This is a genomic window from Microbacterium sp. MYb54, assembly GCF_002979515.1.
GTDB lineage: Bacteria > Actinomycetota > Actinomycetes > Actinomycetales > Microbacteriaceae > Microbacterium.
Genome location: NZ_PCPA01000002.1, coordinates 168138 through 225808 on the forward strand (window position 1 = coordinate 168138; position 57671 = coordinate 225808).

Sequence of the window (57671 nt, forward strand, 5' to 3'; positions counted from 1 at the left end):
CATCATCGCGGAGGTCAGTACGAGGCCGGCGTTGTAGAGCCAGAAGAACCAGCCGAAGAGGCGGCTCTCGGACAGGACGAAGGCCTTCTCGAGGAGCAGGACGATCAGCAGCACGACGAAACCCAGCACCAGCAGGTGCGTGTGCACGAGGCCGAGCTGCGTCGATTCCCCCTCGGGGAAGTCATTGATCTTGGTGAACTCTCGGTAGAAGAGTCCGGAGGCGACACCCACGATCATGTAGGCGAACGCGGCGTAGAAGAGGCGGCGCATCGGAATCCTTTCGGTCTGATTCCAGCCTCGGCGCAGCGACCGTTTCGAGGATCCATCGAACGGTTGAGATGCGGGATGACTAGAGCAGGCCGGTGTCGCGGGCGATCGCGATGGCGCGGGCGCGGCTGTCGGCGCCGAGCTTCTCGAACACGTGCACGAGGTGCGTCTTCACGGTGGCCTCGGTGACGAACAGGGCCTTCGCGATCTCGCGGTTCGATGCGCCCGTGTCGAGCATTCGGAGAACGTCCAACTCACGCTCGGTCAGCCGCACCCGCGGCGCACGCATCACCTGCACGACACGCTCGCTGAGCTCGGGCGTGAGCACGAGACCGCCCGCCGCGGCCTGCCGGATCGCCCGCACGATCTCGTCCGGCGCCACGTCTTTGAGCAGGTAGCCGGCAGCTCCCGCCTCGATCGCGCCGAGGATCTCGGCGTCGCGGTCGAACGTCGTCAGGATCAGCACGGCCGGAGCCGGGTCCTGGGCACGAAGTGCAGCGGTCGTCTGCACGCCGTCCATGCCCTCGCCGAGGCGCAGGTCGCAGAGCACGACATCGGGGTGCAGGTGACGGGCGAGCGCCACGGCCTCTTCGCCGGATGCCGCTTCTCCCACCACCTCGACGTCGTCGCGATGGTCGAACAGCGAGCGCACCCCGGCACGGACGATGGGGTGGTCGTCGACGAGCAGCACGCGCACCGCGGTCATCCCTCATCTCCCGTCCGTCTGGCCGATGTCACGCCGCCGAGCGGGAGGTGTGCCGAGAGCGCTGTGCCGTCGCCAGGGGTGCTCTCCACGTCGAGCCCGCCGCCGAGCTCGCGCAGCCGCGCGCGCATCGAACGCAGCCCGTAGCCGCCACCCCGGCTGCCGACACCACCCTGGGCGTCCCAGCGCCTCGCGTCGAACCCGACCCCGTCATCGACGATGTCGAGCCGCACCGCATCGCCGGCGTCGGCCAGGGTGACCACGACCCGGGAGGCGGCCGCGTGGGAGCGGACGTTCGCGAGAGCCGACTGTGCGGTGCGCAGCAGAGCGACTTCGGCATCGAGCCCCAGCGACGGCAGGTCGTCGTCGGCGTTGAGCGTCGCCTCGATCCCCGTCTCCTCGGCCAGACGTTCGAGCATCCGGGCGAGGGCGTCGCCGAGCGCCGTGGATTCCAGCTCAGCCGGCATCAGGGCGTTCACGATGCGCCGCGCGTCGGCGAGACCCTCGGCCGAGAGGGCGCCGATCTGCTCGAGCGCTCGGGTGCGCTGCACCGGGTCGTCCCCTTCCAGAGCCGCTCGCGCCAGCATCCCGATCGACGACACGCTCTGCGCGACCGTGTCGTGGATGTCGCGCGACACCCTGGTGCGTTCGTCGCTCGCCCCCGACTCGCGCTGAGTGCGGGCGAGTTCGTCCTGAAGCGCCGCCATCTCCTCCTGGGTCGCGACGAGCGAGGCGATGAGTCGGCGCCGCTCCCGTCCGTCGCGCACGAGTTCGAGGTAGCCGCGGGAGATGCCGAACGCGAAGACGCCGCCGACGAGCGGACCGATCACATTCGCATAGGTCGTCGTGCCGGTGTGCAGCAGTGGAGCCGTGACCACGACCGCGAGGATCGCCACGCTGAGCAGCGCCGCCCACCGCAGGCGCATCACGAAACCGGCGAGCAGCCACAACGGGAAGGCGAGCCAGACGAACTCCGGCGAGACCACGACCGCACCGAGCCAGATGAGCGTCAGCCCGAGCAGCCACCAGGTCGCCAGACGACGATCCGAAGTGCGTTCGCTGAGCACGAGCCCGCCGCCGTACCAGCCGAGGAACACGAGCGAGAGGGCGAGGACCCAGGGCAGCGGGACACCGTTTGTCGCCGCACGCCAGGCGCCGATCACGAGCAGCACGACCGTGATGACGGCCTGGCCGATGCGGATCGATCCGACCAGACTCGCCCAGGTGCGCGGTGCGCGGATCCCTGCCGCCGTGTCGACGCGGCCGGGACGCTCCTCTCGTGACGGCTCAGTCCGCGACTGCGGGGGTGTCGGCTGCGGCATCCTCGTATTCTCCCTCGTGCGAGCGCTCTGCACCTCTATCGTCGCGGGATCCGGCTCGGTCGACCTTCCCCGGCCACCACATCCGGTCGCCGACGATCGCGAAGATCGCAGGCACGACCAAGGTCCGCACGACGAACGTGTCCACGAGCACCCCGATCCCGACGATGAGCCCGATCTGGCCGAGCGTGACCAGCGGCAGCAGCCCGAGGGCGGCGAACACTGCCGCGAGCACGACCCCGGCGCTCGTGATCACACCGCCCGTCGCGGTCAGCGCACGCACCATCCCCTGCCGGGTGCCGACCGTCTTCGCCTCGACGCGCGCCCGATGGACCAGGAAGATCGTGTAGTCGATCCCGAGCGCCACCAGGAACAGGAACGACAGCAACGGCACCTGCAGGTCGAGCGCGTCCCATCCGAACACGACCCGGCTCAGCCAGGTGCCTGCACCGATCGCGGCGACCGCGCTGAGGATGTTCACCGCGAGCAGCAGCACGGGTGCCACCAGGGAGCGCAGCAGCACGATGAGCACGAGGAGACTCACCGCGAGGACGAGCGGGACGACGAGGAGCAGGTCGCGCTGATTGCCCTCGCGCGCATCGAGATCCGCCGCCACCGGGCCGCCGACCGTGGCGTCGGCATCCGGCACCGTGTCTGCGGCTTCTCGCACGGCGCTCACCAGGTCGAGGCTCTCGGTCGTGCCCGGCGCCGGTTCACCGACGACGAGCAGGCGCGTGAGCGCGCCGTCGGTGCTCTCCCCCGTCGCGGAAACTCGGAGCACACCCGGCACCTCACCGATCGCCTCGGCCAGAGCATCGACTTCTGCCGTGTCGCCGATCACGATCATCGGCTGGGCCTCACCGGCCGGGAAGTGCTCGCCGAGCACCGTGAGACCGGCCGCCGACTCGGACTCGACGCGGAACTTCTCGACCTGCGTGAGCCCGACGGACACTCCGGCGAGACCACCGGCGAGCACTCCGAGGAGCGCGAGCCCACCGACCAGCGGCACCCAGGGGCGTCGGGAGACGCGCTGTGCCACGGCACCCCACACACGACCGGTGACGGCGGCATCGCCCACACGCGGTGCGAACGGCCAGAAGATGCGGCGGCCGCACACGGCGAGCGCCGGCGGAAGCACCAGCAGCACGGCGGCGAGCGCGATCAGGAGACCGACCGCCGACGCGATGCCGAGTCCGCGTGTGCCGGGGATCACGGCGAGCGCGAGCGTCGACAGCGCCAGCACCACGGTCACGTTCGAGGCGACGATCGCCGGCGCCGTCGCACGCCAGGCGGCGACCAGTGCACGGCGATGGTCGGTGTCTCGTGCGAGCTCTTCGCGATAGCGCGAGATCAGGAGGAGGGCGTAGTTGGTCCCCGCACCGAAGACGAGCACGCTCACGATCCCGGAGTCGAACTGAAGGCCCAGCCCTGCCCCGATCGCCGCCGTCGCCTTGTTCGCCAGCTGATCGGCGAGCGCGACCACCACGAGCGGGATCATCCAGAGCACCGGCGAGCGGTAGGTGACGATGAGCAGGAGCGCGACGATCCCGAGGGTGACCATCAGGAGCGTGAAGTCGGCGCCGTCGAAAGCGGAGGCGACGTCCACTCCGAACGCCGGCCCACCGGTGACCTGCACGGTCACCCCGTCGATCGGATTCGCGGCGACGACGTCACGCAGACCGTGCACGGCATCCGCGGCGGCATCGTCGTCTTCGAGGATGAGCGTCGCCTGGAGCACTGCGGCCTCGCCGTCGTCGCTGACGATCGGACCGTGCGGCTCCTGCCCCGTCTCCGCCTCTACATCGGTGGCGAGGGCGCTGATCGCCGCGACGTCGGCGTCGTCGAGCTTCGTTCCGTCATCGCGGGATGCGACCAGGAGTACCGCGTGCTCATCCGCATCGGGGAACTGCTCGGCGAGGACCGCCGCCCGCGCGGACTCGGAATCGGGAGGAGCGACGTCGTTGCCGGCCGGGAGCGATGCCCGGCCGAGGGCACCGAGGAGTGCGGTGAACGCCACCACGGCGACCAGCAGGGAGATCCATCCCCCGCGTCGCGAGGTGAGCCACAGCGGAAGCGAGCGAAGGGTGCGGAGCATGGATCCAGTCCAGCCGCCATCGGCTCCGCGAGGATCGGGCAGGCGGCTGAGACGAGTCTCCACCGTTCGATGGATCCGGCGGCGCGGCCAGACGGGTCAGGCCAGACAGGTCATGCCAGAGGGGTTCCACCAGGCCCTCCCCCGTTTCGGCTCCCGCGCGTAGCGTCGGTTCAACGGCCGCAGACCTGTCTGCGGCGACGATGAAAGGACCACTCATGCACACTCGCACTCTCGGACAGGGCCTTCGGGTCTCGGCGATCGGACTCGGCTGCATGGGCATGTCGCAGAGCTACGGACCCAACCCCGGCAGCCGCGACGACATGATCGCGGTGCTGCGGTCGGCGGTCGAGCACGGGGTCGACTTCTTCGACACGGCCGAGGTGTACGGACCGTATGTGAACGAGGAGCTCGTCGGGGAGGCGCTCGAACCCCTCCGCGACCGCGTCGTGCTGGCCACCAAGTTCGGGTGGGACATCGAAGACGGCAAGAGCGTCGGGCTGAACAGTCGTCCCGAGCAGATCCGCCGCGTGGCCGAAGCTTCGCTGCGGAGTCTGCGCACCGATGTGATCGACCTCTTCTACCAGCACCGCGTCGACCCGGACGTGCCGATCGAAGACGTCGCCGGCACCGTCGGCGAGCTGATCGCCGAGGGGAAGGTGCGCCACTTCGGGCTCTCCGAGGCGTCGGCCGACACCATCCGTCGCGCCCACGCCGTGCATCCGGTGACCGCGCTGCAGAGCGAATACTCGCTGTGGACCCGCGACCCCGAAGCCGAGATCCTGCCGGTGCTCGGCGAACTGGGCATCGGGTTCGTACCGTTCAGCCCGCTCGGCAAGGGTTTCCTGACCGGCACGGTCGACACGGCAGCCGACTTCGCGACCGGCGACATCCGTGCGACCATCCCGCGCTTCACGGCCGAGAACCGGACAGCGAACCAGGCACTCGTGGCCCACGTGGCCGAGTTGGCCGCGGCGAAGGAGGCCACGCCGGGGCAGATCGCTCTCGCGTGGCTGCTCGCCCAGCAGCCGTGGATCGTGCCGATTCCCGGCACACGTCGCACCGCGCGCATCGCCGAGAACGCCGGCAGCACGGCCGTCGCCCTGTCGGCCGACGAGGTCGCCGATCTCTCGTCCCTCGCGACCCGCATCGGCGTGAGCGGTGACCGCTACAACCCGCAGCAGATGGCGTTCGTCGACCGTTGAGCGACGCGCGGCCTCGGTATCGTGAGGCGGGTGACCTCCGCCCGCAGCTACCCCGCGACCATCGCGGCGGCTGTCGAGCATGAGACCGTCATCCGCAAGTCGCGCTTCCTGACCCGCATCGAACCCGTCTCCTCGGTCGAGCAGGCCGAGGCCGTGATCGCCGGCATCCGCAAGCGGGCATGGGACGCCAACCACAACTGCACCGCGATGGTGACCGGACTCCTCGGCGATCAGGCGCGTTCTTCCGATGACGGCGAGCCGTCCGGCACCGCGGGGATCCCGATGCTCGAGGTGCTGCGTCGGCGCGAGCTGACCGATGTGGTCGCAGTGGTCACGCGCTACTTCGGCGGGGTGAAACTCGGCGCGGGCGGGCTCGTGCGCGCCTACTCGTCTGCCGTGTCGGAGGCGCTCGATCTGGCCGCATTCGTGCGGCGGGCGGCGCTCCGCCAGGTGACGCTCGCGGTGCCGCACGCGGATGCGGGCCGCTACGACAATCTGCTGCGCGACTGGGCGGCGCACCACGGGGCGACTCTCGGCGATCCGGCCTATGCGGCGATGGCCACGCTCGAACTGTGGGTCCCGGAGTCGGAGCTTCCTCGCCTCGCGGCCGACCTGGCTGCCGCATCCGCTGGCTCGATCGTCCCTGTCTTCGGCATCGAACGCATCGTCGACGTGCCGGTCTGACCCCGGGAGATCGGCCAACACACAACGACCGGCGGATATCCTGGATGCCGCGGTCGCGGAGGGAGAGCGATGTTCGACAGTCCGCTCTCGGCTTCGGCCTACGAGATCCTCGAAGTCGACCCCACCGTCGATGACGTCGAGCTGCGCCGCGCCTACCGTCTGCGCCTGCGCCAGACGCACCCCGACACCGGCGGCGACGCCGCGGTCTTCATCCAGGTACAGCGCGCGTGGGAGCTGGTCGGGACCATCGAGGGCCGTGCGGCGTACGACCGCCGAGCCGGCATGACCACCGGCACCAGCACCGAGACCGACACCGGTGCCGGCTGGAGCGGATGGCGGCCGGCTGCAGCTCGCACCGACACGCGTCCCCGCGCCCGCTCCTACGGCCACCCCGGCGGATGGCGTCGCGAACGCTACCTCGTGCTCATCCGCGAATGGGCCGGCCGCGGCGTCGAGGTTCCCGACCCGTACGACCCCGCACTCGTGCGCTCGGCACCGCGCGATCTGCGCCGGATGCTCGCCGACGCTCTCGCAGAGGAAGCCACGGCACGCACGGTCTCCGACCTCGGCATGGGCTTCACGGTGTGGCACGACGTCGCCGTGGGAGCGGATGCCGACGACAAACTCGACCATGTGGTGCTGGGCCCGTCCGGACTGTACGGCGTGATGTCGGAAGACTTCGGAGGAGTGGTGGGCTTCCGCCGCGGCGAGATCACCGGCCCGAGTCTGGGTACCCGCGCGCCCGTCACCGCGACGCTCGGCCGGATGCGCACGATCGCCAAGGCCGCGCGCGTGCGCTTCGGCGGCGCGATCATCGTGCTGCCCGACGACGACCTCGCCCAGGCCGTGACCCCGCTCGGCACGAGCCGCGGAGTTCCGGTCGTCGTGGTGCGCCGCAGCGCTCTCGCCATGGTGCTGCGCCAGGGCGTTCCGCAGGCACGGGCCATCGGCGGCAACGAGCTGTTCGACGTGCGCACCCGCTTGCAGCAGACCGTCCGCTTCGTCTGAGCATCAGACGGAGGGTCGCAACGGTCGACCTCGACCAGTCCCCCCTGGGAAGTCGACCGCTGCGTCCAGCAGAACAGGATCCGCTGTTGTGGGGCCGGTGACACCCGACCACCTCCTCATAGTCGCGTCGGCGGCTCGGAATGACGGGCGATCACGACAGGATGCCGTGCCGGAGGCGCCGTTCTGCGTAGTACCCCACAGTGGTTTACGCGTCGCCTGCTGCCCATCGCCGTAGCGCGGGAACTCGCACATCTGTCACCCTCCAGGACACGGCTGGTGCGCTGCATCCACGCGGGGGGGCGGGGATCGCCCGTTGCGATCGGCGGTTCCGCGTAGGTCGCCGAGGCGCTGCACGTACGTGACCCTGCTTTCCTCTACGGATGCAGCCGGAGCCCACGTACCCCTCGCAACCGTCGTGGAGACGTACTCTGCGCCCTGCCACTCTCGACTCAACGCCTCTCCTCCCCGTGAGGCGCTGGGGAAAGGCACGCACCTGCGGCCTTCCCCCACAATGCGCTCACCCCCAACGAGCGCATGGGCTCCCGCGCCCTCCTCCCTTCAGAGCGCGGGAGCCCTCCGGCCATACCGGCATCCGAATCCCCGTCACGAATGATCGGACGCGACAGTGAGCTTCTCCCTCCACCTCACCTACGCAGGCGACTGCCAGCAGGCCATCGATCTCTACGTCACGGCGTTCAACGCCGACGTACAGAGCATGAGCACGTACTCCGAGATGCGCATCGCGATCCCGCCGGGGATGGAGGACCGCATCGCCTGCGCCGTGCTGGCCCTCGACGGCGGATACCTGCATCTGTCCGACAGCCTCGGTCACGACAACATGAAGCCATGCTCGCGCATCGCCCTGCTCGTCGAAGGCACTCCGACACAGGTTCAACAAGCCCAGGGCGTGCTGCTCGAAGAGGGCAGCCGGCTCCCGACAGCAAGCGCCGGTCCCGGCGCTTTCGCGTGCACGATCCTCGACCGATTCGGTGTGACCTGGCAACTCATCGATACAGAGCACACCGAGTGACGGTCGCTCTATCAAGCCCTGTTCCTGAAGCACCCCGTGGTCGTACGATGCCCAGTAATGCACGTCGGCGATCGATGGCAAGGGGAAACATGGTGCACAGCCGGGATCAGTTCTTCGCCCAAGCCATCGGCATCATCGGCAGCGGGGGAAGCATCGACATCGTCGGCGATCGTGGTGCGGGTCGCACGACGTTGTGGGAGCGCTTACGGAACCACTTCCTGAACGAGAACTGGTTCGTCCTCACTGTGAACGGCGTGCCCGCGTTCAAGTCGTACCCGCTGGTGGCCTTGTCGATCGCCGGAGTCTCGGCCGCGCGCGAGGGGCGCGCGTCCGCGATCGCGGGATCGGTCGATGAGATCGCCGAACGCATCCGCCAGGAGCGCGGAGTGATCTTCATCGACGACTGGAACGACCTCGACGATGCCACCTGGGGCGTCGTCACCGCCGTGCAGCGTCGCCAGGCGGTTCCCGTCGTGATCACCAGGATCAGGACCGCCGATGCCCGGCACACTCCTGGCGGACTGGCCGCCGCATCCATGGCGTTGACCTACACGGTGGACCTCCCCTCCTTCCGCTACGACGAGTTGGACGAGGCGCTCACCGCGCGCCTGGGCGGCCCGATCGAACCCTCGGCCCTCTCGCGTGTATACGCGAAGACCGGTGGCAATGTGGGGCTGGCCTTCGCACTCGTCGACACCGCCGTGCGTGAGAACCGCATCGAAAGCAGAGAAGGCTCCTGGGTGGCGACGCGCGACCTGTGGTCCAACGGGCTCGTCACGATGGTCGAATCGCTGCTCGAACACCTCACCCCCGATCAGCGCGACGCTCTCGAGACCCTCTCACTGCTGGGCATCGTCGAGCTCGCCGCAGTCGAACCTGTCATCTCGGCGCAGCGACTCGAGGAGCTCGAGAAGCAGTCCCTCCTCGAGCTCTATGCCACGGGAGGAAGGTTTCTCGTCAACGTCAAGCCGCCCCTCATCGTCGAGTACTTCCGGCACGTCTCGCATCCCGCCCGTCGACTGCGGCTGACCCGCGCGCTGCAGGATGACCTGACGCCCGCCAGCACCGACGACAACGACATCGCCTACGACACGGCCGGTCAGATGGCGGGCTTCGTGCGATTCGTCCACGAGCAGCGGCGTGCACGATTGCTCATCACCCGCGCCGAGTGGAATCGTGCCCCCTCGCTCCGCGCAGCGGTGGACTACGTGCGAGCGCTGGTCGCGTCGGCCGCGCACATCGAGGAGATCGACGAGGTGCTGGCTGCGTCCGAGGGCCTCCCCGCAGACCAGACCCTGCTCGTCGAGTGGCACGTCCTGCGCGCCGAGCACGTGGCCTTCGAGCACCTCGACGCCGCTCGTGCAGTCGGTCAACTCCGCGACTCCGCCACCACCGTGGGCAGCGCCGGGACGATCCTGCTCGCGCGGGCGGTCGAGATCGAGGATGCTCTGATCGGCAACGGCGACCTGACCACCCTTCCCGCCATCGAGGAGCACTTGTCAGGCCCGGAGCGCGTGGCGCTGCATCGCGCCCATGCCTCGGTGCTCACCGTACGCGGCGAGACGGCCGCCTCGCGCGTTCACATCGATGCGATCCGGAACGAGACGCAGGCACCCCTCGAGCCCCTCGCCGCGATCATCGACGGGTTGAACGACATTTCGGACGGAAACCTCCGACGGGCGGCGGACGACGCGGCACGGGGGATGGAGGAGGGGCGCGAGCGATTCGACCCGATCGCGATGCGCGCGCACGGTTTCATCGCTCTGTCCGTGGCAGTCCTCGATGGAAGATTCGGCGATGTCGAACGAGTACTCGATACCATGTACGCCATCGGGGAGCCGTTCCACGAGCCGCCATTCACGCAACTCGCGTTCGACATCACCTCGGCGGTTCTCGCATCGCGTCGAGGCAACAAACGCCTCGTGCAGCAACGCGTCGCCGACTTCGAGCGCAATCCGCTGCCCGACGGCCCCTGGCTCGGCACCGCACGCGGATACGCCTACGCGCAGATCGCTGCCGGGGCCGGTGACTACCAGCGTGCCGGAGACGTGCTTCAGGATATGTCGGAGCGGCTCTGGGAACGCGGCGCCAGGGTTGCGTCGATCGTGTCGAGTCTGGTGAGCATCGAGCTCGCGCCCACTCCGCAAAGACTCGCAGCAGCGGCGGAGCGCATCGCGCAGGTGCCGGCACAGTTGGCCAAAACGCACTATCTGTTCGCGACGTCGGTGGCCTCCGGCAACCCGCAGCAGATGCTTGCGGCAGGCGAGGAGCTCGCGGTGCAGGAACGCAGGGGCATGGCGATGGTCGCCTTCCGCACGGCGGCCGACGGATTCGCCCAGGCCGGCGACCAGGTGAGTGCCGATCATGCGCGCGAGCGCTTCGAGGTGCTGCGAGAGGGGCTCGCGGCTGAACCGTACGATATCGCACGATTCAAGACCGTCGTCGTCGACCTCACGGCACGCGAGAGGGAGGTGGCGAGCATGGCGGCATCCGGCATGACGAACCAGCAGATCGCAGACGCACTCACCCTCTCGGTCCGCACGGTCGAGACGCATCTTCATCGACTCATGCGCAAGACGGGCACCGAGCGTCGCAGCCAGCTGCGGGAGTATCTGGAGTTCGAAGCGTCCCGCTGAGCTTCCTGTTCAAGAAGTACGCGATCACCGTCCGCACGAGCCGCAGTGAGTTCTGGCTGGCCTGCGTCGCCGTCGCCGGTGTCGACATCGCGCCCTTTCCGCCGACGAGTGAGACGCCCGCCACCGGGCCCCGGTGCGCCCGTACCCTGCCGCCACCACGGGCGGGTACGTACGGCGGCCGCCGCGTGTTCGTATTCGCTCCAGGACAGCACGGCGGGATGCGGCGACCCGCCTAACGTTGAACTGCTCGATGATCCGATCGGGTTCGGATCATCGAGCAGTTCGGGTCGGAGCGGAGCGCGCTCCCCGAGACACGACGCGCTCCGCTCCACTCGTGCACCGTTCGCCCCCACACAGCACTGTTTCCAGGCCGTGTCGATGAGGCTACCGACCCGTCGACAGCGGCGGGCACTCCCGCTGCTCGCAACGGATCCGGCGTGACCACGTACCCGAGTGCGATCGCGCGCACACGCTCATGCACCCGCTACGTGCGCGGGTGCACTCCTCTACGTAGTCCTCACTGATCGGCGGGGTAGTGGGCTATCCAAACGTCACTCTGGGATAGACAAACGTCTAGTCGATTCACCCGAACGGAATGCGGACTGGACCCGAACCCGAACCCGAACCCGATTGTGATCCTCTGATGTCTCGCACGAAGTCTCCTACGAAGTCGCGCTTCGCCCTCGCCATCACGGCGGCGCTGGCACTGATCCTCGGCCTTCTGAACCCGGCTGCCGCCTTCGCCGGCAATGACGGCATGCTGAGCACGGCCCTCACCGCGAAGAACACCTCGGTGTACGCCGGCGATGCCCTGGTCTACGAGGCACAGCTCAGCTGTTCCGACCCGGCGGAGTGCACCGACGTCTCGCTGCACTTCACCAAGCCGGACGCCGTCAAGCCCGGAGCGAAGGGCGTGGTGACGAAGCCGTACCCGCCCGGGGTGACGTCCGTCACCGCGAACGATGACGGCACGATCGACGTCGTGTACAGCGCGACCGCCGCAGGACTCGTCTCGCAGCTCACCGTCTCCTGGCCGACCGAGAACCTCAGCACCCCTCCTGGCGACCAGACGACGACCATGACGGTCACGCAGCCGGGGGTCCCCAACGTCGTCCGCGACGCAACGATCGCTCTGCTCGCCGACAGCGACCTGGCTATCGACAAGCGGGGCGCGGCGACCACCCAGCCCGACCAGAACTACACCTACACGATCGACGTCGGGCTCACGTACCCGGATCCCGGCAACGGGAATCACGGCGGATTGAGCTACACCGACGCTGTCGTCGTCGACCCCCTCCCGGCCGAGGCCGTCTATGTCTCCGCATCCAACAGCGGCGTGTACAACCCGACCACGCACACCGTTACGTGGAAGCTCGGCGATCTGCGCAGCGGCGTGAACAACATCTCCGTCACCGTCCGCTACCCGGCCCCGGCCGACGGCACCGCGCCGACGTATGTGAACACCGCGACCCTCACTGCGACGCAGATCGGCTCGAAGGACCCGACGAGCGTGAGTGATGACTCGCCCGTGACCGTTCGTGCCGACACCCCCACCTACCGGACCGAATCCGGCAAGACGGGCACGCCGCTCATCGCCGGTGGATCGCAGCACTTCGACATCCTCGCCACGAACCACGGCAACACTGACGCCGACATTACGATCAACGACCCCATCCCCGACGGCCTCATCGTTTCCTCCGTAGACGGCGGGTACTACCGTGGCAACATCAAGGCCGGAAGCACGGTGGAGTTCCACTACGCCGACGGCACCTCGAGCGGACCGCTCGACTTCACGGTCAACGATTCGAAGATCGACGTCCCTGACGGCGCGCCGCGCGTCACGAGTGTGACGTTCGTGTTCCGCAAGGTCGAGGTCGAGAAGTCGATCGTGGCCGTCATCCACACCGCCGGCGACTGGGACGTGATCGGCGACAAGACGTCGATCACGAACTGCGCCACGGTCGAGACGACCGGCGCCGGCGACGCGCAGCAGAGGTGCGCGACGATCGAGGTCTCCCCTGTCGACGTCCCGAGCCCTGCGGTCGGAAAGTCGGCGGAGCAGGCAGCAGTCGGCCCTGGCGGCACGATGACGTGGACCGTGGCGATCGGGAACAGCGACGCCAACCCGACCGCGCTCATGCCGGTCCTCTACGACAGCATCCCGAATCAGGTGACCTTCGTGCCGGGTTCATTCCGCGCGGTATCCGGCAACGGCAGCTATTGCCTCGCCGATGACGACTTCCAGGAAGAGGTCCTGCCCGACTGGAACACCACACACGGCACCCCGTTCACCACCGGTGCCCGCACGACGGTCCGCTGGACCTACACCGGAACGACCGGGCTGGTCGTGCCCAAGTGGCAGGCACCCTGCCACTACGAGTACGACACGGTCGTGAACCCCGGCGTCGCTTCCGGCGTCTACGGCGGCTACGCGCTCGATGCCGCGTACCAGGGCAACCTGATACAGATCTTCGATCGGGATCTGCGCATCCCGGCATCGCCCTACGGGTGGAACAACGACATCTTCGACGGCGACGGCGACGGGGACACCACAGAGCAGGCACCACGCAAGGGCGCAGACTTCGCGATCGCAGACACCGCGGCCGCCTGGATCGAGAAGAAGGTCACCGGCGACCAGGACAACGGACACTGGTTCGACTCCGCCGAGAAGAAGGGTATGAAGGACGAGGTCGGCACCTCGACCCCCGGCGGCACGGTCTCGTACCAGGTGCGCCTCGGCAACCTGGGTAACCGCGACCTGAAGAACCTCGTCGCATACGACCTGCTGCCCGTTCCGGGCAACCCTGGCGTGACCAACGGTCGTTACGCCCAGAACCCTCCGGGCGCGGGCAACCAGTGGACCCCGACGATGACGGGTCCGATCGCGAATCCGACCCCGGACTCGCTGACGATCACGTACTCGATCAAGACCGACCCCTGCCGCCCCGAGATGGACAACTCCGACGAGCACAGCGCCTCGTTCTACTGCAACGGCCAGCAGGACGCGTCGTGGCAGAGCGCCGAGCAGGTCACCGACTGGTCGCAGATCCACTCCGTGCGGTTCGACTTCGGCGACAAGGTCTTCACCGGCGGCGAGTTCGTCGATCTGGAGTGGACGATGGCCACGCCGACGACCCTCGCGGATGGCTCGCCCATCCTGGGGCGAGAGCGCACCTGGAACCGCATCGCAATGGATTCGGTGCAGGCGGCCGACGGATCGCCGATGCTCGCTGCGGAGGCACCGTGGGTCGTCGACCAGATGGCTACGCCTACCGAGCCTGCGATCTCGATCGAGAAGTGGTCGACGAGCGACGGCTTCCCCGCCGGAGACTTCGATACCGCTCCGGGCAAGGCCGTGAAGGCGAACACCCCGACGGCGATCACGATGACCATCGCCAACACGGGCGCCGAGGCGCTGCGCGATGTGAAGGTCACCGATGACACGCTCGACGGACCGGCCCTCACCGACCTGGACTGCGACTTCTCGTCGCTCGGCGGACCGAAGACGGGCACGACGTGGGCGGGACCGCTCGCCGTCGGCGACAGCTTCGACTGCACCGGAACGGTTCCCGGTCTCGCCTCCGACACCACGCACGGCGACGACGCCACCGTCACCGGCACCGGCGTCGTGACGGGCACGGTCGTCACGGACGAGGACCCGTGGTTCGCGACCTCCGAGACCCTGTACTCGATCGGCGACTACACGTGGATCGACGCGAACGGCAACGGCGTCCAGGACAAGGGTGAGGTTCCGATCTCCGGAGTGCTCGTGATCCTCCACAGCGCCGACGGCACCGAGATCGCCCGCACCACGACGGACGCTCACGGGTACTACCACTTCGACCGACTGCCGGCGGGTGACTACTCGCTCGAGTTCGGCGAGGTGCCCGGATACCAGCGGACGCCTTCGATGCAGGGTTCGGACACCACAGTCGACTCCGACGCCGATGTGACGACGGGTCGCACCGCGCTCATCCACCTGGATGAGGGCGCGGAGAACGTGACACCCTCGGAGGATTCCGACGGAGTGACGGCACCGTTCATCAACCGCACGATCGATGCGGGATACATCTCGCTCGTCCCGACGATCGACATCGAGAAGTGGTCGACGAAGGACGGTCTCATCGACGGCGACTTCGATGCGGCCCCCGGCAAGCCCGTCGACACCGGCAAGACGATGTCGATCACGATGACGATCACGAACACCGGCAACGAGGCCCTCACCCAGGTCCACGTCACCGACACGACCCTCACAGGGCCCGCGATGACCGAATTGAGCTGCGACTTCTCGCCGCTCGGCGGCCCTGCTACGGGCGTCACCTGGGACGGTCCGTTCGAGATCGGCGCGAGCTTCGAGTGCACGGGGCAGGTGCCCGGCATGGATGCCGCCGCCGTGCACGCAGACGAAGCGGCCGTGACCGGAGTGGGAGTGAAGTCCGGCACCGCGGTGCAGGACGCCGACCAATGGCACGCGAAGACCCCGAAGGCGTCAGCCCCGGCCCCCTTCGATGGGCCGACCACGCTCGCCATTACCGGTGGCGTCGTCGGAGGCGCGGGACTGGCAGCCGCCCTGCTGCTGCTCGGTCTGATCCTGATGCGTCGTCGCGCCCAGGCCTGACCCGCTCAACCAGCGCAGGGGCCCCGCCGCACACGTGGCGGGGCCCCTCATCCCGTGTCGTTCCTTCAGCTCGGGATATCGGATCTCACCCGGGTTCCTCCCTGATGAGAGCCTTGATCGCAATCCACGATGGTGGCACACTGAGCGCGTCGGAGACGACGCTCGTGGTCGTCACGTCAGCCCATTGACTGAGGGAACGGGTCACGCATGTACTCAGCAACCGCTGGACGACGGTGGCTCGCGGCCGCACTCGGCCTGGTCATCGCCCTCGGTGCCGCACTGGTCGCCACGCCGGCGTCCGCCGCCCCGACACCGCAGACGTGCGCCTACGCGACCGCGGGGCAAGGACAGTACGCACGGACGCTCTGCTGGATCGACATGAGCGCGTACTCCGATGCCGCGGCCGGGACCCCGAGCGGCCAGGAGATGGTGGTCGAACTCCCCGGCGGATACACGCTGAGCTACACGGTCCAGCGCTCCGGTCGTCAGATGGGCTCATCGCCACTTCCACTCATTCCGAGCGCCTTCATCGGGACCGGGGGCCATTACGGCGGCGTCGCGGGACGCCCGGGCCTCTACCAGGTGAACCGTGCTGTCGATCCGTCGACGAGCACGACGGTGCGGATGACCGGAATCTCAATGCGCGACGTCAACGGGGATCCAGTGCATGCCTTCTCGATCGTCGGCGTCGATGTCGAACAGACGACGACCGGTGAGACGGACACCTGGACATCGAACGTCCCGCTGACGCAGATAATCCCGATCGGGAACGCCTGCCCTGGTGCCTTCACCGGCGTCGGTACCACGACCGTGGTCTGCGCGTCGAACAACACGCTCACTCGCACCGGCACGGCGATGCTCGCCGCGGAGGATCCGCAGAGCATGACCCAGGTGATGCAGAACGCGACGACGGGCGTGCAGGGCATCGCGTTCGCCGTGCTGCTCCCCAAAGTGCAGCTGAACAAAGTCGTCGACGGGCGCATCGAACCTAATGACGAGTTCTCGCTCTCCGTTCAGTCCTCAGGCGGCGCCACCCTGGCCACAGGCGGCACAGGCCCCGGCACGACGGGCACGACCGGCGAGGTGCCGACGATCGGGACCACGCCCGGCTCACCGTTCACGCTCGCCGAGTCCTCGACACCGGGAAGCCTCTCGGGCTACGTCACCAGCTGGAGCTGCACGAGAAACGGTCAGACCGATGCCAGCCTGCCCTCGGGGCAGGTCGGCGCATCCGCCGTGGTCGTTCCTGCCATCGGCGACCTCATCGACTGCACCATCACCAATACCGCCCGCGCAGTCGGGCTCACGCTGCAGAAGTACGCGGGGACGCCAGTCGACACGAACGGGAACGGCATCACCGACCCCGGAGACTCGATCCCGTACACCTTCCGCCTCGACAACACGGGTGAACTCCCACTCGAAGATGTGACGGTGACGGACCCTCTCCTCGGCGAGGTCGACTGTCCGTCGACGACGCTCGCTCCGGGAGCATCGATGACATGCGCGAGCGTCATCGACCACCTGGTGACTGATGCGGATGCCGATCGTGGCGCCGTGGTCAACGATGCCGTAGCTTCGGGAACGCCGTCAGGCTCGAGCGCCACCGTCACGTCGAACACCTCTGCCACGAGCACACCGGTCACCGTCGCTGCCCCCGCGCTCGAACTCGTGAAGAGGGCATCGACGCTGTTCGTCACCCGCGCCGGTGATGGGTTCACCTACTCGTTCGATGTGACGAACACTGGGAATGTGGCCATCAGCGGCATCGCCGTCACCGAGCAATCGTTCACCGGAAGCGGCCCCACGCCCAGCGTCTCCTGCCCGGCAACCGAGCTCGCGCCCACGGCGGCGATGACTTGCACCACCACCCAGTACGACGCAACCCAGGCCGATGTCGACGCCGGCATCATCTCGAACACGGCGATCGCGACCGGGACGGCCGGCTCACCCGTGTCATCGAATCCGGCGAGCGTGGACATCGTCGCGGACCAGATCGCCGCACTCGAGCTTGCGAAGTCAGCCACGCCGAACGACGTCGCGTCATTCGTCGTCGGCCAGGCGATCGACTATGCGTTCGTGGTGACGAACGCCGGCAATCTCACGGTCAGGGACATCGCCGTAGACGAGCAGGTGTTCACCGGGAGCGGCCCGATCGGACCGATCGACTGCGGCCCGGAAGCAGCGGCCCTCGAGCCAGGGCATCAGGTCGTCTGCCACACCGCGTACGTGCTGACCCAAGAGGATGTGGATGCCGGAACACTCAAGAACTCCGCAACCGCGCAAGGCACACTCCCCAGTGGCGATCCGGTCGTCTCTCCGGAGTCGTCCGTCGACCTGCCGGGCGATCAGGCACCCGCGCTCACCCTCCAGAAGAGCGCCGATCCATCGACGGTCACTGCGGCCGGCGAGACGATCACGTACAGCTTCCTCGTCACGAACACCGGCAACGTGACCCTGACCGCCGCCACAGTCGATGAGACCGCCTTCAGTGGCACCGGCACGCCTCCCGCCGCGGCCTGTCCGGCCGAGGCGGACGCTCTCCTCCCTGGCGCCACGGTGACGTGCACAGGGAGCTATGTCACGACGCTCGCCGACGTCACCGCTGGCACGATCACGAACACCGCGATCGCAACAGCGACGGCCCCCGGCGGAGTGCCGGTCGACTCACCGCCGTCTTCGGCGACCGTCACGATCGAGCCGATCCGGTCGCTCTCGCTGCAGAAGTCAGCGTCCCCAGGGCAGATCGATGCGCTCACAGACGTGGTGCTGTACTCGTTCCTGGTCACGAACACCGGAACGGTCACCCTGAGCGATGTCGGCATCGCCGAGACGGACTTCACCGGTTCTGGGCCCACTCCCGTCGTCGCCTGCCCAGCCGGTGCCGTGTCGCTCGCACCGGATGACTCAGTCACCTGCACCGCGACATACAACCCGACCCAGGCCGACCTCGACGCCGGGTCATTCCTTAACACAGCCACCGCCTCAGGAACGGCGCCCGCGGCCGGCGGCATCGTCACCTCAGACCCGTCGACCACTCCTGTCACTGTGAACGCGATCCCCAACCTCACGGTGGTCAAGACCTCACCCGTGTCCTCGGTGTCGAGCGTCGGGGATCTCATCGAGTACACCTTCACCGTGACGAACACCGGCAACGTGACCCTCGATGACATCCGGATCCGTGAGGGCGTGTTCACGGGCGTCGGTGCCCGCAGCGCCCCGGCCTGCCCGACCACCCCGCTCGCCCCTGGCGACGACATGGTGTGCACGGCGAGTGTGGCCGTCGGTCAACGCGACCTCGACAGCGGGAGCGTCAGCAACACGGCGGCGGCCGAAGGCACTCCCCCCGCGGGCGGCGATCCGGCGATCTCGCCCCCATCGACGGTCGTCATCCCGGCCGTGATCTCACCCGCACTGACCTTGGTGAAGGCCGTCGAGCCCCTGACCGCCGCGGGGCCCGGCGCGACCCAGCAGTACACGTTCACCATCACGAACATCGGCAACGTCACACTGAGCGACGTTGCCGTTCGAGAAGGCACCTTCAGCGGAACGAACCCCCCACCTGTCGCTGTCTGCCCGGCCGGGGCCGCGAGCCTTCCGCCAGACGGCGTGGTCGTCTGCACGGCGAGCTACACCGTGTCGCAGGAAGACGCCGATCGCGGCACCGTCACGAACACCGCGACCGCGATCGGCTCCGCACCCGCTGCGGAGGGTCCGACCGAGAGCCCCGAGTCGGAGGCGGTCTTCTCCGTCACGGTCGCACCACCACTGTCCGGCGCGGCGCTCACGCTGACCAAATCCGTCGACCCGTCCGTGCTCGACGAGTTCACTCCGGGGACCACGCTTCACTATCGCTACGTGATCGTGAATTCGGGACCGGTCGCCGTCTCATCGATCGGCGTTCAGGAACTCGATTTCACCGGCGCCGGGGTCGTGCCGACGGTGTCATGCCCGACCGCGCCCGTTGCGCTCGCCCCCGGCGCGAGCATCGAATGCTCCGCCTCCTACGTGCTGACCACGGGGGATGCGAACGCGACGAGCATCGCGAACACCGCCCTGGCGACAGGACTCGACGGCAACGGGGATCGGGTCGTCTCGACGCCGTCGACCGCAGAGGTGACGTTGCGCTCCGCTCTGCCGACAACCGGGGCTGATCCCACCGTGTTCCTGATCGTCGGAGCGACTCTTGCCACCCTCGGCGCTCTCACGCTGCTGATCGCCGCGGCAGCGCGTCGCCGGCGCGAGCAGATGACCTGACCCGGCCCGGCCCTCGATCAGAATCGCTCCCCCGGAACGTCACTCCGTCGTTGACTTCCGCAATCAAACCGGTTTACACTCATCAAACCGGTTCACCGATGAGTGCATCGGAGCGTCCGGAACCCACGAGGAGGTGGCATGAGCCGCACGACCATCGCCGATGTCGCTCGCGAAGCAGGCGTCACGAAGGCCACGGTCTCGCACGCCCTGAGCGGCAACCGCCCGATCTCCGACGAGACGAAGGCGAAGGTCCTCGCAGCGGCCGAGAAGCTGAACTGGGCACCGAGCCAGAGCGCACGGGCACTCGCCACGCGTCGGGCCAACGCGGTCGCCGTGGTGCTGGCCCGCGACCCCCAGGTCATCGCGAACGACTCCTTCTTCCCGGCCTTCATCGCCGGCGTCGAATCGGTGCTCGCCGAGACCGAGACGGCACTCCTGCTCCAGGTAGTCCCCGACCGCGACGCCGAGGAACGGGCGTACCGCACGCTCACCCACGGCCGCGCCGACGGCGCCCTCCTGCTCGACCTGCGCACCGACGACTGGCGTGTACCCTTCCTCGACGACCTCGGACTGCCCACCGTGCTGGTTGGCGCCTATGACCAGCCGACCGGGTTCTCGTGTGTGCGAACCGACGACACCGCCCCGGTCCGCGAGATCATCGCGCACCTCCGGGCCGCCGGACACGAACGCATCGCCCACGTCTCCGGGCCGCTCGAATACGTGCATTCGAAAGCGCGTGCAGACGCCTATGTCGCGGCGATCGGCGACGACGAGCTGCTCCGCGAGGGCGACTTCACCGCCGCGAGCGGCCGCACCCGCACCGCTGAGCTCCTCGCCCTGCCCGACCGCCCGACCGCGATCCTCTACTCGAACGACACCATGGCCATCGCCGGGCTCTCCTACGCCCGTTCCCAGGGCCTCTCGATCCCGCAGGACCTCGCGATCTCGGGCTTCGACGACGACCACCTCTCCGCCCACCTGTCTCCAGCGCTGACCAGCGTCTCATCCGACCCCGCGGCCCGAGGCCGCGCCGCCGCCCGCCTCCTGCGGGCTGACATCCTCGGGGCGCAGCCGCGCACCGAGATCGTCGACTGCAACGTCGTGCACTTCCGGGAGAGCACCAGCTAGTCGGCATCCGCATCACCGCAGCACCACCACCCGCAGCACCACCACCCGCAGCGTCACCACCCGCAGTGTCAAGGAGGACACCATGAAGAAGCTCCGCGCAATCGCCTTGATCGGCGCCACCGCTCTCATCGCCACCGGATGCTCGGCCGGAGGCGGTGGTGGCGAAAGCTCAGCCGACGGCACCGGGCCCATCAGCATCTGGCTCTCCAACAACGAACAGGAACTCGCCTGGGGCACCGCCGTGGTCAAGGCCTGGAACGACGAGCACCCCGACGAGAAGGTCAAGGCGCAGGAGATCCCCGCCGGCTCCTCGTCGGAAGAGGCGATCACCGCCGCGATCACCGCGGGCACGGCTCCCTGCCTCGTCTACAACGTGGCGCCGGCCGCGGTCTCGGGCTGGGTCAAACAGGGCGGACTCGTCGACCTCAGCAAGATCGACGGCGGCAGCGACTACATCACCGAGCGCGGCGGAGAGGTCGATGCCTACGCGAGCGACGGCAGCTTCTACCAGCTCCCGTGGAAGTCGAACCCCGTGATGGTCATGTACAACAAGGCGCTCTTCCAGGCCGCGGGGATCGACCCGGAAGACCCGCAGATGAACACGTACGACGCGTTCCTCGAAGGGTCGCGTGCGATCGTCGCCTCCGGCGTGCAGAGTGCGATCTGGCCGGCACCGACGAGCGAGTTCTACCAGCCGTGGTTCGACTTCTATCCGCTGTATCTGGCCGAGACCGACGGCACGATGCTCGTCGAAGACGGCAAGTCCACGTTCGACTCGGATGCCGGGCGCACCGTCTCGGAGTTCTGGAAGACCTTCTACGACGAGAAGCTGTCGCCGAACGAGGCGTCGACCGACGATGCGATGTCGGCAGGCACCACTGCGATGCAGCTCGCCGGCCCCTGGGCGATCCCCTCCTACGCCGACACCGTCGACGTCGGCTTCATGCCGGTGCCGACCAGCGACGGTCGGGAGACTCCGACGACCTTCGCCGACTCGAAGAGCGTGTCGATGTTCACGGCCTGCAAGAACCAGGGCACTGCGTGGGAGTTCCTGAAGTTCTCCACCAGCGAGGACAGCGACGGACAGCTGCTCGAGGCCACGGGGCAGATGCCGATGCGCACCGGACTCACCGACACCTACGGCGACTACTTCGCTGCGAACCCGAACTACGTGGCGTTCGCCGAGCAGGCCGAGAAGACCGCCGACGTCCCCAGCATCCCGAACTCCGTCGAGGCGTGGCAGGCATTCCGCGACGAGTACTCCTCCGCCGTGATCTTCGACAAGGAGTCGATCGACGACTTCCTCGGGAACGCGGCGAAGAAGATCGACGCGCTCGTCGCCGAGTGACACCGTGACCGATAAGAAGAGGTTGCGCACCCAATGGCTGGGTGCGCAACCGATCGGCGGCCTGTTCGCGCTGCCGTACTTCGTGTTCGTGATCGCGATCTTCGCCTACCCCCTCGCGTTCGCGGTCTACATCGCCTTCCACGACTACTTCTTCACGGCTCCGGGCACCGAGGTCGACCGCCCGTTCGTGGGCTTCGACAACTTCGTCACGGTGCTCACCGACCCGAGGGTGCTCGGATCGTTCCGCAACACCCTGATCTTCCTGGTCATCAATGTGCCCCTCACGGCCGTGCTCGCCCTCGTGCTCGCGGCGGCCCTGAACACCGGCATCCGCTGGGTCGCGGCCTACCGGGTCGCGTTCTACGTGCCGTATCTGACCGCGAGCGTCTCGCTCGTGGGCGTGTGGATGCTGCTGTTCTCGGGCAACGGGCTGATCAACACGATCCTCGGCCCGCTCGCCCCCGATCCGTCGTGGCTCGTGAACAGCGGACTCGCGATGCCGATGATCGCGTTCTACGTGACCTGGAAGCAGCTCGGGTTCTACATCCTGCTGTATCTGGCCGCGCTGCAGAACGTGCCGAAGGAGCTGTACGAGTCTGCCGAGACCGACGGCGCCGGAGTGCTCTCGCGCTTCCGCCACGTCACGATCCCCGGGGTGCGCAGCGCCACGACCCTCGTGCTGATCCTGTCGATCATCACCGGCGCGAACCTCTTCACCGAGCCCTACCTGCTCACCAACGGCGGCGGCCCTGACGGCGCATCGACCACTCCGGTGCTGCTGATCTACCAGCTGGGCATCCAGCAGCAGAACCCCGACACCGCAGCGGCCATCGGCATGATCCTCGTGATCCTCGTCGGCATTCTCTCGCTGGCGGCCAACCGCGCGACCAGGGAGCGATGATGAAACGCAAGCGTTCAGTCCCCCGCATCCTGAGCATCATCCTGCTCACGATCGCGGCCATCGGCTTCGCCTTCCCGTTCTACTTCATGATCGTGGGGGCGTTCCAGGAGAGTCCGACGAACTCCCCGAGCGAGCTGTTCCCGACGAGCGGATGGACGGTCGACAACTTCGTCGCGATCGACTCCCGGATCGACCTGGTCGGCTCCCTGCTGAACTCGCTGATCTTCACGGCCGGCGTGCTGCTGGGAACCGTCGTGTTCGGGCTGCTCGCCGGGTACGCGATCGCCCGCCTCGACTTCCGCGGTCGTGGCGTGATCTGGGTGCTGATGCTGCTCGTGCAGATGGTGCCGTTCCAGCTGCTGATGATCCCGCTCTACGTGCAGATCACCCGCAACTACGGCCTCGGCGACTCGTACATGGGCATGATCCTGCCGTTTCTCATCAACACCACGGCGGTGTTCATCTTCGTGCAGTTCTTCAAGGCGCTGCCGGTGGAGATCTTCGAAGCGGCGCGGATCGACGGTGCGGGCGAGATCCGCCTGCTGACATCCGTCGCGATCCCGCTCATCCGTCCCGTGCTGGTGACGGTCGTGCTGGTCACCTTCATCGGCCCCTGGAACGAGTTCCTCTGGCCTTTCCTCATCACGAAGGATGCGAGCCTGCAGCCGCTGGCCGTGTCGCTGGCGAACTACATCTCCAACGTGGCACAGTCCACGGCGAACCCGAACGGCGCGATCCTCGCCGGCGCCACCGCTCTCGCGTTCCCCGTCGTCATCCTGTTCGTCGTCTTCCAGCGCTTCTTCAAGGCCACCGACCTCGGCGCGGCCGTCAAAGGCTAACCCCCATCCCCCAGTCAGAAAGGGCCCCCATGTTCTCCGGAGCCTCCTTCCCCCTAGGTCCATTCACGCCCTATGAGGGCAACCCCATCCTGCGTCCACGCGGCGACAGTTGGGAGTCGGCCAACCTCTACAACCCGGCGGCAATCGTCGACGGCGATGAGGTCGTGCTGCTCTACCGGGCGCACGCCGACGACATCATCTCCCACATCGGCCTCGCCCGCTCCCGGGACGGGGTGACCTTCACCCGCGAGGACGCACCGATCCTCTCCCCCTCCGAGGACTACGAGACGTACGGGTGCGAGGACCCGCGCATCGCGCTGATCGACGGCACCTACTACCTCACCTACACGGGCTGGGACCGCCGCAGCGCGCAGCTGTGCCTGGCGACCTCGACCGACCTGCGCACCTGGACCAAGCACGGTCCGCTGTTCGACGACTTCGACACGTTCAAGACCATGGACCCGCGCGGGTTCAACTGGTCCAAGGCCGGGGTCATCGTTCCGCAGCGGATGCACGGGAAGTGGTGGATGTACTTCGGCGAGGGGGCGATCTACTGGGCGACCAGCGACGACCTCATCCACTGGACTCCCGGGACGGCTGACACCGACCCGATGTACTCGCCGACGCCCGGCACCTGGGATGAGGCGCTGGTGGAGATCGGCACCTCCCCTGTGGTCACCGACAACGGGCTGCTGCTCTTCCTCACCAACGGCGCCACCCGTGTCGTGCACGATGACGGCACCGTCGACGTCGACTACCGCTGCGGGCAGATCGCCATCGACCCGGACGAACCGACGAAGGTCATCGCCCGCCTGCAGGAGCCCTGGCTGCGCCCGCAGACCTTCGAGGACATGCACGGGCTCGTCTCGAACGTGACCTTCGTGGAGGGGCTCGTGAAGTTCCGCGGCAAGTGGTTCGCGTACTACGGGCAGTCCGACACGACGCTGGCGGTCGCGATCCACGATCCGGCCGAGTCGTGGGGTCGCGCGCTGCGCGATGGCGGAGAGGCGTGATGACATGGACGCCTCCCGACGCACCTTCCTGACGTTCACGGCGGCAGCCTCCGCGCTCGCTCTCCTCCCCGTCGATGCCGCCATGGGCGCGACGAGCGCTGCGCCCGGCACGGCGACGCGGCCGTTCGAGGCCGCGCGCCGACCACGACTGACGAACCTCGCCCACCTGCGATTCCTCCTCGCCGATGTTCCGGTCGTCGCGAGCGCGACCCACACGACGTTCGGGATCGAGGCGCAGCCCACGGTCCGCGCACCCTGGACCTACGCCGATACCGACGGTGCCGGCGGCTATCGACCAGTGGGCGGCGGCACCCGCGATGCGCTGACCGGATACTGGTCGCAGGGCGCGTACAACGCCGACGACATCGCGCGCGCCGCCGTCGTGTTCGTCCGCGAGTGGAAGGCCACCGGCGACGCGCAGAGCCGCGACGAGGCCAGAGACGTGCTCCGTTCGCTCGCATTCCTGCAGACGGCATCCGGGCCGAATGCCGGGCGCGTGGTGCTGTGGCAGCAGGAGGACGGCACCCTGACCCCCAGCGCCGTCCCCGTCGAGCTGCCCGACCCCTCGGACTCGGCGGAGTCGTACTGGCTCGCCCGCTCGGTCTGGGCCTTCGGCGAGGGCTACGCGGCCTTCCGTCGCGACGACCCGGAGTTCGCGGCATTCCTCCTCGCGAGGCTGCACCTGTGCCTCGACGCGCTGGGCCTCGAGTCGCTCTCCCGCGCCGGCCAATGGGTGCAGAGCGACGGACGGCGTCTCCCCGCCTGGCTGATCGCCGGAGGGGCGGATGCCACGGCCGAGGCCATGCTCGGTCTCGCTGCCGCCACCGAGGCCGGGGACTCCCGCAGCCGGACGGCCCTGCAGTCGTACGGTGAGGGCGTGGCCGCGATGTCGACCGACCCCGCGCGGGGCTGGCCGTTCGGTGCCGTGCTGCCGTGGACGGGTTCGCTCGGGTTCTGGCACGCGTGGGGTGCGGCGGCTCCGGAGGCACTGGCCAGAGCCGGGGCACTGCTCCGGCGTCGAGACTGGTCAGCCGCAGCGCTCTCGGATGCCGGACGCTTCACCCCGCAGGTGCTGGCATCGGGCGGGCCCCACAACGCGTGGGCGCCGCTTCCGGCCGAGGCGCAGATCGCGTACGGCGCGCACGGCCGCGTGGCCGGCGCGCTCCAGGCGTCTGCGGTCGGAGGGGAAGGGCTCCGCGTGCTCGCCGGACTCGCCGCCGGATGGTTCTTCGGCGCGAACACGGCCGGCATCCCGGTGTACGACGCAGCGACGGGCGTCACCTTCGATGGAGTCGAGACCGACGGACGGGTGAACCGCAACTCGGGCGCCGAGTCGACGATCCATGGCCTGTTGACGATGCAGCTGCTCGACGCGAACCGCGACGTGGCCGACCTGGCAACCTCGATCACCGGTCTCACCGCGAACACCGGCCTGCGCGTCATCGATGCCGAGACCGCGCGACTCTCCCCCGGATGCGTGGTGGAGCGGCCGGACGGCGGAGCATGGACGGGCGAGGGGAACCTGTCAGGCGGCGCCTACGTGCGCATCCCCCGCGGTGAGTGGGTCGAGTTCGACGTGACCGAGTCCGGCGGCATCCTGCACGGTGTCGTGTGGCGGCAGGCGGCAGATGCGGGCGAGGCCGAGTGGGAGGTGCTCCGCGGACGCCGTCGACTGTGGAAGACCCGCACTGCGGCGGGCTCGACCGGAGACCGCGGCCTCACCGAGGCCGACGGGATGCTCGTGCCGGAGCTCCTCGGTGGCGATCTGCCGGAGACGGCGGTGACGGTGCGCTGCACGAGTCGCGGCGATGTGCGCCTCGATGCCCTGCTGATCCAGCCGCGGATCGCGAGCGCGGTGTATTCGACGCGCTCAGGCTCCGCCGTGCTCTACGCCAACGGCGCCCGCCAGGATCAGCGGGTCCCACCGCTCGCGCCAGGCACCGGGCGCGCCTACGACGCAGACGGCTCGCCGCGCGGCAACGCGGCGCAGAGCGGGAAGGTGCGGGTGCGCGGCACCGGCTTCACCGTTACTCGTAGCTGACCCTCACCCCTCGGCCGATCCACGCCGACCATGACAGTGCCCCGACGAGCAGAAGAGCTCGTCGGGGCATTGCCTGTTGCCTAGTCCTGCAGCTGTCGACGACGACGGATGGCGGGGAGGAGCATCCCTCCCGCGAAGAGCATCAGCCCACCCAGCAGCAGACCGCCCGAAAGCACGCCACCGGTCACCGCCAGTGTGGGCGGCGGCGGCGGGAACACCCGCGTGGTCGTCTCAGACGGAGGCGGAACGATCGTCCCTCCCCCGGGCGGGACGCCTGTGGCGGTGGCCACGTTCCGCACCTGTCCACGACCGACGTCGGCGGTGGTGACGGTGTGCGAAGGCACCGTGCAGGTCATCTGCGCTCCGGATCCGAGGCTCGTGGCGGGACACGTGACCGGACCAGCCGTGGGGTCGCTGACCACGATGTCGTCGATGGTCTGCGCACCGGTGTTCGTCACGATGATCGTCCACTCGATGCGGTCACCGGGGTCGATGACGCCGTTGCCGTTGACGTCGACCGGATTCGCGCGCTTCTCGAGCGTGAGCGAGTTGGGGCCGTCGAACGGGACCTCGACCGTCGAAGGCGGCGAAACCGGGGGCTGGCCCGACGGCGGAGTGCCGGTGGCGATGGCGGTGTTCGTCAGAAGACCCGAGTCGACGTCGGCCTGCGTCGTCTGATACTCCGCCGTGCAGGTGACGATCTGACCGGGCAGCATGCTCGCAGCCCCCGCCGGGCACTCGATCGCCGACAGTGACCCGGAGCCGGAGAACGCCGTCTCGTCGACCGTCACGTCGGTGAGGGTGACGTTGCCGGTGTTCGTGACCACGAACGAGTAGGCGAGCGTCTGGCCCACGGCCGTCATCGTCGCAGGTGTCGCCGACTTCACGATGCTGATCGCAGGAGCCGGGACGATGGGTACTTCGGTCTCAGAAGGCGGTGAGACCGGAGGAACGAGACCACCGGGCGGAACCCCGGTCGCTGTCGCGCTGTTGGTGACCTGCCCCGCATTCACATCCGCCTGGGTCAGCACGTAGGTCGCGGTGCAGACAATCTGCACGCTCGGCGCCAGGGAGGCCGCGCCGGCCGGGCACACGACCGGAGACAGCGTTCCCGAACCGGAGAAGTCCTCCTCGTTCACGGTCACGTTCGCGAGAGTGACGTTGCCGGTGTTGGTGACCACGAAGGAGTAGGTGATCTCCTGTCCGACCTGGTAGGCGTCAGGAGTGTTCGGGCTCGCCGACTTGACGACGCTGATGCCGGGCACGGGGTTCGGCGGGACGACGACGGTCGACGGCGGAGACACCGGAGGCTCACCCGTCGGCGGATTGCCGGTGGTCGTCGCCGTGTTGCTCACTCCTCCGGCATCGATATCGGCCTGGGTCACCACGTAGGAAGCCGTGCAGGTGACGGTCGCCCCTGCCGCGAGCGATGCCGCGCCGGCAGGGCACGTGACCACCGGAGGCGTCCCCGTTCCGGTGAACGCCGTCTCGGTCACGGTCACGCCCGTGAGCGTGACGTTGCCGGTGTTCGTCACCAGGAACGAATAGTTGATCGTCTCGCCCGCCGCCGTGATCTGAGTGCGGTCGGCCGTCTTCGCCACGGTCAGCCCCGGTGTCGAGACGACGGGGATCTCGACGGTCGACGGCGGAGACACCGGCGGTGTGCCCGAGGGCGGAGTGCCGGTCGCGGTGGCCGTGTTGTCGAGGGAATCGGAGTTGTAGTCAGCGGCTGTCGCCGTATAGGTCGCCGTGCATGTGATCTGCGCGCCCGGGATCATCGAGGCGGCACCCGCCGGGCAGGTGATGGCCGGCGGTGTTCCGGTACCGGAGAAGGCCGTCTCGTCGACCGTGACGTTCGTGAGCGTGACATTGCCGGAGTTGATCACCTGGAACGAGTAGGCGATCGCCTGTCCCGCTGCCGTGATCTCCGTGGTGTCGGCGCTCTTCACGAGAGTGAGCGCGGAGGTGGCCGTCGCCGGCACGTTCACGGTCGATGGCGGGGAGACGGGAGGGACGAGGATGCCCGGGGGGACACCCGTCGCGGTCGCGGTGTTCGAGAGGGAGCCGCTGTCGATGTCGGCCTGAGTGAGCGTGTAGCTCGCGGTGCAGGTCGCCTGCGCTCCGGGAGCGAGCGGAGCGGTCGGACAGACCGGCGTCGTCATGGTCCCGGAACCGGTGAACGCGGTCTCGTCGACGGAGATGTCGGTGAGGGGCACGTCGCCCGTGTTCGTGACCACGAACGTGTAGTCGATGACCTGCCCGACGTTGAAGTCATCCGGCCCAGACGGCGACGCGGACTTGAACAGCGACACCCCCGGGGTCGCCGCGGCGATGGTGAGGGCATAGTCCTCCACCTCGCCGGGGGCTCCGGCACCCGTGGGCGTGGATGTCGTCAAGCCGGTGCCGGTCTCGATCCGGAATCGGGCGAAGGTCGCACCGGCGACCGTCTGCGCGATGATGCCCGACCAGTTGAGAGTCACCGACGTTCCATCCGGCGTGTCAGCGGGGACGACGACGGATGCTCCCTCGTTCGTGTCGAAGACGCCGTTGCGGTTGAAGTCGACCCAGCCGACGAGCGTCGCCGCCTGGCCTTCCACCTTGTTCGAGGCCAGCACCGATACCGAGTAACTGCCGGTGATCCCGGCCGTGATCGGGCCGAGGGTCGCGACGCCGTTCTCGTCGTTGATGAACTGGTTCGGCGCGGTGCCACCGACCTGGTTGTCGCCTGTCGCGGTGGGGCTGAACTGCATCGCCGCCTCGGTGTCGGCCGACCAGCCGAGGTAGGTCGCGGCGTTCAGCTCGTGCGAGACGACGCCATAGCTGGCGGGAGCATCGCCGAAGTCATCGGGGATGGTGGCGCAGGAGGGGTTGAACCCGTCGATGCCCTCGCCGCCGCCCTGAGCACGGTAGCCGCGCACGACGATGTCGCTCGTTCCGGTGGTGGCTGCGGGACCACAGCGCGGGGTCGGGGTGTCGAGGCCGCCGGTGGTGTTGAAGTTCTCACCGATGGTGATGACGGTCGGGGTGGCGGCCAGATCGATGCGGATCGCGCCCGCCGGCGCCAGAGTCATCGGGCGACAGGTGATCTGCACGGACGACGGCCAGCGGTCGGCGCCGTTGCCTACGAAGGTGGTGCCGGTGATCCGGTGCACGAAGGTGTTGGCCGGGCAAGTGCCGGTCTGCACGTTGCCGCGGCTGTTATCCCAGGTGGGGCCCGTGATCCACGTCGGATTCACGGTGCCGGTGACGATCCCGGCATTGTTCACGGTGATGGTCGAGCACTGGATGCTGAACCGCACGAGGATGGAGTTGGCGCCGCCCGGCTGGCTGGCGTCACGGTTCTCCGTCTGCACTCCGGTGAGTACGGAGTTGGACGGACACTCCGTCGGTGCTGTGAGGTCTTTGTCCGAGCCGACCGTGGCTGCCTCGGTCGACGGGCCGAGGTACAGCTGGGCGGCATCGCCCGGAGCGGCCGTCGCCGGCGACGCAGGAACGACCAGAGCGGTGAGCACGAGAGTCAACAGTGCGGCGACGGCCCATGACTTCCGGCGCGCATCCGCGGGCCGCACGCGGGACGACCAGGACCCGCGCTGTTGAGGACGACGACCTCTGATCTTGAACCGCGTGCTGGCCGGAATCTGCATGAGCCCCCCTCGGCATCGCCTGGGCGGGCATCGCTCAGACCAATATTCTGCAAGCTGTGATTTTGCTTAGAATATCCGAGGGGCGACCGGAACCCAAGCCCATCTTTTTCGCCCCCGACCACGGAAAACCTGGGTCCGTCGACAACGGCCGGATCGCATGCCGGTATTCTTTCTTTTGAGTTACTCAAATAAAGGCGTAGGCTCTCGTTCATGGAGACAGAACTCGACTCGGCGCTTCGCAACGCCGGGCTTCGGGCGACCGCGGGCCGCGTCGCCGTACTCGAGGCGCTGGATTCCATGGCCCATACAGATGCGGAACGGATCTACCGCGCCGTATCCGAAGTGCTCCCGACCACGTCGATCCAGTCGGTGCACAACATCCTCGCGGACCTGACGACGGCGGATCTCATCCGCCGGATCGAACCGGCAGGCTCCGCGGCGCTCTACGAGCGGCGCATCCACGACAACCACCACCACGTCGTCTGCACCTCCTGCGGTGCCGTCGGCGATGTGGACTGCGTCGTGGGTGAAGCTCCGTGTCTCACCCCGTCATCGACGGGGGGATTCACCGTCCAGACAGCCGAAGTCACCTTCTGGGGCCTGTGCCCCAGTTGCCAAAACGCCGCGCAGTAGCAGTCCGCCGAACCCCCGTCCCCGGATGGGGGTATTCGTTGCGCCTGCGGGGAGAAGGAGAACACCATGACGAAACCTGCCACCACCACACAGGCCGGAGCCCCGATCGCGAGTGACACCCACTCGCTCACCGTCGGCGCCGACGGCCCCACGGTCCTCCACGACCACTACCTGGTCGAGAAGATCGCCGCCTTCAACCGGGAGCGCGTGCCGGAGCGAAACCCGCACGCCAAGGGCGGCGGCGCTTTCGGCGAGTTCGTCGTCACGGAAGACGTGTCGGCATACACCCGGGCGGCAGTCTTCCAGCCGGGCGCGACGAGCGAGACGCTCATCCGCTTCTCCTCCGTCGCCGGAGAGCAGGGCTCTCCCGACACCTGGCGCGACGTGCGCGGATTCTCGCTTCGCATGTATTCGGAAGAGGGCAACTTCGACATCGTCGGCAACAACACGCCCACCTTCTTCCTGCGCGACGCGATCAAGTTCCCGGACTTCATCCACTCGCAGAAGCGTCTGGGCGACTCTGGCCTGCGCGACCCCGACATGCAGTGGGACTTCTGGACGCTGTCGCCGGAGACCGCGCACCAGGTGACCTACCTCATGGGCGATCGCGGCCTCCCGCTGAGCTGGCGGCACATGAACGGCTACGGCTCGCACACCTATTCCTGGGTGAACGCGGCGGGCGAGCTCTTCTGGGTGCGCTACCACTTCGTGTCGCACCAGGGCGTCGAGGCGATGAGCCCCGACGAGGCGCAGCAGCTCGCCGGATCAGACGCCGACCACTATCGGCGCGACCTGTTCGATGCGATCGCACGCGGCGATCACCCCTCGTGGGACCTCTACGTGCAGATCATGCCCTACGCCGAGGCGAAGACGTACCGCTTCAACCCGTTCGATCTGACGAAGACCATCTCGCTCAAGGACTACCCGCGCATCAAGGTCGGCACGCTGACCCTGAACCGGAATCCGGAGAACTTCTTCGCCGAGATCGAGCAGGCCGGCTTCTCGCCGGGGAACCAGGTGCCCGGCACCGGCATCTCGCCGGACAAGATGCTGATGGGCCGGATCTTCGCCTACCCCGACGCGCAGCGCCACCGCATCGGCGCGAACTACAACCAGTTGCCGGTGAACCAGCCGCACGCCGCCGAAGCTCGCAACTACCAGCACGAGGGCGCGATGCGGTATCAGCACAGCGACGCAGCGCACCGCACCTACCAGCCGAACTCCTTCGGCGCAGCAGGCGGCCCGGAGGCCGACCCGGCGAAGGGGATCGAAGCGAACTGGGAAGCCGACGGCGAGCTCGTGCGTTCGGCCGCCACGCTGCACGCCGAGGATGACGACTTCGGCCAGCCCGGCACGCTCTACCGCGAGGTGTTCGACGACGAGCAGCGGGCACGGTTCCTGGAGACCCTCACCGGTCAGGGACGCTCCATCACCGTCGACGCCATCCGCGAGCGGTTCTTCCAGTACTGGACGAACGTGGACGCAGGTCTCGGCGCCGCGCTGCGCGACCGGGTCTGATCCGCACGATCGCCTTGCCATGCGGCCTCCCGGACGACATCTCGTCTCCGGGAGGCCGCATCGCCGCTGCTAGCGTTGCGGCATGGCACTGTTCTCCCGGAAGCCGAAGCCTGCGCTTCACCGCGTGATCATCCACTTCGCACAACCGGTCTCACCGATCACCCGACATGCCCAGGAAGACGGGATCGTCGGGACTCTGCTGCCGCAGCTCGATGCGACTGCGCGGATCATCGGCGGCGGCACCGGGCTGTCCCCGGACGGCGAGCCGGTCTCGTGCGACATCGAGCTCGAGGTCACGACGGCCGACATCGACCGGGTCCTTGCCGCCCTCATCGGCGTGCTCGACGACAACGGCATCGCGCGAGGCTCCTGGGTCACCCTCGACGGCGTGAAGCACCCCGTGGGGTCGAGCGAGTTCGTACTGCTGCGCACGCGCATCGACGACGCGTCAGCTGCGGAAGAAGTCGACCTGACCACAGCCCTCCAAGAGGCACTGGGCTCCGGCACCATCGGCTGGCACGACGAGACCTACTCCGGAGCGGACGGCCCCGTCTACGTCTTCAGCGGCCCTTCGGCCGAACGCATCCTCGCTGCCCTCCGGCTCGCCCTGCCGGAGCACGCCCTGCTCGACGGAGCCGAGTTGGCCTCGGTGACCGCGGGAGCCGCAGAGGCCGAGTGAGATAGCCCGGCTGCGGCCCCTGTTCAGGCGCCGACCGGCTCCGCCTCCGGGATGATCGCCTCGAACGCCGCCTCACCCTCGGGAGTCATCCACTCCCGCAGCATCGCGCGGAGGGCGTCGGCCATGTCTATCGAACGGTCAAACAGCCATTGGGTCTGCAGGCCGTCCATCGTCGCCGTGAGGCGCAACGCGGCATCATCCGGTTCGAGACCCGAATGCAGCTGCCCTGCTTCGACGGCGAGCGCGATCGCACGGCCCGTGCCGGCACGGATCCGTTCGTAGCGGCGGCGGAAGTACTCGTGTGCGGGGTGATCGGCGGCCGAGGCCTCGGAAGACAGCCGCACGAACAGCTCGATCAGGCCCGGCACGAGCCGGTTGTGGTCGGCGAGGTCGACCATGCCGCGCAGCACTCCCATGCCGCCGAAACCTCGGGCGTACGGGCGGAAGCGTTCGCGATCCTCGATGTCGCGTGCTTCGAGCACGGCTTCGAGCAAGGCCTCTTTGTCGGCGAAGTGGTGCAGGAGCCCTGCGCGCGAGATTCCGCACACGGCAGCGATCTCGAGGATGGTCGCCGAGAGGAAGCCGCGTTCGGCGAAGTGGTGGGAGGCGACGCGGATGATCTCCTCGCGGCGGGCACGACCGTTCGCGTATCCGCGCCCTCGGAGCATCGTCGCATCGGCCATGGGGAAAACCGTAGCACCGCTCTTGACAAAACCGACACAAGTGTAGATATTTAACCCGACGCCGGTGTCGGAATCGCTCCGCCGCCCGATCGAGGCCGTCGTACCCGAACGAAGGAGTTCCCGTGAGCGAGACCGCGCACCCGTACCAGGACCGCACCCTGCCCGTCGACCAGCGTGTCGACGACCTCCTCTCCCGGATGACACTCGAGGACAAGGCCGGGCAGATGTTCCAGCCGATGGCGACCCTCGGCGACGACCTCGACGCCCCTGGCCTGTTCGGATCCCCGTCGATGCGCACCATCATCGACCGCGGCATCACGCACGTGAACATCCTGCAGGCGCCGTCCGCGCGGGAGATCGCCGCCTGGCACAACACGGTTCAGGACGAGGCGCGCCAGCACGGGCTCGGCATCCCGTTCTCGCTGTCGAGCGATCCGCGCCACTCGTTCTCGAACAACCCGGCCGCCGCCCTCATCGCCGGCCCCTTCTCGCAGTGGCCGGAGTTCCTGGGCTTCGGCGCCCTCGACGACCCCGCACTCACCCGCCGCTTCGCCGAGGTGGTGCGCCGCGAATACCTGGCCGTCGGCATCCGCACCGCCCTGCACCCCCAGATCGATCTCGCGACCGAGCCGCGCTGGGCCCGAGCCTCCGGCACGTTCGGCCAGAGCGCCGAGGTGACCGGACGCCTGGGTGTCGCCTACACGCTCGGGCTGCAGGGCGAGGAGCTCGGCGACCAGTCGGTCTCGGCGATGGCCAAGCACTTCCCCGGCGGCGGCCCGCAGCTCGACGGGGAAGACCCGCACTTCTCCTACGGCCGCGAGCAGGTGTACCCGGGTGGGCAGTTCGACCTGCACCTGCAGCCGTTCCGCGAACTGCTGGCCGCGGGCGTGTCGCAGATCATGCCCTACTACGGCATGCCGATCGGCACCGAGTACGAAGAGGTCGGCTTCGGGTTCAACAAGCAGATCATCCAGGGCCTGCTGCGCGACGAGCTGGGCTTCGACGGCATCGTGTGCACCGACTGGGGCATCCTCTCCCGCACCTTCTGGGGCGTCGAGTCGCTCACCTACGAGGAGCGGATGATCAAATCCCTCGACGCCGGTGTCGATCAGTTCGGCGGGGAGTTCAACCCGAAGGCGCTGATCGGTCTCGTGCGGTCGGGCGCGGTTCCCGAGTCACGCCTCGACACCTCGGTGCGCCGGCTGCTGCGCGAGAAGTTCCGCCTCGGCCTGTTCGACGACGCGCGCTTCGTGGATGCCGATGCGGCGGACGCGATCGTCGGGATGGAAGACGCCCGCGCGGCCGGGCTCGAGGCCCAGTCCCGCTCGCTCACGCTGCTCACGAACGGCGGCGGTGCTGCCCGGCTGCCGTTGAGCGGACGTCCGAGCGTATACGTCGAAGGCCTGGCGCCCGCCGAGCTCGCCGGTTGGGCCGACGTGGTCACCGACCCCGACCGCGCCGACGTCGCGATCGTGCGCACGAACGCCCCGTGGGAGCCGCGCGGCAACGGTGCCGACATCGAGTCGTTCTTCCGCGCCGGCTCGCTCGAGTTCCACGACGACGAGCTGGCTCACCTGCGCGAGCTGGCCTCCCGCGTGCCTCTCATCCTCGACGTATACCTCGACCGCCCGGCGATCCTCGCCCCTCTCCTCGACGTCGCCTCGACGATCATCGCGAACTACGGCGCCTCCGACACGGCACTCGTGAACGTGCTGTTCGGTGCAGCCGAGCCGCAGGGAGCGTTGCCGTTCGAGGTGCCGTCGTCGATGGAGGCCGTCGCGGCGAGCCGTCCCGACGTGCCGTCCGACACGGTCGACCCCTCCTTCGCGTTCGGGCACGGGCTCCGCTATGACGGCTGGAGCCCCGCCGTTCGCCCCGACCCGGCCTCCACGACCGTCGAGGTGACGGATGTCGCAGCGCCGGGTGGACGCTTCGATCTCGCCAGCGCGACGGTCGCCCAGGTGCTCGCCGACGCCGACGCCCTCGCGATCATCACCGAGATCATGCCGGAGCTGCCCGGCAACCCCATGCTCGCCGCGGCACAGAACATGCCGCTCGATACCGTCCTCGGCTTCGCCGGCGCCACCCTGCCGACCGAGACCATCGACGCGCTGCGCTCCCGCCTGGTGGCGCTTCCCGCCTGACCCCCTCTGCCTGACCCCCTTCTGCTCGACCCGAGAGGACCACGACGACGATGTCTGGAACACCCGCAACTCCCGAGAGCACCGTCCCGATCACGGAGACGACGTTCATCCGCACGGCAGCAGGCAACGACGATCCGCCCCCGCCCATCAAGGGGATCCGACGTCTGCTCGGCTGGATCATCCCCGCCAACCTCGGCATCTTCCTGATCTGGGGAGCCGTCCCCGGCATCCTCCTCCCACAGCAGGTCACGGTCGCGCTCGGCGAGGAGAACAAGGTCGCCAACCTCGCCATCATCGCGACGATCGGCGCCTTCGCGGCGATGATCGCGCAGCCGATCGCCGGGCAGATCTCCGACCGGACGCGCTCGCGCTTCGGCCGGCGAGCACCGTGGATGATCGTCGGCGTTCTCGCGGGCGGTCTCGCCCTCGTCGGCCTCGCCTTCGCCGACTCGCTGATCGGCATCGCGATCGCGTGGACCCTCGTGCAGATCGCCTACAACTTCGCGCAGGGTCCGCTGTCCGCCGTGATGCCCGACCGGGTGCCCCTCAAGCGCCGCGGAACCTTCGCCGCACTCTCCGGTATCGGCCTCATGGTCGGCTCACTCGGCGGTCAGATCGTCGGCTCGATGTTCTTCAACAGCATCGCCGCGGGGTATGTGGTCTTCGCGATCTTCGCTCTGATCGTCATCACGCTGTTCCTCGTGTTCAACCCGGACTACTCGAGCGAGCGCATCACGCCCGAGCCGTTCGACCTCGGGGTTTTCCTGCGCACGTTCTGGGTCAGCCCGATCAAGCACCCCGACTTCTTCTGGGCCTTCCTCGGTCGTCTGCTGCTGTTCACGGGCTACTTCTCCGTGACCGGCTACCAGCTGTACATCATGACCGACTACCTGCACATCGAGAAGCCGGAGACGGTCATCCCGCTGGTCGGTGTGATCAGCCTCGCCGGCATCCTCATCTCCACGATCATCTCGGGGCCCCTCTCCGACCGGCTCGGACGCCGCAAGCCCTTCGTCTTCGCCTCCTCGGTGGTCACCGGCCTCGCACTGCTGCTGCCGTGGATCTCCCCGACGATCGAGTCGTGGATGATCATGTCGTTCATCGCCGGACTCGGGTTCGGCATGTTCCAGGCCGTCGACACGGCTCTGATGAGCGAGGTGCTCCCGTCGGCCCAGTCGTTCGCGAAGGACCTCGGGGTGGTGAACATCGCGGCCACCCTGCCGCAGACGCTTGCTCCGGGCGTGGCGGGCGCGATCGTTCTCGCCTTCGGGTTCGCCGGGCTCTTCCCCGTCGGCATCGTGCTTTCGGTGCTCGGAGCGTTCGCCGTGTGGCCGATCAAGTCGACGCGCTGACACCACCCACGACGCGACGTGCGGCAGCTGCGGCTCCGTGCGTCGCGTCGTACTCTGTGCGGGACTCCTCGATGGCCGGATGATTCGCGAGCGCCCAGTCGCCGATGGTCTTCGCGATCGGGATGAGTGTCTCGCCGCGCTCGGTCAGCTCGTACTCCACGCGCGGTGGAACCTCGGCATAGGCGGTGCGGCTGATCAGCCCGTCGCGCTCCAGCTGACGGAGGGTGAGCGTCAGCATCCGCTGCGAGATGCCGGGGATGTGCCTGAGCAGCTCGCTGAAGCGCAGCCGATCCTCTCGGAGGGTCGCGATGACCAGCAACGACCACTTGTCGCCGACGCGGTCGAGCACCTCGCGGATGGCCCGACCGGCGTCTTCATCGATCGAGCAGGAGCTCTCATATCCGGGGAAGCCGGCGAGCGCGGTCTCCTCGATGTGCGCCAGTGACATCGGTGTGCCTTTTGCAGTCGTCATCCGCATCCCCCATTCTTAGTTACTGATCGTAACAAAGACACAGAATGGAACCTTGAATGCTCATCGCACTCTGGATCGTCAACGGCCTGCTCGCCCTCGCCATGCTCGGCGGCGGCTTCATGAAGCTGGTCACGCCGAAGGCGACGCTCGCCGAACGCGGCATGGCGTGGACGGAGGACTTCTCGGCAGGGACGATCAAGGCCATTGCCGCCCTCGAGGTCGTCGGCGCGTTCGGGCTCATCCTGCCTCTGGCCACCGGGATCGCCCCGATCCTCGCCGCTCTCGCGGGCACGGGGATCGCGATCATCATGATCGGCGCGGTCGTCGTGCACGTGCGCCGCAAGGAATCCGCCACCCCGGCGCTCGTGCTGGCCGTGCTGGGCGTCGCGAGCGCGGTGCTCGGCTTCCTCGTCGTGCTCTGAGCCTCCCGCCTGCGAAGGGGGCCAAGATGGGATGGTGGCCGTCCCTCTCTCAGACCTGACCAGCATGCCCGAGCCTCAGCAGGTGCACGTCGCAGACGGCACCCGTCTGGCGACGTACACCTGGGGCGAGCTCGACGCCCCGGTCGTGGTGATCGTGCACGGCTTCGCCTCGAATGCCCGCGACAACTGGGTCCTCACCGGGTGGGTGCGCGAACTCACCCGCGCCGGCTATCGGGTGCTGGCGCTCGACCAGCGTGGCCACGGGCTCAGCGAGAAGCCGCATGACCCCGACGGCTACCGCATCCGCACGCTCGTGACCGATGTCGAGTCGGTCATGGACACCTACCTCGTCGACGACGCCTTCTACGTCGGATACTCGCTCGGCGCCCGCGTGGGCTGGGAGGTCGTGCGCGATCTGCCCCATCGCATCGGCCGCGCCGTGCTCGGTGGCGTGCCCGACGGCATCCCGCTCGCCCGGCTCGACCTCGACCAAGTGCGGGCGTACATCGCCGACGGCACCCCGGTCGCGGATCGCACGACGCAGAACTACATCGCGCTGACCGAGCGCGTACCCGGCAACGATCTGCAGGCGCTCGTCGCGCTCGCGGAGGGCATGCGCTCGTCGGGCACGATCGACCCGGATCCCGCCGATGCGCCGACCCGCCCGATCCTCTTCGCCACCGGATCGAAGGACGCGATCATCGAGGGCTCGCGGGCACTGGCATCTGCCGCCCCCGACGGCCGGTTCTTCGAGATCCCGAACCGGAACCACTTCAACGCCCCGGGTTCTCGCGACTTCAAGGAAGCAGCACTGGCGTTCCTGTCGGAGGCGTAGCCCGACGAGAAACGTGGCCCGGTCGAGAGGCGACCGGGCCATACTCAGGGAACCGCGTCAGACGACGGCGGCTTCGTCGCGCTTGGGCAGCACCCATCCCGCACGCGGGAAGTGACAGGTGTAGCCGTTGGGGTACTTGATCAGGTAGTCCTGGTGCTCTTCCTCGGCCTGCCAGAACGGCCCCTCCGGCTCGATCGTGGTCACGGCCTTCGCGGGCCAGAGACCGGAGGCGTCGACGTCGGCGATCGTGTCGCGGGCAACCGTCTCCTGCTCGGGCGTGAGCGGGAAGATCGCCGAGCGATAGCTCGAACCGACGTCGTTGCCCTGACGGTCAAGAGTCGACGGGTCGTGGATCTGGAAGAAGAACGCGAGAATGTCGCGGTAGGTCGTCTCGGTCGGGTCGAACACGATCTCCACGGCCTCGGCATGGCCGGGGTGGTTGCGGTAGGTCGCGTGGTCGTTCGACCCGCCGGTGTAGCCGACGCGGGTGTCGAGCACGCCGGGCTGGCGACGGATCAGGTCTTCCATGCCCCAGAAACAGCCGCCGGCGAGCACAGCGGTCTCGGTCCCACGGGTGCGGGTGATGGTTCCGGTGTCGGTCATGACTGCTCCTCAGCGGTGTCGGAAGTTGCGGGGGTGTCGGTGGTGGGGTGTGCGAAGAGGGCGCTGTAGCGACCGTACCCCTCTTCTTCCAGACTGCCAGCCGGGATGAAGCGGAGGGCCGCGGAGTTCATGCAGTAGCGCAGGCCACCCTCGGCGCGGGGGCCGTCGTCGAAGACGTGTCCGAGGTGGCTGTCGGCGCTCGCCGAACGGGCCTCGGTCCGCGCCATCCACAGCTTGCGGTCGGTGCGGGTCGTCACGGCATCCGGGTCGATCGGCTTGGTGAAGCTCGGCCATCCGGTGCCGCTGTCGAACTTGTCGGTCGAGGAGAACAGGGGCTCGCCCGAGACGACGTCGACGTAGATGCCGTCGTCGTGGTTGTTCCAGTACGCGTTGCGGAACGGAGGCTCGGTCGCGTCCTGCTGGGTCACCTCGTACTGCAGGTGGGTGAGGCCACTGACAGCCTCGGGGGTCTTGCCGTAGTCGTTCGACATGATCTGACTCCTTGTCCGACGTCGCTGGCTGCGCCGTCTACGAAGGAGAACCGTGGGTGCCGCCGATTTGGTCCCGCAGGGCTGGGAGCGGGCTGTGAGTTTCGGCGGACTCGATAGAGTTGCCTCCGCACTGCACACGTTTCGAGGGGAACCGCCCATGTCCGTAGGACTGCTCGCCGTCGTCGACGACATCCTGAGCGCCGCGATGAAGGCCTCGGCGAAAGCGGCCGGCGTCGTGATCGACGATGCCGCGGTCACCCCGCAGTACGTGCAGGGCCTCACACCGGCCAGGGAGCTGCCCGTCGTCGGCAAGATCGCCCTCGGGTCGCTGGCGAACAAGTTCCTGATCATCATCCCGGCAGCGCTGCTGCTGACCGCGTTCGCGCCGTGGGTGCTGCCGTATCTGCTGATCCTCGGCGGCGCGTACCTGTGCTTCGAGGGTGCGGAGAAGGTGCTGGAGTGGTTCGGCGTGCAGCACGGCCACGCCGACGAGGGTGCGCGCGATGAGAAGAAGCTCGTGCTGGGCGCGGTGCGCACCGACCTCATCCTCTCGACCGAGATCATGCTCATCTCGCTGGCGAGCCTCGAGAAGGGGCTCGACATCTGGGCGACGCTGGCGATCCTCGCCGTGATCGCGCTCCTGATGACGGGTGTCGTCTACGGCGCCGTCGCGCTGCTCGTGAAGATCGACGACATCGGCCTGAAGATGGCGAAGAACCCGGTGCAGCGCGTGCGTCACACCGGCACCAGGATCGTGCGCTCCATGCCCGCGGTGTTCCGCTTCATCAGCATCCTCGGCACGGTCGCGATGCTCTGGGTCGGCGGCCACCTCGTGCTGGTGAACCTCGGCGAGGTGGGGCTGCACTTCACCACCGACATGCTGCACGCGATCGAGGGTGCCCTGGAACCCCTCGGCGGCTTCGTGGTCTGGGTGGTCGAGACGATCGTGTCGGCGATCGCCGGGCTCGCACTCGGGCTTGTCGTCGTCGGGATCGTGCTGGGCATCGCGCGCCTCTTCGGCAAGACCCCCAGCTTCCATGAGGGCGAAGAATCCCCCGCCGACGTGCACGTCTGAGCCTGAGTCCACCGGAAAACCTGGATGGCCGAAGAGCCTGCGCGACGGAGCCCATTCGCTCACGCCGCGATGTCGTAGCGGGCCCTGCCCCCGAGTCGTGGTCGACGTTGCGGATCGACGGTCGGCGGAGGGATGAGCCACACTCGTGCGGCGAAGCCGCACCCCTCGATTCTGATCTCCCAGCCGTTGTCGTGGATGCGGTGATGACAGCTCTCGCAGAGCAGCACGCCGTTGTCGAGGTCGGTTGACCCGGCATCCCGCTGCCACCAGCGGAGGTGATGCGCCCTGGTCATCTGCGGAGGCAGCCCGCACATGACGCAGCCACCGTCACGCTCCACGAGCGCGAGTCGCTGAGCACGGGTGAACAGCCGCTTCTCGCGTCCCCAGTCGAGGATTTCGCCTCGGCCGCCCAGCACGGCGGGGATGATGCCGCCCCCGGCCGCCATCCGTCGGCAGGCGGAGATGCTGACCGGCTGATCGAGCCCGTCGACCGTCGCGAATCCGGTGCCGGCGGCCAGGTCGTCGAGTCCGACGCGCACCACGACCGTCGCGCCGGAAACCGGAAGGCCGCGGTTGTCGCATCCGCTCGCGTGCGCGCAGATCTCCGCAAGAGCATCGGCCTGCAGCATCGTCACCGTGCGTCGATCGGCATCCGGCGCCTCGGGGTCGAGTACGCGCGCCCTGGCCTGGAACGTCGCAGTGACGTAGGCCTGGATCGCCGCCTTCACCGGAGCGCCGGATGCGACGTCGGTCTGCAGCGTAAGGTGCAGCGACCCGTCGCGCTCGAACATCGTCAGCGAGCGCCGCGACCGGGCCTCGTCTTCGCGCGGAGCCACACCGTCGGGATCGAGCCAGGCCTCGGCATGCACGACCAGCTTTCGCACGTCGTCGAGCGACAACCCCTCAGCACGTTCGACGAGCAGGCGCTCGGCCTCGATGATCCGCTCGATCCCGGCCTTCACGCGCGCCCGGTCGAGCAGGGTAACGATCGACGCCGCTGCCGCTGCGCTGAGCGCACCGGCGCCGGTCGCCCGCTGCACCGCGGGATACCGCGACGGCAGCGGCTCGCCGAGCAGGTTCACCCGGGGAGCCGTGGCCTCGCCCACCTTCACCAGGCGCACCGCATCTCCCGTCGATCCGCCTGTCGTCGCGGCGATCATGGTCGCGGGGCTGCGGAAGCCCTGCTCCTTCGCCAGGCTCGCCGCCCCGAGTTCCGGTCGCGATTCGCGCGCGATGCTCGCCGCGATCTCGGCATGGACGCCATCGAGCCGACGCTGCACCAGTCCCATCGCACGATGGGCCTCGAGCAGCTGCGCCCGGCTCAGGTCGGCCGCGTTCGATGCATCCGCCCATACGTCTTCGAGGCACTCCACGGCCTCGAGGAGGGGGCTCAGATGCGGGTTGGCCATGCCTCCAGTTTAGAACATATCTTCGATATATTGGAGGGGTGTGGATAAGTCGATACGCCTCCGTGCCGTAGTCTCATCGCCATGTCTGCCTCCCCCAAGCTCCGGAGCGCGAAGCGCGATGCCGATCGCTGGTTCCGCGAGCAGGGCCTCCCGACCTTCGTGCCGTTGCGACGCTGGTTCACAGACCTCCCCCGCCGCGTCGCACCGCTGATCGCCTGGGTGGCGGTGTCCGCGTACCTCTTCCAGGACGGGCTCGAAGTCGTCTTCGAACTCGCTCTCGACGACGACTCCGCCGCGTGGGAGATCTTGCTGGTCCCCTTCGCCGTCGTGATCTTCGTGCTCGCGGTCGGCCTCGCCTGGGCCGCCTACTTCCTCGTGCGCACCCTGCTGCGCCGCCTCCCCGTGGGCATCGGCACCACGATCGCGCTCATCCTGATCGCCTGCTGCATCGCGTTCACGATCGTGTACGGCTACAGCACTCAGCCGGACGCGACCGTCGGCCCCGTCTTCAGCACGATCCTCGTGCTCGTCCTCTGCATCCTGGTGACCGGGATGGGCGGCGGTGCGATGATCTCCTGGGCCTCGCGCCTCGCGGTGCGCAACGCCTCCGCGATCGGCCACATGGCGTCGATCGCCCTGCCGGTGATCCTGATGCTCGTCGTGTTCTCCTTCTTCTCGGCCGAGGTCTGGCAGATGGCGTCCGCGCTGTCCTGGGGATCGATCGCCCTGCTCGGTCTCGTCGTGGCAGTGCTCGCCGGCATCGTCGTGCTGCGGGTCAGCGCCTCCGAGATCGATGACCACGCGCACGCGCCGACCGCGGAGCAGCGAGCCGCGCTGCTCATCGACACGCCCGCCGAAGGACGCACCCCGGCGCCCGGCCCGCCGGGACGACTGCGCGCACCGCAGCGCATCAACATCCTGCTCGCCATGACCATCGCGCAGTTGGTGCAGGCGCTGTTCTTCGCCGGGCTCCTTGCGGCGCTGCTGATCGTGATCGGCGGGATCACCGTCCCGACGGGTGTGGTCGGCATCTGGCTCGGCCCCGGCAGCGCCACGCAGCCGCTCGCGGTCCAGCCTCTGGAGTTCTTCGGGCTGAAGCTGCCGCTCACCGTCAACCTGCTCAAGGCGGCGACACTGCTCTCGGTGATCGCAGCCCTCCCCTTCGTCTTCTCAGCCGTCAGCGAAGCCCGCTACCGGGAGCGGTTCTTCGACCCGATCATGGCCGACATGCGACGCGCGATCCTCGTGCGCGAAGTCGTGAGCGCGACGCCCGCACACCGCCCCTCGTAACTGTTCGGTTGCAGCACGCCAAGGGGCCCGGCATCCTGCTAGCGTCGGCGATGCGCACCCGAGCGCCGACGAAGGATGCGCACCCGAGGCGCAGAAGAAGAGAGACCGTCCGCCGATGACAGCCGTGCGAATCAGGGATGCCGAGACAGCCGATCTCGACACGATCACCGCGATCCACAACCATGCCGTGGTGCACACCACCGCGATCTGGAATGAAGAGGCCGTCGACCTCGCCGATCGTGCCGCCTGGCTCGCCGATCGCACCGCCCGCGGCTACCCGGTCATCGTCGCGGTCGACGACTCGGGCGTGCTGGGCTACGCGTCATACGCCCAGTGGCGGCCGCACAGCGGGTACCGACTCACGGTCGAGCATTCCGTCTACGTCCTCGGCGGCCAGCACGGCCGAGGCATCGGCACCGCTCTGATGGCCGCGCTCGTCGAACGCGCCGGCGCTGCGGGGATGCACGTGATGATCGCGGGGATCGAGAGTGAGAACGCCGCCTCCATCGCTCTGCACGAGCGCTTGGGGTTCGTCGAGGTCGGACGCATGCCGCAGGTCGGGGCCAAGTTCGGGCGCTGGCTCGATCTGAGCATGCTCCAACTCGTGCTCGACGACCGCACCGCACCCGACGCGGGGACCTGACGATGGGCCTGCTGCAGTGGTTCGTCGACGCCTTCAACTCGCAGTGGGTTCTGCCGGGCGGGCAGACCCTCCTCGTGCGAGAGGTCGTGGGCAACGCGTTCGGCCTCGCCAGCGCGCTCGGCGGCATGCGCCGGAAGATCTGGGCGTGGCCGGTCGGCATCATCGGCAACCTGCTGCTGCTCACGGTCTTCCTGGGCTCCGCCCTCAGCCCCGACCCGTCGCTGCCGCACCTGCTCGGGCAAGCCGGGCGGCAGATCATGTTCATCGCCGTGGCGATCTACGGCTGGATCCGCTGGCGCAATCTCGACGGCGGACGGGTGGTCCCCCGCTGGGCGCCGACGAGCGCTCGAATCGGCATGGTGCTGGTGATGATCGTCGGCACGGTCGCCCTGACTCCGCTGTTCCGCCTGCTGGGATCGTGGGAGCCGGTGTGGGCCGACGCCTGGACGTTCGTCGGATCCCTGCTCGCCACCTACGGCATGGCCAAGGGCTGGACCGAGTTCTGGCTGATCTGGATCGCCGTCGACGTGGTCGGGGTGCCGCTGCTGTTCAGCTCGGGCTACTACGCCACCGGCTTCATGTACGTCTTCTACGGCGTCTTCACCGCGATCGGCTTCGTGATCTGGTGGCGGGCGCAGCGCACCGCCGCGCATCCGATCGAGATCCTGCCGCCCGATCCGAGCCCCCGACGGCCGGAGGAGGAAGAGCTCGCCTGAGCTTCCCTCCCCCGGCATCCCCCTCCGCCTCGATGTCGCCCCTCCTCGACACGAGGCCGTTCTCAGCCCCGGTGCTTCCCCGTGATGGTCGCCTTCGAGGTCAGCGCCATGGCGTCGGCCGCCCGTGCGGTGAGCCGTTCGAGCGGCCCCTTGCCGACCGTGCGCGTCCAGATGAGCGCGCCGGCCATCATGAGCAGCGACAGCGCGATCCACGGCAGCACCGGGTTCGGGAGCCAGGTAGCCGCTCCCGCCAGGATGAGGATCGCCTGGACGACGTAGCCGGTGAGCGGAACCGCACCGTAGGCGGCCAGCGGGAGAACGACCCACCGCGCATAGCGGGTCACCAGCAGGCACAGCCCGAGGACGGCCACCGCGAATCCGCCGGATGCCAGGACCTCCAGCACGCCGCCGGAATGGGCTGAGGCACTGATGACCGCTTCGAGCATCTTCGCGGGCGGGTCCTGCGAGGCCACACGATCGAAGTACGACTGCCCCTCTTCGACGACGCCGCCGTCGCCCGTGAACAGTGAAGCCTTCTCCGGCGGGAAGCAGGCGACGATCCCGTCGCTCTGCTGGCACGTCAGCCCGGAGACGTCGACCTCGTCACCCGGGATCATGCTCATCGAGCTCGGACTCGAACCCGAACTCGAGCCGGGAGCTGAGCTCGACGTCGCGAAGTCCTGCGGCGGCGTGAGGAGCGCACCCAGTGCGTAACCGCCGACCGCGATCAGGCCTCCGCAGACGAGCATGACGACCGCCGTCTTCACCCGGGTCAGGTCGAGGCGTCCGATGACAAGACCCGCGCAGAGCAGCGCAGCCCAGACCGTGATCGGGTAGGTGCCGAACAGCACGAGCGACAGGCCAGGGCCGCCCAGGTCCGGCGAGAGTGTGCCGATCAGGGCGAGCAGGGGAGGACCGAGGATGCCGAGCGCCGCCCCCGCGATCACCAGCACCCTGGTGCGCAGGTGCACCGTGAACGCCGCGAGGATGTAGAGCACGCCGTAGAGCGTGAGGATCACGGCGATACCCGAGCCCAGCAGTTCGACCACGAGCCCGATCACGAAGATCGCCGCCCCGCGGCCGACCAGGCGCAACCGGATCTTGCGGAGCTCGTCCGGCGTCGCGTTGCGGGCGCCGCCCGTCATCAGCGCGAGCGAGACCCCGGCCAGCAGGGCGAACAGGATCGAGGAGCGCCCGTTGACGATATCCAGCCACGTCGACGGGTCGGACAGGGTGAGCTCGGGACCGCTCGCGACCATCAGGTGCGCACCGAACATGCCGACCAGTGCGAGTCCGCGGGCTACGTCCACGCCGACGATGCGGCGCCTGCCCGTGCGGGCGCCTTCGTCGCGGCGCGGGCGGTCGCCGGAGCCTGCCGCGGAGGCGTCGGCCGGCGGCGCGGCGGAAGACGGGATGATGTGGGGCGTGCTCACGTGGGGACCTCTCGAGGAATCGGCGGAGACCTCAAGCTCAGCACGCGCCTCGGAGGGCGCGCATCCACCCTCAGTACCGCTTCGATCCATCGAGCGGATGAGTGTCGGCTACGTGCGGTTCCTGGCGCGGGTCAATGCTGCACGCGCGCGAGGAACTCCGCGGTCGCGGCCTGCTGCGGGGCATCGAACACCTGAGACGGCGGCCCCTGCTCGACGACGACACCATGTTCGAGGAACACGATGCGGTCGGCGACCTCGCGCGCGAACGACATCTCGTGCGTGGCCATCACGATCGTCGCGCCCTGGTGCTTCAGGTCGCGCACGAGGTCGAGAACCTCGCCGACCAGCTGCGGGTCGAGCGCACTGGTGATCTCGTCGAGCAGCAGCACCTCCGGCTGTGTGAGCACCGCGCGAACGATCGCCACGCGCTGCTGCTGTCCCCCCGAGAGCCGGTCGGGGTACTCGGAGGCCTTGGCGCCGAGCCCGAGCGTCTCGAGGAGCTCGCGCGCCTTGGCGCGGGCCTCCGTCTTGCGCATGCCGTGCACGCGAACCGCCGCGAGCGTGACGTTGTCGAGCACGGTGAGATGCGGGAACAGGTTGAAGTGCTGGAACACGACCCCGATCCGGGCGCGCACGGCATCCGCGTCCACCCGCGGGTCGGTGATGTCCTCGCCGGACAAGAAGATCTGCCCGTCGTCGATCCCCTCGATGAGGTTCATGGTCTTGAGGAGCGTCGACTTGCCGGAGCCGGATGCGCCGATGAGCACGACCACCTCGTGCGTGCCGACCGCGAGGTCGATGCCGCGCAGCACGTCGTGGTCGCCGAAGCGCTTGCGCACTCCCCTGGCCTCGATCACGGGGACGCTCATACGACTCCTCCGGCCTGCTCGCGCTTGTTCAGACGCGCGGTGACGACGTCGGTCAGCCGGATCATCGGCCAGCTGAGGATGATGAACATCAGCCCTGCGACGACGTAGGGCGTGAAGTTGTAGGTCTCGGCGACCATCAGCTGAGCGGCGCGGACCGCATCGATCGCACCGAGGACGGAGATCAGCCCGACGTCTTTCTGCATCGACACGAAGTCGTTCATGAGGGCGGGGACGACCTTGCGCACGCCCTGCGGGATCACGACGATCCGGAGGGTCTGACCGTGGGTGAGTCCGAGCGAGCGCGCCGCGATGCGCTGCGACGGATGCACCGCCTCCATGCCGGCGCGGAGCACCTCGGCCACGTACGCGGAGTAGGTGAGGACCAGCGCGATCGTGCCCCAGAACATCGGAGGCATGCGTGGGAAGATCATCAGCGCCGGGATGCCGAAGCCGACGAGGTAGAGCACGATCAGCAGCGGGATGCCGCGGAAGAAGTCGGTGTACGCCGCAGCGAGCGCGCGCAGCGGGAAGAACACCGGTCCGCGCAGCGAGCGCATGGTGGCCAGGAGCGTGCCGAGGATCGCGACGCAGACCACGGCGATGGCGAGCACCAGGAGGTTGACGAGCAGCCCCTGGAAGATCGGCCCGATGCTCTCGAGCGCGACCTGCGGGTCGAAGAACGTCTGGCTGACGATCGCCCAGCCGGGGGTGTTGACCACGACGACGATCAGCACGACCGCGAGGGCGACGCTGCTGCCGAGCGCGATCAGGACCGATCGCGTGGTGGCCCGACGCCGCAGAACGCGGCGCGACAGCTCGAGCTCGCTCGGCTGCCACTCCGCGTCGACGGACTGTGAGGTCATTTCAGGACGGGGACGTCGACCGCGTCGCTGAGCCACTTCTGCTGAAGCTCGTCGAGCGTGCCGTTGTCGCGAAGGGTGTCGACGGCCTTGGTGACATCGGCTGTGAGGGCAGAGCCCTTGGGCAGCACGATGCCGAAGTCGTCTCCGCCGTTCGCGTCGGCGAACTGTCCGGTGACCGCGCCGTCGTCGAGCTGGGCGCCCACGACGTAGAACGCACCGGGGAGGTCGGTGATCATGGCGTCGATCTGGCCGCCCTTGAGCGCGAGCACGACGTCGTCGACCGAGTTGAAGACGTTGAGGTTGGCCTCGCCGAGCTGGGCCTTGGCGACCGTGTAGCTGGTGGTGCCACTGGCGACGCCGACCTTGGTGGCCTTGAGCTCGTCGATGGTGGTCGCCGATGCCGCGGGCGAGTCGCCGACCGCGACGACGGCCTGCGTGGTCGTGTAGTACGGCGACGAGAAGTCGACGGCCTTCTTGCGGTCATCCGTGATGGAGAACTGCTGCAGGTTGATGTCCCAGTCCTTCGGGCCCGGTGCGATGGCGCCGTCGAAGGTGGTGCGCACCCAGACGATGTCGTCGGCCTTGTAGCCGAGCTGCTCGGCGACGGCGTTCGCGACCGCGCCCTCGAAGCCCTCGCCGTTGGAGGGGTCGTCGTCGACGAACCACGGCTCGTAGTTGGGCTCACCCGTGGCGATCGTGAGCTTGCCCTCGGTCACGGTCGGAAGGCCCGAGCCGTCTCCGCTGCCGGAGTCGGCGGACGGCGAGCTGCACGCGGAGAGGGTGATGGCGATGGCTGCGGCAGCGGCGGCGACGGCGGCTGCGCGGCGGAGGGAGGGAGCGAAGGGCACGGTGACTCCAGAGCGAGGAAGGGTATGGAGAAGACGGCGAGGCAGGACGGGTCTGCTTCTGCAGAGACGGGTCTGCCTCTACAGAGTAGGCGATTCGGCGAGTCGCCAATCGGCGAAGTCGAAACCTGGGGACACGAAGCACGACACCAGCACCTCGTCGGCGTCGAGCGGCCGCGCCGCCTGCCAGACGCCGGCGGGCACGAGCACCTGCGCGGCCTCACCGGGGCCGAGCACCACGGTGGTCGCTTCGCCCGGTTCCGCGCCGTCTCCGCCGAGGCTGAGCTCGAGCCGTCCCGGTCCGTGCCACAGCCACAGCTCGTCGCTGGTCACGACGTGCCATTCGCTCTTCTCCGACGGCAGCAGGAGGTAGTGGATGCAGGTGGCCGCCGGCCTCGGACCGTTCGGCGTCTCGACGGGCAAGGGGCTCGTCCAGGTGCGGCGGAACCAGCCGCCCTCGGGATGCGGGGCGAGGTCGAGCCGCTCGGCGGTCGTCGGGCGCTGTGTCATGCGACACCTCCGGTTTCGGGTACGGACGTCATTCCGGTCGCACTTCCTGTCGGCTTCCGGTGCCGTGGACGGCAGGAAGTGCGACCGGAACGTTCACGGGGCGACCGCTGCACGGTCGAAGGAGTCGATCGCGAAGCGGACCTCGCCGGACACGACCGTTGCGGCGGTGCGGCCGGCGCCGTGCTCGACGAGTTCGGGGACGGCATCGGGGCCTGCGGGGACGTCGAAGAACGTGAGGTCGGCGAGAGCTCCGACGGCGAGGTAGCCGGTGCGCTCAGGGCCGACGTCGATCCCCATGGCGTGCGCGCCGCCGAGCGTCGCGGCACCGAGCAGGCGGGCATGCAGGTCGCGGTCGGTGTAGCCCTGCGAGCGCGCGATGCGGGCGAGCTCCGCCACGTCGGCCAGCACGTCGAGCGAGGGGCTGGATGACAGCGAGTCGGTGCCGACGGCGATCGGGCTGCCTTCGCGCAGGTACGCGGCGATGGGCGGCTCCTCGAGTCCGATGACGGCGTTCGATCTGGGGCAGAGCGCCACCGTGGTGCGCCGCTCCCGCAGGATCGCGCGATCCCTGGCGCTCATGTACACGCCATGTGCGATGTGGCAGTCGGGACCGAGCACGCCGAGCTGGTCGACGAACTCGGTGGCGCTGGTGCCGAACCCGGCCTTGCGCAGTTCCTGGAAGCTGGCGAGACCCGCGGTGTGCCAGGCCTGCGGATGCTCGTGCGCGAACTCGCTCTCGAAGGCGGCCTCACCGAGGTGGATGTGGATGCGCCCGCCGCGCTCGCGCACGATGTCGGGGATCTCCAGGAGCGGCTCGATGTCGAGCGAGTAGGGGGCGTGCGGCGACAGGCCGGTTCCCGGCGGGGTCGGCAGCGCATCGAGGGCCTGCTCGACCTGCGCGCGTCCGGTGCGGGCCCAGTCGGCGTTGGTCCAGCTCATCACCTCCCAGTAGGTGATTCCGTGCAGTCGGGCGTCGTGCAGGGCGGTCACGGCCGCGCGGTCGGTCACCACGTCGGCGACGGCCGTCGTGCCGGAGCGCAGCGCCTGTGCGGCACCGTCGGCCGCATCCGCCGCCCAGTCGCGTCCACCCTCGTAGACCGGGTCGAAAGCGCGCACCCAGTCGTCGAAGCCGTCGTACTGTCCGCGGCCGACCGAGGCCATGCCTGTGTACTGCAGGTGGGTGTGCGCGTTCACGAGTCCAGGGGTGAGCACGCCGTGCCAGTGCACCTCTTCCGCCTCGATCCCTCGTTCCGAGAGCGACCGCAGCACCCATTCGCGTTCGCCGACGTGCATGATGCGTCCGTTGCGGACGGCCACCGCGCCATCGACGATCGGCGGCGCCGTGATCGGCACCACGAGGCCTGCGGAGTAGACGGTCACGGCGGTCATGCGGATGCTCCCCGGAATCGCGGCGAGCGCCACTCGCGTTGCGCCTCGACCTGGGCCTGGCTGCGCTCGTCGATGTGCTCGCCCCGAAGTGCGAGGGCTGCGGTGCCGATCGTCGTGTCGGCCTCGGCAGGAAGCGGATGCACTCCGGCGGACAGGTCGTGCGAGAGCAGGTACTCGACCGCGTAGACCTGCGCCGAGAACGACAGGTCCATGATCTCGATCGGGTTGCCCTCACCGGCGGAGAGGTTCACGCAGCCGCCGCGGGCGATCACGAGCGCGCCGTCACCTGCACGCTCGACGTACGGCGAGGCTTCCCCGCGCGGTCCCGAATACGGCCGCAACGTCGACGCATCCAGATCGATCTCGTGCGGGACACCACCCGCGACCGCGACGATCGAGGCCGTGCGCAGGACCTCGGCGTCGACCGTGTGCGGCGCACCGGTGGCCGAGACGACGAGCGCTCCGGGAGCGAGATCGTGCAGCCGCCCGATGCGGTAGCCGTCGTGCGCGGCCCGCAGCGCGCGGACGGGATCGGTCTCGGTGACCGCGACCTGCACGCCGAGTGCGCGCAGGTGCGCGGCGACGCCCTCACCGACCGGGCCGTAGCCGACCACGACCGCGGGGTGGTCACGGATGTCGATGCCCGCGGCATCCAGAGCATCGGCGATCGCGAACACGCACGACTGGCCGGTGCCGTATCGGTTGTCGAACGAGGTCTTGGTCAGGGCGTCGTTCACCGCGATGACCGGAATCCCGAGCACGCCCTCGCGCTCCATCAGCCGCAGGGGCGTGAGCCCGCTCGTCGTCTCCTCCGCCGCACCGCGCAGCCCGGCGGCGAGACCCTCTTCATGGGCGAGGCGGATCAGGTGCGAGCCGTCGTCGAGCAGGAGGTCGAAGCCACGGCGAAGGAAAGACACAGCGGCGGCACGCTCGGCGGTACCGGAGAGCGAGGGGTCGCCGTCGACGGGGATGCCCCGGGCACGCAGTACCTCGGCGACCTCGACGTCGATCTCGTCGGGGTGGGCGTAGACGGCGACCGTGGCGCCCGCGTCCCGCAGCAGCAGGGCGAGCTGGGCGGTCTTCGGCTCGAGCACCATCGCGATGCCGATCCGCACTCCACGCACCGTTCCGGCCTCGCGCAGTCGCGTCGCGAGAGCGGTCGCGACGGGCATGTGCCGGCCTGCGGCGTCGACGCGATCCTCCGCCGTCTCGCGCGCGGGCAACGCGCGACCATCGAGCAGGATCTCGGGCGTCTCCCCCGGCGCGAACACGACACCCGCATCGCCGAGATGAGCGCCGAGAGCGGGAAGCAGTTGACGCAGCGCATCGGCCACGGCATCCGTCCCGACCACCGAGAAGTCTCGACCCGACACGAGCAGGTTGGTCTCGCGGGCGAAGCGGCGCACCAGACGCTGGGCTGTCGCGGTCTCGTCGGTCACCAGTCAAGGGTAGAGCCAGCGGGGGCGGCCGCATGCCAGATCGCGGGGTACCGCACCCGGAATGTGTCCGCGCATTTCGGGGACCCTGGATTCACCCGCCCCGTTCGCCTTTCATGGGGGGCATGACCCGTCAGATCCGCTTCAACGCCTTCGACATGAACTGCGTCGCCCACCAGTCGTCCGGCCTGTGGCGGCACCCCGACGACCGCTCCCGCCAGTACAACACCATCGGGTACTGGACGGATCTGGCGAAGCTGCTGGAGAGCGCGACCTTCGACGGCATCTTCATCGCCGACGTGCTCGGCACCTACGACGTCTACGGCGGCACGAACGAGGCCGCGATCCGCAACGGCGCGCAGGTGCCCGTGAACGACCCGATCCTGCTGGTGAGCGCGATGGCCGCTGTGACCGAGAACCTGGGCTTCGGCATCACGGCCGGCACCGCGTTCGAGCACCCGTACCCGTTCGCCCGTCGCCTCAGCACACTCGACCACCTCACGCAGGGCCGTGTCGGCTGGAACGTCGTGACCGGATACCTGCCCAGTGCCGCGCGCAACATGGGCCAGGAGGACCAGCTCGCGCACGACGACCGCTACGACCACGCGGACGAGTACGTCGAAGTGCTCTACAAGCTCTGGGAGGGCTCGTGGGAAGACGACGCCGTGGTCGAAGACCGCGAGCGCGGCATCTTCACCGACCCGGCCAAGGTGCACCCGATCGGGCATGAGGGCAAGCACTTCAGCGTGCCCGGCATCCACATCTCCGAGCCGTCGCCGCAGCGCACCCCGGTGATCTACCAGGCCGGCGCGAGCCCGCGCGGGGTGAAGTTCGCGGCCGAGAACGCCGAGGCCATCTTCGTCGCGGCGCCCTCGAAGGAGGTACTCGCCGGCACCGTCAAGCGCATCCGCGACGCTCTCGAGGCGGCGGGCCGTGACCGCTACGACGCTCGCATCTACACGCTGCTCACCGTGATCACCGCAGCGACCAGCGAAGAGGCCACAGCGAAGCACGCCGAGTACCTCTCTTATGCGAGCCCCGAGGGCGCGCTCACGTTCATGTCGGGATGGATGGGCGTCGACCTGTCGCAGTATGCCGAGGACGAACCGGTCGGGAACGTCGAGTCGAACGCGATCCAGTCGGTGCTGCAGCACCTCAAGGAAGAGGCCGACCTCGGTCGCGAATGGACCGTCGGCGACTTCGGACGCCACAACGCGATCGGCGGCCTCGGCCCCACGATCGTCGGATCAGGCGTCGAGATCGCCGACGAGCTGCAGTCCTGGGTGGAGGAGACCGACATCGACGGCTTCAACCTCGCCTACGCGGTCACCCCCGGCACCTGGCAGGACATCATCGAGCACGTGATCCCGGTACTCCGCGAGCGTGGCGTCTACCCCGAGGGGTACGCGCCCGGAACGCTGCGCAACAAGCTCCACGGCCGTGGCGACCGCGTGCAGGACACGCACCGCGCCGCGAAGTACCGGGTCGGGGCGTTCGCCAAGGCGTGATCTCTGTCACTTTTCGAATCGAGCAACTGGTGGCTGCGGAGGTCGCTTCCACAGCATGCTGCACGATTCGAAGGATGCCCCACAGACCTATCTGATGCCGGTATCAGACCAGGACGAGTCCGCGTTGTCGATGGCGATCGCAACCCTGATGTTGCGGTTCGCCAGATCTTGGATGACCTGCACATGGGGGTGGATTCGGCCGATCGACCCATGCGGATGACTGGCTTCCACTGTGACCAGGTCAAGGTTCGGCATCACGTCCCAGAGCGTACCGTTCGAGTCCAGCCGTGATCCATGGTGAGGCGCCGAAGACACGCCAACCCTGTCGAGGCGTGCTGTCCCGAGCACGTCGATCATCGCCTGCACGTGCGCCGGCCTCAGGAGCCCGGCATCGCCGGTACCGAGCCAGCCGGGAGCGCGAGGCACCGATGTCGGATCTACCACAAGCGGCTTCCAGCCGCGCCGATACCGGGCCCACCGGTAGGGCGAGACCGGACCGGAATACACGCACAGTGTCGAGAGGTTGGCGCCGGTGCGTGCCGCGGATGGCCTGTCCTTCACCGGCAGAGTGCGGTGGTGCTTCCGCACGGCGGCATGGAATGCCTTCGTCAGGTTCGTGTCATTCAGAAGTCGACGCAGGTCGTCCGATGAGCACTGCGAGAGTGGCTTCCCGATGACCTTTTCAGCGATGACGCGGACCTGGGCCGAGCCCTCGAGCGCGGACCGGGTCGCATACGGCACGACCTCCCAGAGCGGATCTTGAGTCCGGGTCGCTCCCCCCGCCGTGATGAGTCCGATATACCCACTTGAATCAAATGTCGTCGCCTCGTCGTAGGCATCGTTCACGCCGTCGACCACCGAATCCACGTCAGCGCGGGGCGGAGGAACCGGGTCCTGAGAAGGGGAAACACGTGTCAGGGTCGCCCCCGGGAAGCGTTCGACGAACACTGCTTCGGGGTCTGCCGCCAATGATGCGAAGGCGTCTCGCTCGGTCGACGCCGTGGACCCGGTGTCGGCGACGACATCGAGCTCACCGACCGCGAAGAGCGCTTCGACCGGGGTAAGAATCGGGGCCCAGACGCGAGTGACGCCAATGGATCGGTCCTTCAGCGCCGCGGCGAGTAAGTCCAGGCCGTTGACGTGGTCCATGTCGAAATGTGAGATGGCGAGCAGATCGACCGTCCCGCCACGCGGCACGGTGCGCACCATGCGATCGATCGCGCCGGAGAGAGTGGCACGCGGGTTCTTTCCTGTACCCGCCCCGCAGTCGTAGATCAGTCGCAGACTCGTCGGGTTTCCGACTTTCTCTGTCGCGTCGCGCTTCAACGGCTGGAAATTCACCGCCTGCGAATTGAATCCGCCATGCCCAACGCCCCATTGCGTCGCGTCGAGCGTGTACCTTCCTTGCCACATGCACTCATCCTGCCGTGTGCATGCCACGGTCGCGGAATCAGGTGATGCCCGGTCAGTCGTCGCTGCGGCTGAAGAGGCCCCGGATCACGAGATAGACGACCACGGCGACGACCGCGACGATCATGAGCTTGAAGAAGAAGGCGAGCACCGAGAACAGCGCGGTCACGATCCACCACGCGATCACGACGGCGAGGATGACGCCGAGGATGGTCCAGATATTCTTGGTCATGCCTCCAGCCTACGGAGTCGAGGCTGTGGGCACCTCGTCGAGCGACCGGTAGACCAGGAGCCCGAGCTGCTGGGCGATCTCGACGTCCTTGTCGGCGCCGGAGGACTCTCCCGGCAGACGCAGTACGGCGTCGCAGTGCTGCAGCAGTCGGCGGGCCGTCTCGTACATGACGTCACCCTCCGCCGCGGCCTCCGGATCGACGGTTCGCAGAACCGGAAGCGCGACCCATTCTCCGATCATCGGCACGTGGCCGAGGCGGAAGATCGGACCGGATGCCTCCTCGAGACGGGCCAAGTTCTGGGAGATGAGGGCAGGGTCGCCGCCGGTGCCGGAGCGGTAGGGGCCGGCGATCAGGATCAGGAGTGGTTTTGTCATGGGGATGACTGTAATCTGAATCATGCACAATCGTGCAACTTCGTGAGGAAACACATGCTCGCCGCTCAGCGCAAAGACCACCTGCTCGACCTTCTCGACAGTGACGGACGGGTCGTGGCCAAAGCCGTCGCCGACGAGCTCGGCGTGTCGGAAGATGCGATCCGGCGCGACCTCCGAGAGCTCGCCGAAGAGGGAAAGCTCCTGCGCGTGTACGGCGGCGCCCTCCCGGTCCCCGCGGCCGACCGCCCGGTGCAGGAGCGGCATGACCTGGCGACCGAGAGCAAGGAGAGGGTCGCGCGACAGGCCGTCGCGAGCATCCGCCCCGGGTCGACGATCGTGCTCGACGCCGGTACCACCACCGTCGCCATGGCCCACCTCCTGCCCTCAGGCGCCGGTATCACGGTGATCACCCCGAGTCCCGCCGTCGCCCTCGCCGTCGCCGAGCACTCCGACGCCCGCGTGATCATGATCGGCGGCGAGCTCACCCGGCACTCTCTGGTGGCCGGGGGTGGACTCGCGATGGAGGCGATCCAGCACCTCGCGGCCGACATGTTCTTCGTCGGCGTGACGGGCGTCGACCCCGTGCACGGCCTCACCACCGGCGAGCTAGACGATGCGGTCACGAAACGGGCGATCGCCTCGCGATGCGCCGAGACCTTCGTGCTCGCCAGCGAGGAGAAGATCGGCGCCGCCTCGCGCTACCCCGTGCTGCCGTTCGACGCCGTCACCGCGATCATCACCGACCCGCTCGACGAGAACGTGCTGATCGGCGATGTCATGGGGCAGGTCAGCGGTCGGGCGTGACGGAAAGCCCCTCCTCCGCGAAGCGATCGGCGAGCAGGTCGTGCAAGTGCCCCGCCGCCCCGAGCAGAGCGACGCTGCGACGGGTGAGGTCGCCCAGGCGCTCAGTGAGGATGCGCTGCACCTCCCCTGTCCGACCGTGCGTGCGCACTTCGTCGAGGATCCGCGAGACGGCGGGGATGCCGTAACCGCCGGAGCGAAGGGCGGCTACGACTCGCGCCTCGGTGATCGCGACGGAGCCGTATGAGCGGGTCGACGCGGTGCCACGCAGCGGATGCACGAGCCCCTCGCGTTCCCAGTGGCGC

At 68.4% G+C, this 57671-nt stretch carries 47 protein-coding genes (2 of these 47 cut by a window edge); 26 read left to right on the forward strand and 21 right to left on the reverse strand.

The features are described from left to right. From CQ040_RS03655 to CQ040_RS03670, 4 genes are all read right to left on the reverse strand, one after another. Positions 1–270, reverse strand: the 5' portion of a protein-coding gene (locus tag CQ040_RS03655) for a DUF2871 domain-containing protein (RefSeq protein WP_105526070.1). The gene continues 183 nt to the left of window position 1, outside the view; 270 of the gene's 453 nt are visible here — the first part of the coding sequence; its start codon is at positions 268–270; the stop codon falls past the left edge of the window. A gap of 79 nt (positions 271–349) precedes the next feature. After that, positions 350–973 (reverse strand): response regulator transcription factor, encoded by a 624-nt coding sequence (locus CQ040_RS03660; RefSeq protein WP_105526071.1) that lies wholly within the window; start codon positions 971–973, stop codon positions 350–352. Continuing rightward, the gene (locus CQ040_RS03665) at positions 970–2292 is read right to left on the reverse strand and encodes a histidine kinase (protein ID WP_105526072.1); all 1323 of its coding nucleotides are present in this window, start codon (positions 2290–2292) and stop codon (positions 970–972) included. The genes CQ040_RS03660 and CQ040_RS03665 overlap by 4 nt, the downstream gene beginning before the upstream one ends. Continuing rightward, positions 2258–4384 carry an MMPL family transporter gene (locus tag CQ040_RS03670; protein WP_105526073.1) on the reverse strand — a complete coding sequence of 709 codons (2127 nt, stop codon included), beginning with the start codon at positions 4382–4384 and terminating at the stop codon, positions 2258–2260. The genes CQ040_RS03665 and CQ040_RS03670 overlap by 35 nt, the downstream gene beginning before the upstream one ends. Positions 4385–4599: 215 nt before the next feature. Between CQ040_RS03670 and CQ040_RS03675 the strand changes: the two genes are divergently transcribed. The 13 genes from CQ040_RS03675 to CQ040_RS03730 all read left to right on the forward strand — a co-directional run bounded on the left by CQ040_RS03675 (position 4600) and on the right by CQ040_RS03730 (position 27086). Then, positions 4600–5586 carry an aldo/keto reductase gene (locus CQ040_RS03675; protein WP_105526074.1) on the forward strand — a complete coding sequence of 329 codons (987 nt, stop codon included), beginning with the start codon at positions 4600–4602 and terminating at the stop codon, positions 5584–5586. 30 nt (positions 5587–5616) lie between these two features. Continuing rightward, on the forward strand, positions 5617–6270 hold the full coding sequence (locus tag CQ040_RS03680; RefSeq protein WP_105526075.1) for a YigZ family protein: 654 nt from the start codon (positions 5617–5619) through the stop codon (positions 6268–6270). A 69-nt stretch (positions 6271–6339) separates the two neighbouring features. Continuing rightward, the gene (locus CQ040_RS03685) at positions 6340–7278 is read left to right on the forward strand and encodes a J domain-containing protein (protein WP_028501055.1); all 939 of its coding nucleotides are present in this window, start codon (positions 6340–6342) and stop codon (positions 7276–7278) included. 625 nt (positions 7279–7903) lie between these two features. Beyond that, complete coding sequence (locus CQ040_RS20415) at positions 7904–8308, forward strand: VOC family protein (protein ID WP_146113856.1); 405 nt, start codon at positions 7904–7906, stop codon at positions 8306–8308. Positions 8309–8397: 89 nt separating this feature from the next. Continuing rightward, the gene (locus tag CQ040_RS03690; protein ID WP_181156833.1) at positions 8398–10944 is read left to right on the forward strand and encodes a LuxR C-terminal-related transcriptional regulator; all 2547 of its coding nucleotides are present in this window, start codon (positions 8398–8400) and stop codon (positions 10942–10944) included. A gap of 643 nt (positions 10945–11587) precedes the next feature. Continuing rightward, the gene (locus tag CQ040_RS03695; protein WP_146113858.1) at positions 11588–15562 is read left to right on the forward strand and encodes an SdrD B-like domain-containing protein; all 3975 of its coding nucleotides are present in this window, start codon (positions 11588–11590) and stop codon (positions 15560–15562) included. Between the two features lie 207 nt (positions 15563–15769). Beyond that, positions 15770–19816, forward strand: a complete 4047-nt coding sequence (locus CQ040_RS03700) for a hypothetical protein (protein WP_105526078.1) — start codon at positions 15770–15772, stop codon at positions 19814–19816. Positions 19817–19954: 138 nt separating this feature from the next. Continuing rightward, entirely contained in the window at positions 19955–20944 is a 990-nt protein-coding gene (locus CQ040_RS03705) for a LacI family DNA-binding transcriptional regulator (protein ID WP_105526079.1), read from the forward strand. Between the two features lie 82 nt (positions 20945–21026). Next, positions 21027–22292, forward strand: coding sequence for an extracellular solute-binding protein (locus CQ040_RS03710; RefSeq protein WP_105526080.1), 1266 nt, complete (start codon positions 21027–21029; stop codon positions 22290–22292). 4 nt (positions 22293–22296) lie between these two features. Continuing rightward, a complete protein-coding gene (locus CQ040_RS03715; RefSeq protein WP_105720485.1) occupies positions 22297–23193 on the forward strand; it encodes a carbohydrate ABC transporter permease in 897 nt (298 codons plus the stop codon). Beyond that, a complete protein-coding gene (locus CQ040_RS03720; RefSeq protein ID WP_105526082.1) occupies positions 23190–24032 on the forward strand; it encodes a carbohydrate ABC transporter permease in 843 nt (280 codons plus the stop codon). The genes CQ040_RS03715 and CQ040_RS03720 overlap by 4 nt, the downstream gene beginning before the upstream one ends. A gap of 29 nt (positions 24033–24061) precedes the next feature. Further along, a complete protein-coding gene (locus tag CQ040_RS03725) occupies positions 24062–25045 on the forward strand; it encodes a glycoside hydrolase family 130 protein (protein ID WP_105526083.1) in 984 nt (327 codons plus the stop codon). A 4-nt stretch (positions 25046–25049) separates the two neighbouring features. Next, positions 25050–27086 (forward strand): hypothetical protein, encoded by a 2037-nt coding sequence (locus CQ040_RS03730; RefSeq protein WP_105526176.1) that lies wholly within the window; start codon positions 25050–25052, stop codon positions 27084–27086. A gap of 80 nt (positions 27087–27166) precedes the next feature. Here CQ040_RS03730 and CQ040_RS03735 read toward each other — a convergent pair whose 3' ends face one another. After that, a complete protein-coding gene (locus tag CQ040_RS03735) occupies positions 27167–30730 on the reverse strand; it encodes a GEVED domain-containing protein (RefSeq protein WP_105526084.1) in 3564 nt (1187 codons plus the stop codon). Between the two features lie 210 nt (positions 30731–30940). Here CQ040_RS03735 and CQ040_RS03740 point away from each other — a divergent pair, with 210 nt between their 5' ends. The 3 genes from CQ040_RS03740 to CQ040_RS03750 all read left to right on the forward strand — a co-directional run bounded on the left by CQ040_RS03740 (position 30941) and on the right by CQ040_RS03750 (position 33560). Further along, a complete protein-coding gene (locus tag CQ040_RS03740) occupies positions 30941–31363 on the forward strand; it encodes a Fur family transcriptional regulator (RefSeq protein ID WP_028501068.1) in 423 nt (140 codons plus the stop codon). Positions 31364–31429: 66 nt separating this feature from the next. Next, a complete protein-coding gene (locus CQ040_RS03745; RefSeq protein WP_105526085.1) occupies positions 31430–32881 on the forward strand; it encodes a catalase in 1452 nt (483 codons plus the stop codon). Between the two features lie 82 nt (positions 32882–32963). Next, positions 32964–33560: a hypothetical protein gene (locus tag CQ040_RS03750; RefSeq protein WP_105526086.1), complete on the forward strand. Its 597-nt coding sequence runs from the start codon at positions 32964–32966 to the stop codon at positions 33558–33560. Between the two features lie 23 nt (positions 33561–33583). On the opposite strand, the gene CQ040_RS03755 is transcribed toward CQ040_RS03750, so the two are convergent. Continuing rightward, on the reverse strand, positions 33584–34243 hold the full coding sequence (locus CQ040_RS03755) for a TetR/AcrR family transcriptional regulator (RefSeq protein ID WP_219844672.1): 660 nt from the start codon (positions 34241–34243) through the stop codon (positions 33584–33586). Positions 34244–34365: 122 nt separating this feature from the next. Here CQ040_RS03755 and CQ040_RS03760 point away from each other — a divergent pair, with 122 nt between their 5' ends. Together CQ040_RS03760 and CQ040_RS03765 are read left to right on the forward strand one after the other, a co-directional pair. Beyond that, positions 34366–36387, forward strand: a complete 2022-nt coding sequence (locus CQ040_RS03760) for a glycoside hydrolase family 3 protein (protein WP_258131485.1) — start codon at positions 34366–34368, stop codon at positions 36385–36387. A 50-nt stretch (positions 36388–36437) separates the two neighbouring features. Further along, complete coding sequence (locus CQ040_RS03765) at positions 36438–37739, forward strand: MFS transporter (RefSeq protein ID WP_105526087.1); 1302 nt, start codon at positions 36438–36440, stop codon at positions 37737–37739. On the opposite strand, the gene CQ040_RS03770 is transcribed toward CQ040_RS03765, so the two are convergent. Then, entirely contained in the window at positions 37723–38211 is a 489-nt protein-coding gene (locus CQ040_RS03770; protein WP_258131484.1) for a helix-turn-helix domain-containing protein, read from the reverse strand. The genes CQ040_RS03765 and CQ040_RS03770 overlap by 17 nt on opposite strands. 56 nt (positions 38212–38267) lie before the next feature. On the opposite strand from CQ040_RS03770, the gene CQ040_RS03775 reads away from it, so the two are divergent. Both CQ040_RS03775 and CQ040_RS03780 read left to right on the forward strand, forming a co-directional pair. Further along, on the forward strand, positions 38268–38633 hold the full coding sequence (locus CQ040_RS03775) for a DoxX family protein (RefSeq protein WP_105526089.1): 366 nt from the start codon (positions 38268–38270) through the stop codon (positions 38631–38633). 31 nt (positions 38634–38664) lie between these two features. Continuing rightward, on the forward strand, positions 38665–39468 hold the full coding sequence (locus CQ040_RS03780) for an alpha/beta fold hydrolase (RefSeq protein ID WP_105526090.1): 804 nt from the start codon (positions 38665–38667) through the stop codon (positions 39466–39468). A gap of 57 nt (positions 39469–39525) precedes the next feature. On the opposite strand, the gene msrA is transcribed toward CQ040_RS03780, so the two are convergent. Together msrA and msrB are read right to left on the reverse strand one after the other, a co-directional pair. Then, the gene (gene msrA, locus CQ040_RS03785) at positions 39526–40071 is read right to left on the reverse strand and encodes a peptide-methionine (S)-S-oxide reductase MsrA (protein WP_105526091.1); all 546 of its coding nucleotides are present in this window, start codon (positions 40069–40071) and stop codon (positions 39526–39528) included. Next, positions 40068–40562: a peptide-methionine (R)-S-oxide reductase MsrB gene (gene msrB / locus CQ040_RS03790; protein WP_028501076.1), complete on the reverse strand. Its 495-nt coding sequence runs from the start codon at positions 40560–40562 to the stop codon at positions 40068–40070. The genes msrA and msrB overlap by 4 nt, the downstream gene beginning before the upstream one ends. Before the next feature lie 157 nt (positions 40563–40719). On the opposite strand from msrB, the gene CQ040_RS03795 reads away from it, so the two are divergent. Then, complete coding sequence (locus CQ040_RS03795) at positions 40720–41637, forward strand: DUF808 domain-containing protein (RefSeq protein ID WP_028501077.1); 918 nt, start codon at positions 40720–40722, stop codon at positions 41635–41637. 59 nt (positions 41638–41696) lie between these two features. Here CQ040_RS03795 and CQ040_RS03800 read toward each other — a convergent pair whose 3' ends face one another. Then, on the reverse strand, positions 41697–43046 hold the full coding sequence (locus CQ040_RS03800; RefSeq protein ID WP_105526092.1) for a DUF222 domain-containing protein: 1350 nt from the start codon (positions 43044–43046) through the stop codon (positions 41697–41699). 81 nt (positions 43047–43127) lie between these two features. Here CQ040_RS03800 and CQ040_RS03805 point away from each other — a divergent pair, with 81 nt between their 5' ends. The 3 genes from CQ040_RS03805 to pnuC all read left to right on the forward strand — a co-directional run bounded on the left by CQ040_RS03805 (position 43128) and on the right by pnuC (position 45695). After that, entirely contained in the window at positions 43128–44336 is a 1209-nt protein-coding gene (locus tag CQ040_RS03805; protein ID WP_105526093.1) for a hypothetical protein, read from the forward strand. Between the two features lie 115 nt (positions 44337–44451). Next, a complete protein-coding gene (locus tag CQ040_RS03810; RefSeq protein WP_105526094.1) occupies positions 44452–44979 on the forward strand; it encodes a GNAT family N-acetyltransferase in 528 nt (175 codons plus the stop codon). Between the two features lie 2 nt (positions 44980–44981). Next, the gene (pnuC, locus tag CQ040_RS03815; protein WP_105526095.1) at positions 44982–45695 is read left to right on the forward strand and encodes a nicotinamide riboside transporter PnuC; all 714 of its coding nucleotides are present in this window, start codon (positions 44982–44984) and stop codon (positions 45693–45695) included. Positions 45696–45757: 62 nt separating this feature from the next. Here the strand turns inward: pnuC and CQ040_RS03820 are convergent, their stop codons facing one another. The 7 genes from CQ040_RS03820 to CQ040_RS03850 all read right to left on the reverse strand — a co-directional run bounded on the left by CQ040_RS03820 (position 45758) and on the right by CQ040_RS03850 (position 53043). Continuing rightward, positions 45758–47128 carry a heparan-alpha-glucosaminide N-acetyltransferase domain-containing protein gene (locus CQ040_RS03820; protein ID WP_105526096.1) on the reverse strand — a complete coding sequence of 457 codons (1371 nt, stop codon included), beginning with the start codon at positions 47126–47128 and terminating at the stop codon, positions 45758–45760. A gap of 131 nt (positions 47129–47259) precedes the next feature. Beyond that, positions 47260–47997, reverse strand: coding sequence for an amino acid ABC transporter ATP-binding protein (locus CQ040_RS03825; protein ID WP_105526097.1), 738 nt, complete (start codon positions 47995–47997; stop codon positions 47260–47262). Next, complete coding sequence (locus tag CQ040_RS03830; protein ID WP_105526098.1) at positions 47994–48860, reverse strand: amino acid ABC transporter permease; 867 nt, start codon at positions 48858–48860, stop codon at positions 47994–47996. Before CQ040_RS03830 ends, CQ040_RS03825 begins: the two co-directional genes overlap by 4 nt. Continuing rightward, complete coding sequence (locus CQ040_RS03835) at positions 48857–49708, reverse strand: ABC transporter substrate-binding protein (protein ID WP_105526099.1); 852 nt, start codon at positions 49706–49708, stop codon at positions 48857–48859. The genes CQ040_RS03830 and CQ040_RS03835 overlap by 4 nt, the downstream gene beginning before the upstream one ends. Positions 49709–49786: 78 nt before the next feature. Beyond that, positions 49787–50215, reverse strand: coding sequence for a cupin domain-containing protein (locus CQ040_RS03840; RefSeq protein WP_105526100.1), 429 nt, complete (start codon positions 50213–50215; stop codon positions 49787–49789). 93 nt (positions 50216–50308) lie between these two features. Beyond that, on the reverse strand, positions 50309–51604 hold the full coding sequence (locus CQ040_RS03845; RefSeq protein ID WP_105526178.1) for an amidohydrolase family protein: 1296 nt from the start codon (positions 51602–51604) through the stop codon (positions 50309–50311). Continuing rightward, positions 51601–53043 carry an adenosylhomocysteinase gene (locus CQ040_RS03850; protein WP_105526101.1) on the reverse strand — a complete coding sequence of 481 codons (1443 nt, stop codon included), beginning with the start codon at positions 53041–53043 and terminating at the stop codon, positions 51601–51603. The genes CQ040_RS03845 and CQ040_RS03850 overlap by 4 nt, the downstream gene beginning before the upstream one ends. 122 nt (positions 53044–53165) lie before the next feature. On the opposite strand from CQ040_RS03850, the gene CQ040_RS03855 reads away from it, so the two are divergent. Further along, entirely contained in the window at positions 53166–54548 is a 1383-nt protein-coding gene (locus CQ040_RS03855; RefSeq protein WP_105526102.1) for an LLM class flavin-dependent oxidoreductase, read from the forward strand. A gap of 87 nt (positions 54549–54635) precedes the next feature. On the opposite strand, the gene CQ040_RS03860 is transcribed toward CQ040_RS03855, so the two are convergent. Genes CQ040_RS03860 through CQ040_RS03865 form a run of 3 tightly spaced genes read right to left on the reverse strand, consistent with a single transcriptional unit; the run spans position 54636 to position 56565 of the window. After that, on the reverse strand, positions 54636–55961 hold the full coding sequence (locus CQ040_RS03860) for a hypothetical protein (RefSeq protein ID WP_105526103.1): 1326 nt from the start codon (positions 55959–55961) through the stop codon (positions 54636–54638). A 52-nt stretch (positions 55962–56013) separates the two neighbouring features. Next, on the reverse strand, positions 56014–56190 hold the full coding sequence (locus tag CQ040_RS20620) for a hypothetical protein (RefSeq protein WP_028501090.1): 177 nt from the start codon (positions 56188–56190) through the stop codon (positions 56014–56016). Positions 56191–56199: 9 nt separating this feature from the next. Beyond that, positions 56200–56565, reverse strand: a complete 366-nt coding sequence (locus tag CQ040_RS03865) for a DUF4406 domain-containing protein (protein WP_105526104.1) — start codon at positions 56563–56565, stop codon at positions 56200–56202. Between the two features lie 54 nt (positions 56566–56619). Between CQ040_RS03865 and CQ040_RS03870 the strand changes: the two genes are divergently transcribed. Next, entirely contained in the window at positions 56620–57369 is a 750-nt protein-coding gene (locus CQ040_RS03870) for a DeoR/GlpR family DNA-binding transcription regulator (protein ID WP_105526105.1), read from the forward strand. Here the strand turns inward: CQ040_RS03870 and CQ040_RS03875 are convergent. Next, positions 57353–57671, reverse strand: partial view of a MerR family transcriptional regulator gene (locus tag CQ040_RS03875; protein WP_105526106.1) — the 3' end only. 428 nt of this gene lie beyond the right edge of the window; only the last 319 of its 747 coding nucleotides appear in the window; the start codon falls outside the window, past its right edge — the gene reads right to left on this strand; the stop codon is at positions 57353–57355. The two genes, CQ040_RS03870 and CQ040_RS03875, sit on opposite strands and share 17 nt — an antisense overlap.

What these genes read in the sequence shown, in the direction of transcription:
- CQ040_RS03765 (WP_105526087.1), top strand. Translation starts at nt 36,438, where the DNA reads ATGTCTGGAACACCCGCAACTCCCGAGAGCACCGTCCCGATCACGGAG.
- CQ040_RS03695 (WP_146113858.1), top strand. Translation starts at nt 11,588, where the DNA reads ATGTCTCGCACGAAGTCTCCTACGAAGTCGCGCTTCGCCCTCGCCATC.
- CQ040_RS03730 (WP_105526176.1), top strand. Translation starts at nt 25,050, where the DNA reads ATGGACGCCTCCCGACGCACCTTCCTGACGTTCACGGCGGCAGCCTCC.
- CQ040_RS03705 (WP_105526079.1), top strand. Translation starts at nt 19,955, where the DNA reads ATGAGCCGCACGACCATCGCCGATGTCGCTCGCGAAGCAGGCGTCACG.
- CQ040_RS03685 (WP_028501055.1), top strand. Translation starts at nt 6,340, where the DNA reads ATGTTCGACAGTCCGCTCTCGGCTTCGGCCTACGAGATCCTCGAAGTC.
- CQ040_RS03675 (WP_105526074.1), top strand. Translation starts at nt 4,600, where the DNA reads ATGCACACTCGCACTCTCGGACAGGGCCTTCGGGTCTCGGCGATCGGA.
- CQ040_RS03780 (WP_105526090.1), top strand. Translation starts at nt 38,665, where the DNA reads ATGGTGGCCGTCCCTCTCTCAGACCTGACCAGCATGCCCGAGCCTCAG.
- CQ040_RS03770 (WP_258131484.1), bottom strand. Translation starts at nt 38,211, where the DNA reads ATGACGACTGCAAAAGGCACACCGATGTCACTGGCGCACATCGAGGAG.
- CQ040_RS03845 (WP_105526178.1), bottom strand. Translation starts at nt 51,604, where the DNA reads ATGACCGCCGTGACCGTCTACTCCGCAGGCCTCGTGGTGCCGATCACG.
- msrA (WP_105526091.1), bottom strand. Translation starts at nt 40,071, where the DNA reads ATGACCGACACCGGAACCATCACCCGCACCCGTGGGACCGAGACCGCT.
- CQ040_RS03810 (WP_105526094.1), top strand. Translation starts at nt 44,452, where the DNA reads ATGACAGCCGTGCGAATCAGGGATGCCGAGACAGCCGATCTCGACACG.
- msrB (WP_028501076.1), bottom strand. Translation starts at nt 40,562, where the DNA reads ATGTCGAACGACTACGGCAAGACCCCCGAGGCTGTCAGTGGCCTCACC.
- pnuC (WP_105526095.1), top strand. Translation starts at nt 44,982, where the DNA reads ATGGGCCTGCTGCAGTGGTTCGTCGACGCCTTCAACTCGCAGTGGGTT.
- CQ040_RS03720 (WP_105526082.1), top strand. Translation starts at nt 23,190, where the DNA reads ATGATGAAACGCAAGCGTTCAGTCCCCCGCATCCTGAGCATCATCCTG.
- CQ040_RS03745 (WP_105526085.1), top strand. Translation starts at nt 31,430, where the DNA reads ATGACGAAACCTGCCACCACCACACAGGCCGGAGCCCCGATCGCGAGT.
- CQ040_RS03870 (WP_105526105.1), top strand. Translation starts at nt 56,620, where the DNA reads ATGCTCGCCGCTCAGCGCAAAGACCACCTGCTCGACCTTCTCGACAGT.
- CQ040_RS03865 (WP_105526104.1), bottom strand. Translation starts at nt 56,565, where the DNA reads ATGACAAAACCACTCCTGATCCTGATCGCCGGCCCCTACCGCTCCGGC.
- CQ040_RS03700 (WP_105526078.1), top strand. Translation starts at nt 15,770, where the DNA reads ATGTACTCAGCAACCGCTGGACGACGGTGGCTCGCGGCCGCACTCGGC.
- CQ040_RS03750 (WP_105526086.1), top strand. Translation starts at nt 32,964, where the DNA reads ATGGCACTGTTCTCCCGGAAGCCGAAGCCTGCGCTTCACCGCGTGATC.
- CQ040_RS03665 (WP_105526072.1), bottom strand. Translation starts at nt 2,292, where the DNA reads ATGCCGCAGCCGACACCCCCGCAGTCGCGGACTGAGCCGTCACGAGAG.
- CQ040_RS03670 (WP_105526073.1), bottom strand. Translation starts at nt 4,384, where the DNA reads ATGCTCCGCACCCTTCGCTCGCTTCCGCTGTGGCTCACCTCGCGACGC.
- CQ040_RS03805 (WP_105526093.1), top strand. Translation starts at nt 43,128, where the DNA reads ATGTCTGCCTCCCCCAAGCTCCGGAGCGCGAAGCGCGATGCCGATCGC.
- CQ040_RS03860 (WP_105526103.1), bottom strand. Translation starts at nt 55,961, where the DNA reads ATGTGGCAAGGAAGGTACACGCTCGACGCGACGCAATGGGGCGTTGGG.
- CQ040_RS03855 (WP_105526102.1), top strand. Translation starts at nt 53,166, where the DNA reads ATGACCCGTCAGATCCGCTTCAACGCCTTCGACATGAACTGCGTCGCC.
- CQ040_RS03690 (WP_181156833.1), top strand. Translation starts at nt 8,398, where the DNA reads ATGGTGCACAGCCGGGATCAGTTCTTCGCCCAAGCCATCGGCATCATC.
- CQ040_RS03735 (WP_105526084.1), bottom strand. Translation starts at nt 30,730, where the DNA reads ATGCAGATTCCGGCCAGCACGCGGTTCAAGATCAGAGGTCGTCGTCCT.
- CQ040_RS03800 (WP_105526092.1), bottom strand. Translation starts at nt 43,046, where the DNA reads ATGGCCAACCCGCATCTGAGCCCCCTCCTCGAGGCCGTGGAGTGCCTC.
- CQ040_RS03740 (WP_028501068.1), top strand. Translation starts at nt 30,941, where the DNA reads ATGGAGACAGAACTCGACTCGGCGCTTCGCAACGCCGGGCTTCGGGCG.
- CQ040_RS03710 (WP_105526080.1), top strand. Translation starts at nt 21,027, where the DNA reads ATGAAGAAGCTCCGCGCAATCGCCTTGATCGGCGCCACCGCTCTCATC.
- CQ040_RS03825 (WP_105526097.1), bottom strand. Translation starts at nt 47,997, where the DNA reads ATGAGCGTCCCCGTGATCGAGGCCAGGGGAGTGCGCAAGCGCTTCGGC.
- CQ040_RS03775 (WP_105526089.1), top strand. Translation starts at nt 38,268, where the DNA reads ATGCTCATCGCACTCTGGATCGTCAACGGCCTGCTCGCCCTCGCCATG.
- CQ040_RS03660 (WP_105526071.1), bottom strand. Translation starts at nt 973, where the DNA reads ATGACCGCGGTGCGCGTGCTGCTCGTCGACGACCACCCCATCGTCCGT.
- CQ040_RS03795 (WP_028501077.1), top strand. Translation starts at nt 40,720, where the DNA reads ATGTCCGTAGGACTGCTCGCCGTCGTCGACGACATCCTGAGCGCCGCG.
- CQ040_RS03725 (WP_105526083.1), top strand. Translation starts at nt 24,062, where the DNA reads ATGTTCTCCGGAGCCTCCTTCCCCCTAGGTCCATTCACGCCCTATGAG.
- CQ040_RS03755 (WP_219844672.1), bottom strand. Translation starts at nt 34,243, where the DNA reads ATGGCCGATGCGACGATGCTCCGAGGGCGCGGATACGCGAACGGTCGT.
- CQ040_RS03840 (WP_105526100.1), bottom strand. Translation starts at nt 50,215, where the DNA reads ATGACACAGCGCCCGACGACCGCCGAGCGGCTCGACCTCGCCCCGCAT.
- CQ040_RS20620 (WP_028501090.1), bottom strand. Translation starts at nt 56,190, where the DNA reads ATGACCAAGAATATCTGGACCATCCTCGGCGTCATCCTCGCCGTCGTG.
- CQ040_RS03830 (WP_105526098.1), bottom strand. Translation starts at nt 48,860, where the DNA reads ATGACCTCACAGTCCGTCGACGCGGAGTGGCAGCCGAGCGAGCTCGAG.